Origin of the sequence: Desulfallas thermosapovorans DSM 6562 (genome assembly GCF_008124625.1) — a bacterium.
GTDB classification, from domain to species: Bacteria; Bacillota; Desulfotomaculia; order Desulfotomaculales; family Desulfallaceae; genus Sporotomaculum; species Sporotomaculum thermosapovorans.
This window is the reverse complement of record NZ_VNHM01000006.1, coordinates 115,344-171,406: the sequence shown is the minus strand read 5'-3', so window position 1 is coordinate 171,406 and position 56,063 is coordinate 115,344. Positions and strand designations below refer to the sequence as shown.

General features: G+C 50.1%; 63 protein-coding genes and 1 riboswitch (2 of these 64 cut by a window edge). Of the genes, 32 read left to right on the top strand and 31 right to left on the bottom strand.

Going from position 1 to position 56,063, the window contains the following annotated elements; all coding sequences use genetic code 11:
• Both LX24_RS07115 and LX24_RS07110 read left to right on the top strand, forming a co-directional pair.
• A protein-coding gene (locus LX24_RS07115) for a CaiB/BaiF CoA transferase family protein (protein WP_166511447.1) crosses the window boundary here: on the top strand, positions 1-1,003 show its 3' portion. The gene continues 164 nt to the left of window position 1, outside the view; the window shows 1,003 of its 1,167 coding nt (coding positions 165-1,167); its start codon lies beyond the left edge, outside the window; it ends in the stop codon at positions 1,001-1,003.
• A 119-nt stretch (positions 1,004-1,122) separates the two neighbouring features.
• On the top strand, positions 1,123-1,380 hold the full coding sequence (locus LX24_RS07110; protein WP_166511446.1) for a DUF3243 domain-containing protein: 258 nt from the start codon (positions 1,123-1,125) through the stop codon (positions 1,378-1,380).
• A gap of 64 nt (positions 1,381-1,444) precedes the next feature.
• Here the strand turns inward: LX24_RS07110 and LX24_RS07105 are convergent, their stop codons facing one another.
• From LX24_RS07105 to LX24_RS07095, 3 genes are all read right to left on the bottom strand, one after another.
• Entirely contained in the window at positions 1,445-2,023 is a 579-nt protein-coding gene (locus tag LX24_RS07105) for a hypothetical protein (RefSeq protein WP_166511445.1), read from the bottom strand.
• 181 nt (positions 2,024-2,204) lie between these two features.
• On the bottom strand, positions 2,205-3,449 hold the full coding sequence (locus LX24_RS07100) for an HD-GYP domain-containing protein (protein WP_243131655.1): 1,245 nt from the start codon (positions 3,447-3,449) through the stop codon (positions 2,205-2,207).
• Between the two features lie 111 nt (positions 3,450-3,560).
• Positions 3,561-5,879, bottom strand: coding sequence for an FtsK/SpoIIIE family DNA translocase (locus LX24_RS07095; RefSeq protein ID WP_423244327.1), 2,319 nt, complete (start codon positions 5,877-5,879; stop codon positions 3,561-3,563).
• Between the two features lie 324 nt (positions 5,880-6,203).
• On the opposite strand from LX24_RS07095, the gene LX24_RS07090 reads away from it, so the two are divergent.
• The gene (locus tag LX24_RS07090; RefSeq protein WP_166511443.1) at positions 6,204-7,247 is read left to right on the top strand and encodes an HD domain-containing phosphohydrolase; all 1,044 of its coding nucleotides are present in this window, start codon (positions 6,204-6,206) and stop codon (positions 7,245-7,247) included.
• A gap of 198 nt (positions 7,248-7,445) precedes the next feature.
• Here the strand turns inward: LX24_RS07090 and lgt are convergent, their stop codons facing one another.
• The 3 genes from lgt to LX24_RS07075 form a co-directional block, all read right to left on the bottom strand.
• The gene (gene lgt / locus LX24_RS07085; protein WP_166511442.1) at positions 7,446-8,219 is read right to left on the bottom strand and encodes a prolipoprotein diacylglyceryl transferase; all 774 of its coding nucleotides are present in this window, start codon (positions 8,217-8,219) and stop codon (positions 7,446-7,448) included.
• A gap of 138 nt (positions 8,220-8,357) precedes the next feature.
• On the bottom strand, positions 8,358-8,648 hold the full coding sequence (locus tag LX24_RS07080; protein ID WP_166511441.1) for a DUF1294 domain-containing protein: 291 nt from the start codon (positions 8,646-8,648) through the stop codon (positions 8,358-8,360).
• A 60-nt stretch (positions 8,649-8,708) separates the two neighbouring features.
• Positions 8,709-8,960, bottom strand: coding sequence for a late competence development ComFB family protein (locus LX24_RS07075; protein ID WP_166511440.1), 252 nt, complete (start codon positions 8,958-8,960; stop codon positions 8,709-8,711).
• A 306-nt stretch (positions 8,961-9,266) separates the two neighbouring features.
• Here LX24_RS07075 and trpE point away from each other — a divergent pair, with 306 nt between their 5' ends.
• Positions 9,267-10,739 carry an anthranilate synthase component I gene (trpE, locus tag LX24_RS07070; RefSeq protein ID WP_166511439.1) on the top strand — a complete coding sequence of 491 codons (1,473 nt, stop codon included), beginning with the start codon at positions 9,267-9,269 and terminating at the stop codon, positions 10,737-10,739.
• 15 nt (positions 10,740-10,754) lie between these two features.
• On the opposite strand, the gene LX24_RS07065 is transcribed toward trpE, so the two are convergent.
• Both LX24_RS07065 and LX24_RS07060 read right to left on the bottom strand, forming a co-directional pair.
• Positions 10,755-11,429 (bottom strand): type IV pili methyl-accepting chemotaxis transducer N-terminal domain-containing protein, encoded by a 675-nt coding sequence (locus tag LX24_RS07065; protein ID WP_166511438.1) that lies wholly within the window; start codon positions 11,427-11,429, stop codon positions 10,755-10,757.
• Between the two features lie 111 nt (positions 11,430-11,540).
• Positions 11,541-12,416, bottom strand: coding sequence for a methyl-accepting chemotaxis protein (locus LX24_RS07060; RefSeq protein WP_207706550.1), 876 nt, complete (start codon positions 12,414-12,416; stop codon positions 11,541-11,543).
• A 424-nt stretch (positions 12,417-12,840) separates the two neighbouring features.
• On the opposite strand from LX24_RS07060, the gene LX24_RS07055 reads away from it, so the two are divergent.
• From LX24_RS07055 to LX24_RS07005, 11 genes are all read left to right on the top strand, one after another.
• On the top strand, positions 12,841-13,416 hold the full coding sequence (locus tag LX24_RS07055; RefSeq protein ID WP_166511437.1) for an anthranilate synthase component II: 576 nt from the start codon (positions 12,841-12,843) through the stop codon (positions 13,414-13,416).
• Between the two features lie 99 nt (positions 13,417-13,515).
• Positions 13,516-14,553: an anthranilate phosphoribosyltransferase gene (gene trpD / locus LX24_RS07050; protein ID WP_166511436.1), complete on the top strand. Its 1,038-nt coding sequence runs from the start codon at positions 13,516-13,518 to the stop codon at positions 14,551-14,553.
• A complete protein-coding gene (gene trpC, locus LX24_RS07045; protein WP_207706549.1) occupies positions 14,550-15,431 on the top strand; it encodes an indole-3-glycerol phosphate synthase TrpC in 882 nt (293 codons plus the stop codon). Before trpD ends, trpC begins: the two co-directional genes overlap by 4 nt.
• On the top strand, positions 15,428-16,117 hold the full coding sequence (locus LX24_RS07040) for a phosphoribosylanthranilate isomerase (RefSeq protein WP_166511435.1): 690 nt from the start codon (positions 15,428-15,430) through the stop codon (positions 16,115-16,117). The genes trpC and LX24_RS07040 overlap by 4 nt, the downstream gene beginning before the upstream one ends.
• Positions 16,114-16,344 (top strand): tryptophan synthase subunit alpha, encoded by a 231-nt coding sequence (locus LX24_RS07035; RefSeq protein ID WP_166511434.1) that lies wholly within the window; start codon positions 16,114-16,116, stop codon positions 16,342-16,344. Before LX24_RS07040 ends, LX24_RS07035 begins: the two co-directional genes overlap by 4 nt.
• Complete coding sequence (gene aroF / locus LX24_RS07030) at positions 16,331-17,158, top strand: 3-deoxy-7-phosphoheptulonate synthase (RefSeq protein WP_166511433.1); 828 nt, start codon at positions 16,331-16,333, stop codon at positions 17,156-17,158. The genes LX24_RS07035 and aroF overlap by 14 nt, the downstream gene beginning before the upstream one ends.
• A 289-nt stretch (positions 17,159-17,447) precedes the next feature.
• Positions 17,448-19,010, top strand: coding sequence for an L-lactate permease (locus LX24_RS07025; protein ID WP_207706548.1), 1,563 nt, complete (start codon positions 17,448-17,450; stop codon positions 19,008-19,010).
• Positions 19,011-19,112: 102 nt separating this feature from the next.
• On the top strand, positions 19,113-19,850 hold the full coding sequence (locus tag LX24_RS07020) for an energy-coupling factor ABC transporter ATP-binding protein (RefSeq protein WP_166511432.1): 738 nt from the start codon (positions 19,113-19,115) through the stop codon (positions 19,848-19,850).
• Between the two features lie 98 nt (positions 19,851-19,948).
• Positions 19,949-20,057: riboswitch (TPP riboswitch) on the top strand.
• Between the two features lie 66 nt (positions 20,058-20,123).
• Positions 20,124-20,471 carry a DsrE family protein gene (locus tag LX24_RS07015; RefSeq protein ID WP_166511431.1) on the top strand — a complete coding sequence of 116 codons (348 nt, stop codon included), beginning with the start codon at positions 20,124-20,126 and terminating at the stop codon, positions 20,469-20,471.
• A gap of 49 nt (positions 20,472-20,520) precedes the next feature.
• A complete protein-coding gene (locus LX24_RS07010) occupies positions 20,521-21,159 on the top strand; it encodes a thiamine diphosphokinase (protein WP_166511430.1) in 639 nt (212 codons plus the stop codon).
• A gap of 165 nt (positions 21,160-21,324) precedes the next feature.
• A complete protein-coding gene (locus tag LX24_RS07005) occupies positions 21,325-21,615 on the top strand; it encodes a thiamine-binding protein (RefSeq protein WP_166511429.1) in 291 nt (96 codons plus the stop codon).
• Positions 21,616-21,651: 36 nt separating this feature from the next.
• Here the strand turns inward: LX24_RS07005 and LX24_RS07000 are convergent, their stop codons facing one another.
• Together LX24_RS07000 and LX24_RS06995 are read right to left on the bottom strand one after the other, a co-directional pair.
• Positions 21,652-22,092, bottom strand: coding sequence for a YaiI/YqxD family protein (locus tag LX24_RS07000; RefSeq protein ID WP_166511428.1), 441 nt, complete (start codon positions 22,090-22,092; stop codon positions 21,652-21,654).
• Positions 22,093-22,107: 15 nt separating this feature from the next.
• Entirely contained in the window at positions 22,108-22,983 is an 876-nt protein-coding gene (locus LX24_RS06995; protein WP_166511427.1) for a DegV family protein, read from the bottom strand.
• 284 nt (positions 22,984-23,267) lie between these two features.
• On the opposite strand from LX24_RS06995, the gene LX24_RS06990 reads away from it, so the two are divergent.
• The 5 genes from LX24_RS06990 to LX24_RS06970 all read left to right on the top strand — a co-directional run bounded on the left by LX24_RS06990 (position 23,268) and on the right by LX24_RS06970 (position 28,115).
• A complete protein-coding gene (locus LX24_RS06990; protein ID WP_166511426.1) occupies positions 23,268-23,807 on the top strand; it encodes a hypothetical protein in 540 nt (179 codons plus the stop codon).
• A 159-nt stretch (positions 23,808-23,966) separates the two neighbouring features.
• Positions 23,967-24,275: a zinc-ribbon domain containing protein gene (locus tag LX24_RS06985; protein WP_166511425.1), complete on the top strand. Its 309-nt coding sequence runs from the start codon at positions 23,967-23,969 to the stop codon at positions 24,273-24,275.
• Between the two features lie 174 nt (positions 24,276-24,449).
• On the top strand, positions 24,450-26,996 hold the full coding sequence (glgP, locus tag LX24_RS06980) for an alpha-glucan family phosphorylase (protein WP_166511424.1): 2,547 nt from the start codon (positions 24,450-24,452) through the stop codon (positions 26,994-26,996).
• A gap of 49 nt (positions 26,997-27,045) precedes the next feature.
• Positions 27,046-27,738, top strand: coding sequence for a YetF domain-containing protein (locus LX24_RS06975; protein WP_166511423.1), 693 nt, complete (start codon positions 27,046-27,048; stop codon positions 27,736-27,738).
• On the top strand, positions 27,735-28,115 hold the full coding sequence (locus tag LX24_RS06970) for a DUF4363 family protein (RefSeq protein WP_166511422.1): 381 nt from the start codon (positions 27,735-27,737) through the stop codon (positions 28,113-28,115). The genes LX24_RS06975 and LX24_RS06970 overlap by 4 nt, the downstream gene beginning before the upstream one ends.
• Positions 28,116-28,232: 117 nt before the next feature.
• Here LX24_RS06970 and LX24_RS06965 read toward each other — a convergent pair whose 3' ends face one another.
• Positions 28,233-29,477, bottom strand: a complete 1,245-nt coding sequence (locus tag LX24_RS06965) for an L-lactate MFS transporter (protein WP_166511421.1) — start codon at positions 29,475-29,477, stop codon at positions 28,233-28,235.
• A gap of 307 nt (positions 29,478-29,784) precedes the next feature.
• Here LX24_RS06965 and LX24_RS06960 point away from each other — a divergent pair, with 307 nt between their 5' ends.
• The 3 genes from LX24_RS06960 (at position 29,785) to LX24_RS06950 (ending at position 31,813) form a co-directional block, all read left to right on the top strand.
• Positions 29,785-30,159, top strand: a complete 375-nt coding sequence (locus LX24_RS06960; protein WP_166511420.1) for a hypothetical protein — start codon at positions 29,785-29,787, stop codon at positions 30,157-30,159.
• Between the two features lie 14 nt (positions 30,160-30,173).
• A complete protein-coding gene (locus LX24_RS06955) occupies positions 30,174-30,764 on the top strand; it encodes a stage II sporulation protein M (RefSeq protein ID WP_166511419.1) in 591 nt (196 codons plus the stop codon).
• 95 nt (positions 30,765-30,859) lie between these two features.
• Entirely contained in the window at positions 30,860-31,813 is a 954-nt protein-coding gene (locus LX24_RS06950; protein WP_243131654.1) for an SDR family oxidoreductase, read from the top strand.
• Between the two features lie 49 nt (positions 31,814-31,862).
• On the opposite strand, the gene LX24_RS06945 is transcribed toward LX24_RS06950, so the two are convergent.
• The 3 genes from LX24_RS06945 to LX24_RS06935 all read right to left on the bottom strand — a co-directional run bounded on the left by LX24_RS06945 (position 31,863) and on the right by LX24_RS06935 (position 35,549).
• On the bottom strand, positions 31,863-32,543 hold the full coding sequence (locus LX24_RS06945) for a DUF3786 domain-containing protein (protein WP_166511418.1): 681 nt from the start codon (positions 32,541-32,543) through the stop codon (positions 31,863-31,865).
• Positions 32,536-33,303, bottom strand: a complete 768-nt coding sequence (locus LX24_RS06940; RefSeq protein WP_166511417.1) for a tetratricopeptide repeat protein — start codon at positions 33,301-33,303, stop codon at positions 32,536-32,538. Before LX24_RS06940 ends, LX24_RS06945 begins: the two co-directional genes overlap by 8 nt.
• A gap of 122 nt (positions 33,304-33,425) precedes the next feature.
• Positions 33,426-35,549, bottom strand: a complete 2,124-nt coding sequence (locus LX24_RS06935; protein ID WP_166511416.1) for an acetate--CoA ligase family protein — start codon at positions 35,547-35,549, stop codon at positions 33,426-33,428.
• A 355-nt stretch (positions 35,550-35,904) separates the two neighbouring features.
• Here LX24_RS06935 and LX24_RS06930 point away from each other — a divergent pair, with 355 nt between their 5' ends.
• A complete protein-coding gene (locus tag LX24_RS06930; protein ID WP_166511415.1) occupies positions 35,905-37,218 on the top strand; it encodes a GAF domain-containing sensor histidine kinase in 1,314 nt (437 codons plus the stop codon).
• Positions 37,219-37,271: 53 nt separating this feature from the next.
• Here LX24_RS06930 and LX24_RS06925 read toward each other — a convergent pair whose 3' ends face one another.
• Together LX24_RS06925 and LX24_RS06920 are read right to left on the bottom strand one after the other, a co-directional pair.
• Entirely contained in the window at positions 37,272-37,745 is a 474-nt protein-coding gene (locus LX24_RS06925) for a bifunctional nuclease family protein (RefSeq protein WP_166511414.1), read from the bottom strand.
• Between the two features lie 139 nt (positions 37,746-37,884).
• Entirely contained in the window at positions 37,885-38,223 is a 339-nt protein-coding gene (locus tag LX24_RS06920) for a phage holin family protein (RefSeq protein WP_166511413.1), read from the bottom strand.
• A 134-nt stretch (positions 38,224-38,357) separates the two neighbouring features.
• Here LX24_RS06920 and LX24_RS06915 point away from each other — a divergent pair, with 134 nt between their 5' ends.
• The 5 genes from LX24_RS06915 to LX24_RS06895 all read left to right on the top strand — a co-directional run bounded on the left by LX24_RS06915 (position 38,358) and on the right by LX24_RS06895 (position 41,759).
• Positions 38,358-38,654 carry a carbohydrate-binding protein gene (locus LX24_RS06915; protein ID WP_166511412.1) on the top strand — a complete coding sequence of 99 codons (297 nt, stop codon included), beginning with the start codon at positions 38,358-38,360 and terminating at the stop codon, positions 38,652-38,654.
• A 230-nt stretch (positions 38,655-38,884) separates the two neighbouring features.
• Positions 38,885-39,670, top strand: a complete 786-nt coding sequence (locus LX24_RS06910; RefSeq protein WP_341473557.1) for a tRNA lysidine(34) synthetase — start codon at positions 38,885-38,887, stop codon at positions 39,668-39,670.
• A gap of 5 nt (positions 39,671-39,675) precedes the next feature.
• A complete protein-coding gene (locus tag LX24_RS06905; RefSeq protein WP_166511410.1) occupies positions 39,676-40,113 on the top strand; it encodes a hypothetical protein in 438 nt (145 codons plus the stop codon).
• A gap of 69 nt (positions 40,114-40,182) precedes the next feature.
• Entirely contained in the window at positions 40,183-40,986 is an 804-nt protein-coding gene (locus LX24_RS06900) for a hypothetical protein (protein WP_166511409.1), read from the top strand.
• A 278-nt stretch (positions 40,987-41,264) separates the two neighbouring features.
• Positions 41,265-41,759 (top strand): hypothetical protein, encoded by a 495-nt coding sequence (locus LX24_RS06895; RefSeq protein ID WP_166511408.1) that lies wholly within the window; start codon positions 41,265-41,267, stop codon positions 41,757-41,759.
• Between the two features lie 115 nt (positions 41,760-41,874).
• On the opposite strand, the gene LX24_RS06890 is transcribed toward LX24_RS06895, so the two are convergent.
• From LX24_RS06890 to LX24_RS06860, 7 genes are all read right to left on the bottom strand, one after another.
• Positions 41,875-42,513, bottom strand: coding sequence for a 2Fe-2S iron-sulfur cluster-binding protein (locus tag LX24_RS06890; RefSeq protein WP_166511407.1), 639 nt, complete (start codon positions 42,511-42,513; stop codon positions 41,875-41,877).
• A complete protein-coding gene (nuoF, locus tag LX24_RS06885; RefSeq protein WP_166511406.1) occupies positions 42,498-44,441 on the bottom strand; it encodes an NADH-quinone oxidoreductase subunit NuoF in 1,944 nt (647 codons plus the stop codon). Before nuoF ends, LX24_RS06890 begins: the two co-directional genes overlap by 16 nt.
• Positions 44,434-44,955 carry an NADH-quinone oxidoreductase subunit NuoE gene (gene nuoE / locus LX24_RS06880; protein WP_166511405.1) on the bottom strand — a complete coding sequence of 174 codons (522 nt, stop codon included), beginning with the start codon at positions 44,953-44,955 and terminating at the stop codon, positions 44,434-44,436. Before nuoE ends, nuoF begins: the two co-directional genes overlap by 8 nt.
• 121 nt (positions 44,956-45,076) lie before the next feature.
• Positions 45,077-45,376: a DVU0772 family protein gene (locus LX24_RS06875; RefSeq protein WP_166511404.1), complete on the bottom strand. Its 300-nt coding sequence runs from the start codon at positions 45,374-45,376 to the stop codon at positions 45,077-45,079.
• Between the two features lie 101 nt (positions 45,377-45,477).
• Positions 45,478-45,618 carry a hypothetical protein gene (locus LX24_RS06870; RefSeq protein ID WP_166511403.1) on the bottom strand — a complete coding sequence of 47 codons (141 nt, stop codon included), beginning with the start codon at positions 45,616-45,618 and terminating at the stop codon, positions 45,478-45,480.
• 164 nt (positions 45,619-45,782) lie between these two features.
• Entirely contained in the window at positions 45,783-46,490 is a 708-nt protein-coding gene (locus LX24_RS06865; RefSeq protein ID WP_166511402.1) for a demethylmenaquinone methyltransferase, read from the bottom strand.
• Positions 46,491-46,501: 11 nt separating this feature from the next.
• The gene (locus LX24_RS06860; protein ID WP_243131653.1) at positions 46,502-47,128 is read right to left on the bottom strand and encodes a 4Fe-4S binding protein; all 627 of its coding nucleotides are present in this window, start codon (positions 47,126-47,128) and stop codon (positions 46,502-46,504) included.
• Between the two features lie 267 nt (positions 47,129-47,395).
• Here LX24_RS06860 and LX24_RS06855 point away from each other — a divergent pair, with 267 nt between their 5' ends.
• Positions 47,396-47,536 carry a hypothetical protein gene (locus tag LX24_RS06855; RefSeq protein ID WP_166511401.1) on the top strand — a complete coding sequence of 47 codons (141 nt, stop codon included), beginning with the start codon at positions 47,396-47,398 and terminating at the stop codon, positions 47,534-47,536.
• A gap of 92 nt (positions 47,537-47,628) precedes the next feature.
• On the opposite strand, the gene LX24_RS06850 is transcribed toward LX24_RS06855, so the two are convergent.
• Complete coding sequence (locus tag LX24_RS06850; RefSeq protein WP_166511400.1) at positions 47,629-47,838, bottom strand: enoyl-CoA hydratase/isomerase family protein; 210 nt, start codon at positions 47,836-47,838, stop codon at positions 47,629-47,631.
• Between the two features lie 261 nt (positions 47,839-48,099).
• On the opposite strand from LX24_RS06850, the gene LX24_RS06845 reads away from it, so the two are divergent.
• Positions 48,100-49,236, top strand: coding sequence for a glycosyltransferase family 4 protein (locus LX24_RS06845; protein WP_166511399.1), 1,137 nt, complete (start codon positions 48,100-48,102; stop codon positions 49,234-49,236).
• A gap of 75 nt (positions 49,237-49,311) precedes the next feature.
• On the opposite strand, the gene cotE is transcribed toward LX24_RS06845, so the two are convergent.
• From cotE to LX24_RS06830, 3 genes are all read right to left on the bottom strand, one after another.
• A complete protein-coding gene (cotE, locus tag LX24_RS06840) occupies positions 49,312-49,845 on the bottom strand; it encodes an outer spore coat protein CotE (protein WP_207706546.1) in 534 nt (177 codons plus the stop codon).
• A gap of 116 nt (positions 49,846-49,961) precedes the next feature.
• Complete coding sequence (locus LX24_RS06835; protein WP_166511397.1) at positions 49,962-50,990, bottom strand: CotS family spore coat protein; 1,029 nt, start codon at positions 50,988-50,990, stop codon at positions 49,962-49,964.
• Positions 50,991-50,995: 5 nt separating this feature from the next.
• Positions 50,996-51,994 carry a CotS family spore coat protein gene (locus LX24_RS06830; RefSeq protein WP_166511396.1) on the bottom strand — a complete coding sequence of 333 codons (999 nt, stop codon included), beginning with the start codon at positions 51,992-51,994 and terminating at the stop codon, positions 50,996-50,998.
• A gap of 191 nt (positions 51,995-52,185) precedes the next feature.
• On the opposite strand from LX24_RS06830, the gene LX24_RS06825 reads away from it, so the two are divergent.
• A complete protein-coding gene (locus LX24_RS06825) occupies positions 52,186-52,422 on the top strand; it encodes a hypothetical protein (protein ID WP_166511395.1) in 237 nt (78 codons plus the stop codon).
• Between the two features lie 66 nt (positions 52,423-52,488).
• On the opposite strand, the gene LX24_RS06820 is transcribed toward LX24_RS06825, so the two are convergent.
• The 4 genes from LX24_RS06820 to LX24_RS06805 all read right to left on the bottom strand — a co-directional run.
• Positions 52,489-53,250 (bottom strand): sulfite exporter TauE/SafE family protein, encoded by a 762-nt coding sequence (locus LX24_RS06820; RefSeq protein ID WP_166511394.1) that lies wholly within the window; start codon positions 53,248-53,250, stop codon positions 52,489-52,491.
• Between the two features lie 43 nt (positions 53,251-53,293).
• On the bottom strand, positions 53,294-53,992 hold the full coding sequence (locus LX24_RS06815; RefSeq protein WP_243131652.1) for a GntR family transcriptional regulator: 699 nt from the start codon (positions 53,990-53,992) through the stop codon (positions 53,294-53,296).
• A gap of 352 nt (positions 53,993-54,344) precedes the next feature.
• The gene (locus tag LX24_RS06810; RefSeq protein ID WP_243131651.1) at positions 54,345-56,033 is read right to left on the bottom strand and encodes a hydantoinase B/oxoprolinase family protein; all 1,689 of its coding nucleotides are present in this window, start codon (positions 56,031-56,033) and stop codon (positions 54,345-54,347) included.
• 1 nt (position 56,034) lies between these two features.
• Positions 56,035-56,063 carry the 3' portion of a hydantoinase/oxoprolinase family protein gene (locus LX24_RS06805; RefSeq protein WP_243131650.1) on the bottom strand. The gene runs 2,014 nt beyond the window's last position, so only the last 29 of its 2,043 coding nucleotides appear in the window; its start codon lies off the right edge, out of view; its stop codon occupies positions 56,035-56,037.

Sequence of the window (56,063 nt, the reverse complement as noted above, 5' to 3'; positions counted from 1 at the left end):
TTTTCTGGCAGTAAATCGCAATAAAAAGAGTATCACGCTGAATTTGAAAAAAGAGCGGGGTAAGGAAATTTTCCTGGCGCTGGCCAGGGAGGCCGATGTGATTATTGAAGGCTTTCGTCCCGGTGTTATGCAGGGATTGGGCCTCGATTATGAGGCCGTACGGCAGGTTAACCCCGGTATAGTGTACTGTTCCCTTTCGGGTTACGGGCAGAACGGTCCCTACCGGGACCGGGCCGGGCATGATATTAACTACCTGTCGGTCAGCGGTGTGCTGGGCATCACCGGGGTCAGGGATGCCCAGCCCGTAGTACCGGGGGTGCAGGTGGCCGATCTCACCGGAGGCATGTTCGCCGTAATCGGTATTTTGTCCGCGTTGTGGCAAAAGCAGCGGGAGGGGCAGGGTGCCTATCTGGATTTATCCATGACCGACGGGTTGTTTTCCATGATGTCCATTCACCTGGCCAATCTCATGGCCATCGGGACGCCGGCGGCCCGGGGGAATATGATGCTGTGCGGCGCCCTGACCTGTTATAATGTCTACCGCACCATGGATAATGGCTACGTGGCGCTGGGGGCGCTGGAGGCCAAGTTCTGGCAGAACTTCTGCCGTGCCCTGGGCCGGGAGGATCTGGTTTCCGGCCATTCTTCCCGGGCTGTGGAAGATGATCCGGTATACCGGGAGGTAAGGGAAATCTTTCTTTCCCATACCAGGGACTGGTGGCGGGATTTCGGCGAAAAGGTGGACTGCTGTCTGACACCGGTGGACACTGCGGAGGAAGTATTGGAAGGTGAGTATGCCCGCAGTCGGGGGCTGATCATTGATGTGGCCCGTCCCGGTGGGGGCATGTTGCGCCAGGTGCGCCACCCCCTGGTCGTTGATGGCGTGCCCGTTAATAAAGCGCTGTGTCCACCTGCTTTGGGCGAGCACAATGCCGAGCTGTACGGCGCACTGGGGCTGGACCGGGAGGAACTGGCCCTGTTGAAGGAGCAAGGGGTTATTTAAAATACCATAATTACCTAATGGTGCCGGGATAACACGGAGCCGATTTTACCTGTACGACATAATTTTTATACACATGCTTTTTCACCAGCGGGAAATAATATACCCGGAGGTGTTTTGCGGTGGAACTCGGGGTATCGTGGCACCAGTGGAAAAAAATGCTGCACCATGCTGTAAATGCTGCCGAGGCAGTGGGTATGTCAGACGAGCGTATTAATGACATAGCTTGCCGGGTGGGGCAATTTCTGGCCGAAAAAGTGGACCCCGGCAACCGGGAACAGCGGCTGCTTAATGAATTGTGGAGCGAGGCCCGGGAGGACGAAAAAAAGGTGCTGGCCGGTCTGATCATACGCATGGTGGATAAGACCGAGAAAATGTAACCGGCTCCCGAAATAACCACGGTAATACGCAGTTACCAGGGGGGAGCGAAGGGAAGTTATTAACCTAGATAACCGGCAGAACTTGCAGCGGTATACCCCGGGCTTCGCGGTCACGGGATTCTTCCTCAACAAAATCCCGTATGCGCTGGTCTTTAAGCATTAACAGCCATGCTGTATTTACCGTTTGAATAAATTTTTTCTGCAATGGCTGCCCCGTGGCTATTAGGGGGCACTGGTAGGGCAAATCCAGGGTTTCGTAAATGAGCAGCAGCCGGCCGTCCTGCTGTAAATGGGGTGCCAGGGGGAAAAAACGGCAGGCCAGCGGGCGTGCCTCCCGGGGGCATGACCCGTTGCAGCGCACAAAATATACCGGGTTGGGCCAGGAGGCCGGGAAAAGCTGCTCGGCGGGGTCCTGGGCCTCCCAATGAAGCCAGTTTTCCCGGCGGGTAAACATAACTTCCTCCCCGGGGAACAAATATATACCCAGGTCATTACGCGGGCCGGGCCGGCAGCACACGCTGTCGCAAAGGGTGCCGCAGTTTTCCCGCAGCGGCGTCGGCCCGGCTGTTATACGGTAAAGATAATGATAGTCTTCGGGGGTTAGAAAAGTGTTGAATGTGTTTGGGTTTTCAGGATTTGACATTACCCGCCGTACCTCCTTTCAGTTTGTTCAGAACCCCGTACCGAGATCCCTTGCAAATTTGCGCGTTGGTGCTCGCTAATTGCCGTATAGCCTTCAACCACCGAAGACAACCTTTGCAACCAGCTCCTTTAGTATGATCGCTTTTATTTTCCAGGCAGCCGGTCCTTTCATATGGATGGTATTACTGTGCCGCCAGTTCATCCTTTAACATTTCGGCTTCCCGGTAGTTATCCATTAAAATTTCCACAATCTCACCGTCTATGCTGTTTGATTTCACCATCCGGTTCATAATCTCCGCCACCTGGGGCCGGGGTAAACCCCGGCGGTACGGGCGGTCCTCCGCCAGGGCGCTGAATATATCGGCTACAGCCATAATGCGGGAACCGGTGGGTAAATCCGCGGCCGTCAAGTGAAAGGGGTAGCCCTCCCCGTTTAATTTTTCATGGTGGTAAGCCGCCCAGCGGGTGATTTCCTCAAAACCGTCAATCATATTTAAAATTTGATAAGTAATGTAAGTATGCTGCTTAATGGCATTATACTCCCGTTTATCCAACCCGGAGGGTTTCTCCAGTATTTCCTCGGGGATACTCAGCTTGCCGAGATCGTGAAGTAATCCGGCCACGTACATATTTTTTCTCTCCCGGCTGGTAAACCCGGCTTTACCAGCCAGCAAAGCTGCCGTGTTGGCCACCAGCCGGGAGTGACGGTGGGTAAAGGGGCTTTTGCTGTCAATTATCTCCGCGAAAATTTCACTTACGCCGATGATCTCTTCCTGGCCGGTGACCGCCGGGCAGGTGCTCAGGCGGCTGTCCAGGATGGAGTCTATAAACTGTGAGGTAAGATCCAGCCACAGGCTTTCCTTGCGGGCTGCCCTGTTAAAGGCGTTTACCAGTTCCGGATCGAACATGGTGCCCGAGTGGTTGTTTATTCGGCGCACTATATCTTCCCGGTTGTCCAGAATGCCGCCCGGTTGTTGGGCCAGTACATCCACCCGGTCGGCCAGGAAAATAATCCGGCTGTGCAGGGGAATGGCATTACCCGCCAGCCCGGAGGGGTTTTGGCCGTCCCAGCGGTCGTGATGGTGCAATATTGTTTCAGCCAGCGGTGCCAGTACGGGCATAGTGTTAAGTAACCGGTAGCCCCTTTCGCAGTGCTGCCAGGGTTTTATGGTCTCGAATTTTTCCAGGTCGGCTTTTTCACTAAAGGTGCTGGTTCCGGCATCGTGGATTACAGCGCTGCAGTAAAGCTGCGGCAATGTGTTGGGTTCCAGCTGCATTTCCTCGGCCAGGTAAGAACAAATTAAAGCCACCCGCTGGTGGTGGCGCATTAAACCGTTGCGGTTGTAATCCATGGCCAGGGATAGGGCACGTAATAGTTTGTATAGCCCCAATTGTGGGGTTATGGATGAATTAACAGTGGCGTGCAATTGGAAAACCTCCGGTATCATCGTTGCATTGCTTGCTCATTAGATAAAGTATATACAGATCGTTAAATACAGGCAACACTTATCCGTACATGCTTAAAAACCGCAGTGTCTTTATGACACCGCGGTTTTTGCCTCCGCCACCTGCGCCTGGCTGTCAAAAACCTGCTGGTACTGTTCCATGGTCATTAGCACGGCGCGGGGTTTGCTGCCTTCGAAGCCGCCCACGATACCGCGTCGCTCCATGATATCAACCAGGCGGGCGGCCCGGGAATAACCGATGTGCAGCCTGCGCTGCAGCATGGAGATGGAAGCTGTGCCGCTTTCAATAAATATTTTGGCGGCCTGGGGCAGCAGCTCGTCGCTTTCCTCCATTTCCACCGCCTCGCCCCCGGGCTGCTCCTCCAGCACTGCTTCGTTATAGACCGGCCGGGCCTGGTCTTTAAGGAAGTCCACCAGGTTTTCCACATCCTTGTCTGAGATATAGGCTCCCTGCACCCGTACCGGCTTGGCCGCGCCCACCGGATAAAACAGCATGTCACCTTTGCCCAGCAGTTTTTCCGCCCCCCCCATATCCAGGATGGTGCGGGAGTCGGTCTGGCTGGAAACCGCAAAGGATAAGCGTGAGGGTATGTTGGCTTTAATAAGGCCGGTGATTACATCCACCGAAGGCCGCTGGGTGGCCACCACCAGGTGAATACCCGCCGCCCGGGCCATCTGGGCTAGGCGGCAAATGGCGTCCTCCACATCGGCCGGCGCCACCATCATCAAATCAGCCAGCTCATCAATAATCACCACTATGTAAGGTAGCGGACTTTGCCCCGGTTCCCGCTCAAATTCTCCGAACAAGGCATTGTAGCGGGTGATATCCCGTACCCCGGCCGCAGCGAACATATCATAGCGGGACTCCATTTCCCGGACGGCCCAGCGCAGCGCCCCGGCCGCTTTTTTGGCATTGGTCACCACCGGGCTGACCAGGTGGGGAATACCGTTGTAGTTGGCCAGCTCCACCATTTTGGGGTCCACCATTAAAAATTTAACCTCATCAGGTGTGGCTTTATAAAGAATACTGCAAATCAGCGTGTTTACACACACGCTTTTACCCGATCCGGTGGCCCCGGCGATGAGCAGGTGCGGCATTTTAGCTAGGTCCGCCGTTACCGCAGTACCGGCAATGTCTTTACCCAGGGCGATGGTGAGCCGGGAGGTTGAACCGGTAAAGGATTTGTCCTCCAGTAATTCACGCAGCGCCACGGCGGCGATTTCACCGTTGGGCACCTCGATGCCCACCGCTGCCTTGCCCGGTATGGGGGCTTCAATACGTACCCCGGCGGAGGCCATGCCCAGGGCAATATCGTCTGCTAGACCTACAATTTTGCTTACTTTTACACCCGGCGGTGGCTGCAACTCATACCTGGTGATGGAAGGGCCTACAGAAACGTGGGTGACCCGGGCTTTAATGCCGAAACTGTCCAGTATTTGCTCCAGCACTTTAATGCGTTGATTAACGTCTTTGCCGGCCTGGTTATCGGATCTGGCCGGCACGGGGGCCAGCAAGCTCAGAGGGGGAAGGTGGTACTCGGAGCCTCCGGTTGCCGTGTTGACCCGCGGTGCCGGTATATCTTCAGACTGTTCTTCGGTTGATTCACCATGCCCCTGGCACATTCCCGGCTGTAGTTCTTCCGGCGCGATCCGGTCCGTCTCCCGGCCGTTTTGGGCACCGCCGGTCCGGGCTACTTCAATAACCGGTGGTGTAAAATCCCCGGTCAACTGCAGCGGGTCCTCATTTCCGGTTAAACCGGCCTCCGGGGCCGGGCGGTCTGTTTTCCCCCGGTGGGGCCGGGTTTCATCCACTTCGGTAAATAAAAAGTTTATGATCATGTTACCCAGCCGGGCTGCCACAGTTTTTATCCTCAACCAGCTGTTTGCCGCCAGTTCTTTGATGGATGCACCGGTGCAAAGGGCGACGCCCACTAAAATTAACAATACCAGAAAAATATATGTGCCCACGGTGCCAAAACCGTATTTCAAGGCGTATCCCAGTGCGGCGCCGGATACCCCGCCGCCTTGTCCCGCCAGCCCGGCGGGGAATGACTGGGACATGGGTATATTCCGGTGTAAAAATATCTGCAAGCTGCCGAACAGAACCAGCAGCCCCCAAAAACGGCTGTTTACCTGCCACCTGTTGCGGCTCATCAGCTTGAGGCCAATGGGTATTAACAGCAGCAAAAAGACCACATAACCCGAACCCGCCAGTATTCTCATGCCTTTTTTAATCAGTAATCCAACTGTACCGACAGCGCCCACGGCACTTGTAAATAAGCCGGCCAAACCAATTAATGATAGTGCAATAAGAGTAAGCCCGGCTATATCCAGCATAATGTTCGAGCCTGAATTTTGGGCAGTGGTTTTCTTTTTTGCGGATTTTGTCAAAACAGGCTCCTCCTTTGGAGCATTTTAGGGGATTATCTCATTTAGAAGCTTACCATAAAATGGTCGCCGGGGCAAGTAAAGCGAGAAAATGCACCTGCGTGAGCCAGCCAGCGTAGAGATTATATAATGGATCCCACATGGACTTTTCGAACAGCTCTTTACGTTTAACCGGTTGATCTGTTTTATTGGGTTTAACCCGTGTGGGGTGGGTTTTTGACGCAAAAAATGAAATTTGTGCCTGTATAAAAGGATTTTGGGTGCTTTCATCGAACTTACTATTAACAATTGTATAATAGCATTAAGTGGAAATTCGGGGTGTGATTCTTGCTGAATGAAAATGGCAATCGAATAAATGAATTTATGGCCCTGGAAGATATAAAAAGTGTGATAATTCAGGCATCGCCCTGTGGTGTGCTCATTGTTGACAAAGACGGCATAATAATCGGCTATAATGATACTTTCAAGAAGCACAGGGCTGTTCGGCATGAAAAGCTAATCAACAGAAAGCTGGAGGATATTTTTTTTCTGGGGAAAAGGAAGGACGAGCAGGGAAATTTCCTAGATCCTCTACTGGAAACCCTGGAAACTGGGCGGGCTTCGTCGGGCGAACTTGAATTGTATATAAGCTTTTTGCATGATACAGCCATCTGCCGGGTTTGGTCCGCGCCAATCCGGGATAAAGATGGCAGGTTTATCGGTGCCTGTGGGGTGTACTATGACTTAACACCCTATCGCCGGAAAAAGAAACAACTGGAGGAAGTTAATCATATACTGGTACAAACCAGTGCTCAACTTTATAACCAGCACATGGAGACCATCAGGGCCTTTGCCAACGCCATTGCGGCCAGGGATAATTACACCCGCTGGCACTCGGAAAAGGTGGCCGAATATGCCCAGCAGATATGTTACGGGCTGGGTGTCGATGAACAAACGGCCAATATGGCCTACCTGGCCGGGCTATTGCATGATGTGGGGAAAATCGGTGTTCCCGAAGCTATACTCACCAAACCGGGCCGGCTTACCCAGTCCGAGTTTGATATTATAAAAAAACACCCCAATATTGGCGTGGCTATACTGGATTCCATGCAGAACATGAAGGATATTCTAACAATTATTAAACACCACCATGAGCGGTATGATGGCCGTGGTTATCCCGACTGCCTGAAGGGAGACGATATTCCACTGCTCAGCAGGGTGTTGGCGGTGGCGGACTCCTTTGATGCCATGACCTCGGATCGCAGTTACCGCAAGGCCTTTCCCATGGAAAAGGCCATTGCGGAAATTAAAAACAATGCCGGTACTCAATTTGACCCCGAGGTGGTGCGCTCTTTTTTGGCTATGGTGCAGGATCACTGGATCACCGGGTAATAAGGGAGGAGTTTGTAATAACAAAACAGGCTGCTTTTCAAGCTCTGGTGCCGGGTGTTGAAAGTCAAAGGACTTTCAACACCCGGCACCACCGGAGATGGCTTGTCTTTTGTTTGCCCCGGTGGGGTTTGCCCGGGCAATGGCTGCTATACTTGTGGCGGTATACACTGCAAGACACGGCGTCTGAACATGCCCCGGTCAGCTCTCCAGGGGGAGCTTTTTTTTATGCAGTATATACATGCCTGCAAGACCCACCACTATTAATATTATGCTGGCCAATTGGGCTACCCGTATAGGGCCCAGCATTAAGCTGTCGGTACGCAACGATTCCACAAAGAAACGGCCGGTGGAATAAAGGATCAGGTAAAGAAAGGCGATTTCGCCGTCTGCCTTTTTTCGCGGCCATCTCCAGGTAAGGACTGTAAACACCACCAGATTCCATATCGATTCGTAAAGGAATGTGGGGTGGTAGTACTGCCCCCCGATATACATCTGCTCTTTGATAAAGGCCGGAAAATGGTTGATAAATGTCTCGGTTACCGGGCCGCCGTGGGCCTCCTGGTTAATAAAATTGCCCCAGCGCCCTATGGCTTGTCCCAGTATTAAACTGGGGGCTATAATGTCGGCGGTTTGCCAGGGGGAAATCCCGTACCGCCGGACATAAAACAACCCGGCCAGCAAGCCGCCGATAATACCGCCGTGGATGGCCAGCCCGCCGTGCCAGATGGCCAGGGCCTCCAGGGGCTCAAGCCGGTAATTATCCCAGGTGAATATAACATAGTAAAGCCGGGCCCCGATAATGGATGCCGGTATGATCAGGGTTACCATATTCAGTATGTGGTTGGGGTCAATGCCGTTTTGTTCCGCTCTCCGGTAAGCCAGCCAAATTCCCAGCAAAAAGGCGGTGGCCATGATAACGCCGTACCATCTGATTGTCAAGGAGCCGATTTGTACGGCTACGGGGTCGATCATCAAAAAATCCTCCTTCAAGGTGCCTGGCACTTTATGTAAAATCATGATAACGGTACCGTTGGGACGGGTACTGCAATATTAGTTTAAAATCGCCGGTTTTAGGGGCGATATTGGATTGGCCGGGCAGCGACCGGGGGACTAAAACCCGGTGACCAAATCCATAAACCAGGCCTGCTGGCCCGTGATAACAAAATACAACCATATTTGTGCCAGCATAATGACCGGTATGCCTATGGTAAAGGTAATGTGTTTGGTCTTATGGTGAAAAATGTACATGCCGGCTAGTGCCCCGGCGGCTCCACCCGCTAACGCCGCCATAAACAGCGTTTTTTCCGGGATCCGGAACAACCGGTGCCGGGCGCGGTATTTATCCAGCCCGAAAAGTATAAAGGATATTAAATTGGTAATTGTTAAATATATTGTTAACATGCTCAATGCCCCGTATACCTTCAGTTAGTAATGATGTTAGTTGGATCGCCAGCGGCTGCCTTAATGGTGCGGGCTTTTTTTGACAATTTTAACCGCCCTGTTTACCATTTGTAAAGCGTCTATGCGGTACTGGGCCAGGCTGGATTTAACGCTTTCACCTTCTGCGGTAACAACATAGGTGGGCGGCAGGTTGTTCAGGGCGATGGCCGCAATATCCAGCCTGCACCTGGTACAGTTGCAAACATTATTTTGTTCTATTAGCTCGTCAATTATCTCAAATACCAGCAATTCCATTACGTTGACAAGGCGCATATTACCATTAACCCTCCTTTTGCCAAATATTTGTTGAGGTTATTACTATGGGCAGGTCGTGTTGCAAAGCTTTTTTACGTACTTGACAATTATATAATTAGTTTATATTATATTTTTTGTAAAATGCAATATTAATAGAAGATTTGAGTTGAGTTGAGCAATTTTTTTCCAGATGAGCTTAGATGAGTATTGTTGTCACGCAAAAAGTGCGGCACTCATTTGAGTGCCGCTTTTTACATGGTATAAGGATTATTCCCTGGCAGGGTTTTGGTGGCAAGGTGCTCACGAGCATTAAGGAGGTAAATCATGATCAAGCCCGGTTTGGAAGATTACCTGACTTTAGCCCGGCAGTATAACCTGATTCCCGTATATACCGAGTTTATTGCCGATACCGAAACACCTATTACCCTGTTTATCAAGCTGGCCCAAAATGGTACGGCCTGTTTGCTGGAAAGCGTTGAAGGAGGACGGCACCTGGGGCGTTATTCCTTTATAGCCCTTGACCCGCTACTGGTTTACGAGTCCACCGGGGGCCGGGGAAAGATTACCTATCCAGGCTCGATAACCAGGCCGGCGGGCGGGTCGCCCTTTAAAACGCTGCATGACTTGTTACAATACTACCGGGTGCCGCCCGTGGCGGGATTGCCCCGCTTTTACGGCGGTGCAGTGGGCTACATGGCCTATGATGCGGTGCGTTCACTGGAAAGCCTGCCCGGGACACCCCGGGATGAAATGAATTTGCCCGATTGCTTGCAGTTTTTCCCCGGAACGGTGGCTGTTTTTGACCACGTGCGCCACACCGTAACTTTGGTGGCTAACTGTCCCCTGGACGGCACCGACCCCACCCGGGTATACCACCGGGCCGTGCAAAAACTGGCCCGGTTGCGTCAAGCCTTGGAAAAGCCGCTGCCTGCCCCGGGGAGATTTACCCTGCAGGGAGAAATCCGTGTGGATTTACCCGATGGCGAGTTTTGCCGGCGGGTGAAGCAAGCCCTGGAATATATCCGCTCTGGTGAAGTTATCCAGGTGGTGCTGTCGCGGCGCTATGCCATGGGTTTTAATGGTGACGACCTGGCGGTTTACCGGCGGTTGAGGAGTGTAAACCCTTCCCCATACATGTATTATTTAAAGGTGGGAGATATCAGGGTGATTGGCTCTTCACCGGAAATGCTGGTGCGGGTGGAGAATGGTGTGATAACCACCTGTCCCATTGCCGGTACCCGCCCCCGGGGCGACAGCCCGGCACGGGAAGAAGAACTGGCCCGGGAACTGCTGGCGGATGAAAAGGAAAGGGCGGAACACCTGATGCTGGTTGACCTGGGGCGCAACGACCTGGGGCGGGTCTGCCGGCCGGGTACCGTTAAAGTGCCCCGGTTTATGGACATTGAATATTTTTCCCACGTTATGCATATTGTTTCCCGGGTGGAGGGTAAGCTGTTGCCCGGTACCGGTGCCCTGGAGGCGCTGGCTTCCTGTTTCCCGGCCGGAACCGTCAGCGGGGCCCCCAAGGTTAGGGCCATGCAGATCATTGATGAACTGGAACCCTACCGCCGGGGTGTTTACGCTGGTGCCGTCGGGTATCTGGGCTTTAACGGTAATATGGATACTGCCATTGCCATCCGTACGCTGGTGATTAAAGACCGTACCGTATATATTCAAGCCGGAGCGGGTATCGTGGCCGACTCCCGTCCCTTAAACGAGTGTGCGGAGATAGCCAGTAAAGCCCGGGCTATGTTCAAGACGCTGGGGTTGGGGGAAGAAAGGTTGGTCGCCGGGTGATTTATTTTCCACCGGTTAATCTGCCAACTGTGATAAATCCCCGGCGGCAATTTTATTGGCTGTATCTCTTAAAAACAGCAGCGGCCGGACAAAATTTCTCTGCACATAATACCAGGCGGCCGCTGCAATTAATAAAAAGAAAGACAGCCCGGTATAAATAAATATCATATTGCGCCTGACCATTTCATTGCTGGCTGTTTCATACATGCCTGCAATTTTATCAAAGCGTTCCAACAGGCCGGAAGAGGCATTGTTAATTTCCGTCACTGCTGCGGGTGTGGGCTGGATCAGTGCTTCAGTAAAAATGTGTTTGTTCATTTCCCAATATTGTTCGGCTTCATTCAGGGCCGAGAGAATTGCTTCATTTTGCGTGGGCTCTATTAATACAGTCCGCCCGCTTAATTCTATGGTTCCGCCGTTAATCAATGTTTTTAATGATTTTTCCAGCGTTTCCATTTCCGCCGCCTGTTTTTCGGCTATTAAGCCGTCCTGTTGAATAATATAATTAAGTGTTTCTTTGGTCATTTTCTGGCTGATGGCCCTTTGTCGCCCGGCTAGATTGACGCGCGCTGCATCCGCTTGCTGGGCTTTAATCATGTTAGTGATCAAAAATATCTGGACCACTGTCATCAACAAGATAAATATAACAGGTATTAGTAGTTTCCATTTGATGCTAAGCCCGGATAGCATATCTTAACCCCCTTTGATGCCTTAAAAATCGTTATCATGTGCTGTCACTGATAGTGTGGTAGGCCAGTTTACCGAAAAACGACGTAAATTCCGGTTTAGCCCCGGAGAGATTTAGATGGTGAACCTCCCGGCCATTTTTTCAAGTTCAACCGACATATTGGAAAGCTGCTCAATATTGCTTGCGGTTTCTTGGAGCGTTGCACTCTGTTCCTGGGTGGAAGCAGCTATATTTTGAACGGCGTTGGAAACCTCACCGGTGGCAACCGCTACATCACTTACCTGCGAGTCAACTTCTTCTATACTTTGTAGAATTTCCTGAAAAGCTGACGATGCCCGGCCGGCTACTTCAAGGCCATGGTCAGTTTCCCTGGCCGATTCCTCCATAAGCTTGACGATCTCTTCTATATCATTGCTTATGCCTGAAATAAGAGTTTCTATTTCTTTGGTGGACGAGGAAGACTGCTCGGCTAGTTTGCGCACTTCCTCCGCCACAACGGCAAAACCACGCCCGTGTTCACCGGCTCTGGCGGCCTCAATAGCCGCGTTTAAGGCTAACAGGTTGGTTTGTTCAGCAATTCCATTGATTAAATTTAAAATATCGGTTATTCTTCTGGAAGCTTCGGCAAACCCATATACCTTTTGTACCGCCTGGCGGGTAACATCGTGCATGGCCTTGATTTGCCGGCTGACATCTTCCATGCTTTCTTTACCTGCATTGGCTAATTGTGCCGTCCGGTCGGCTCTTTCTTTAACGTTTTGCGCTTTTTCGGCCACGTCATCCATGCTGGATGATATCTGTACCGCCGCACTGGCGTTTTCCGTTGCCCCCTGGGATATTTGGTCCGTTATTAAAGATAGTTGTTCAGCTAAATGAGCTGCTTCCTTTGATTTTTCCACTACTTCCCCGATTAGTTGCCGCAGGTTTTTTTGCATTTGTGAAAAAGCAACTTTTAGTTGGCCAATTTCATCCAGTTTAATCTTGATCACCCCACATTTTATAGATATTCAAACTCTGGTTTTCCAAACTATGCCAGGTAAACCAGATCTGTTATTTATTAAAAATTTTAAACGGCTTATTCATATATTGCTGTTAACTGGATCACACAGGCAGGAATTAGTACGGTTAAATCTTTTTCGCATAACTGGGGGTAGGGAATAAAAATAAAGAAAAAGGTTATTGACAACCGTGGCCAGAAGTAGTATAGTCACTCTATCAACTGAATAGTAAAAAAATACTGTGACTATAAGTTTAGCCTTTAGATGAGTTTAGCAGAGTGGATTTTTTATTAATTTTTTGATTGGAGATGAGTTGAGCTGAGATGAGTGACGACGGGCATATTTTGACCGGCGCTCATTTGAGTGCCGGTTTTTTGCGTTTATCATACGTTCCAAGGGAAAGGCTGGTTGCATCATGCTGCTGATGATTGATAATTACGATTCATTTACCTATAACCTGGCTCAATACCTGTCCATGCTGGGAGAGACGGTGATGGTGCGGCGCAACGATGCCATTACCGTTGCCCAGGTGCGAGAACTCAAGCCCGATTACCTGGTTTTATCCCCGGGACCGGGACGGCCCGGCGAGGCCGGCATTATACTGCAGGCTGTGCGGGATTGTGCCGGTCAGTGGCCTATACTGGGGGTGTGCCTTGGCTTGCAGGCCATTGGCCATGCTTTCGGGGGCAGGGTGGTAAGGGCTGCAGCGCCTATGCACGGCAAAATATCCTTGATCCACCACGACGGTAAGTCGTTATTTAACGGCCTGCCCTCACCCTTTAAAGCAGTGCGTTATCACTCGCTGGTGGTGGAAAGGGAAACACTGCCGGATTGCCTGGAAGTGACCGCCTGGACCGAAGAGGGGGAGATCATGGGTCTGAGGCACCGCAGTTTACCGGTGGAGGGGGTGCAGTTCCACCCCGAATCCATGCTCAGCGAATACGGCATGGAACTGCTGGCCAACTTTTTAAAGGGGCCGGGCTTAAACTAGTTTAAAGTAATTTTATTAACTCACGTGACATAGCCTGGCGAGCAATCGGTAATATTTGGGCATTGAGGTATGTTTACGAGCTGAGAGGAGGAGAGCTTAGTGTTGAAAGAATTGTTGCAAAAGGTAGTGGCCGGGCAACACCTTAGCGAGTCCGAGGCCATGCAGGCCATGGAACAAATTATGGACGGCCGGGCTACCCAGGCCCAGATTGCAGGACTGCTTACGGCCCTCAAGTTAAAGGGTGAAACCACCGCCGAAATCACCGGTTTTGCCCGGGTAATGCGCAGCAAGGCCACACCGGTGCGGGCAAAGCATCCCTTGCTGGTGGATACCTGTGGTACCGGCGGTGACGGTGCCAGTACCTTCAACATTTCCACCGCTGCCGCGCTGGTGCTGGCGGGGGCGGGTGTCAAGGTGGCCAAACACGGCAACCGTTCCGTTTCCAGCCGCTGCGGCAGTGCCGATGTGCTGGAGGCGTTGGGGGTGAATCTTGATTTAGAGCCGGACGAGGTGGCGGCCTGCCTGGATGAAGTGGGCATAGCCTTTTTGTTCGCCCCGGCACTGCACGGGGCTATGAAACACGCCGCCGGCCCGCGCCGGGAGTTGGGTTTCCGGACGGTATTCAACATCCTTGGCCCGTTGACCAACCCGGCCGGGGCTCGCGCCCAGGTGCTGGGGGTTTACAGCCCCGCACTGGTGCATGTAATGGCCGAGGTGCTGCCGCGCCTGGGGGTGGAGCGGGCCTTCGTGGTGCACGGTGCCGGCGGGCTGGATGAAATGTCCCCGGCCGGTCCGGCCATGGTTGGCGAGGTTAATAATGGCGATATAAAAGAATATACCATTAACCCTTTGGATTACGGTTTTCAACAGGCGGGTATCGAGCATTTGGCCGGTGGCACTCCGGAGGAAAATGCAGTCATTGTAAAGCGCATTTTAGCCGGTGAAACCGGCCCCCGCCGGGATGCGGTGGTGATGAATGCCTCCCTGGGATTCATGGCCACCGGGCTGGCCGGTGATTTTGCCACCGGTGTGGAACTGGCGGCCCGGTCTATTGACCGGGGATTGGCCCGGGATAAATTGGAGGCCATGATCCGTTTTACCACCGGGTGCAAAAAGGACAGGGTGGCCGGGCTATGAATACAACGACATTACCTGCGGGCGGTGACATGTTAACTCGAATATTACAACATAAACGGGAGGAAGTGGCGGAAAGCCGGCGGCGGTTGCCATTAAGGGAAATTCAGGAACGGATCGCGGATACACCGCCGGCACCCCGGGCGGCAGGTCGTGATTTCGCCGCTGCGCTGAAAACCGGGCGGGTGGCGCTGATTGCCGAGGTGAAAAGACAATCCCCCTCCCGGGGCGTTATTAAAGCGGATTTCGACCCGGCAGCGGCGGTGCGGGCCTACCGGGATGCCGGGGTGGCGGCCATTTCCATACTAACCGACCGGCAGTTTTTTGGTGGTGCGCCGGAGTACCTGGCCACAGCCCGGCGAATCACTAAACTGCCCCTGTTGCGCAAGGACTTTATTATCTCCGAATACCAAATTTACGAGGCCCGGCTGCTGGGCGCGGATGCCGTGCTGTTGCTGGCCGGGGTGCTCACCGGCGCTATGCTGGGTGAATATATCGATCTTGTCCACCGGCTGGGTATGGAGGCGCTGGTGGAAACCCGCACTCCCGGGGAAATCAGGCGGGCCATGAAAAGCGGTGCCGTGGTTGTCGGCATTAACAACCGGGACTTGCGCACCTTCCAGGTGGATTTGGAGGTAACGGCGGAACTTATTAAATATATAGATAAACCCGGCGTGGTGGTGGTTAGCGAAAGCGGTATTAAAACCCGGGCCGATGTGTTGCGCTTGGCCGCCTGCGGGGTGGATGCCGTGCTGGTGGGCGAGGCGCTGATGGCCTCCGGTGACCTGCGCGCGGGTGCAGCCGCCCTGCAGGGCGTGGCGGCGTTTCCCCGGGGGGAGATGGGTGCTCTCCGGGATGGCCGGGGGGTGACCGGCCCATGACTGCAGGCCGGTGTAATCGGCTAAAAACCAGTGCATCCGTCCCGGATGCGGCTTTGGGGCGCAGGGTAAGGGTAAAGATCTGCGGCATTACGGACACCCCCACCGCCCTGGCGGCGGTGGAGGCCGGTGCGGATGCCCTGGGATTTGTTTTCGCCACCAGCCGCCGCCAGGTAACACCGGAGGTTGCCCGGGGGATTATTCAACATTTGCCCCCCTTTGTGGCCCGGGTGGGGGTGTTCGTCAACACACCCCCGGCGGAAGTTGCTGACATAGCCGCGTATTGCGGGCTCACCGCCATACAATTAAGCGGTGACGACGAGATCAACAATAATTTCAGTAAATCGCCTTACCATAACCTGCCGGTAATCCAAACCCTGCGGGTGGGCGGTGGCCGGGGTTTGCCCCGGTGGCCCCGCTGCAATGCCGATGCTTATTTATTCGATACTTATAAAGAAGGTATTTACGGGGGTACGGGGGAGGCCTTTGACTGGGGGATACTGCAAAATATAGATTGCCCCAAACCCGTGATACTGGCCGGGGGACTTAACGCCGCCAATGTGCGGGCTGCCGTAAAGCTTGTCAAACCTTATGCCGTGGACGTTTCCGGCGGGGTGGAAACCGGCGGGCACAAGGATATAGACAAAATTAAAGAGTTTATAGTACAGGCCAAGGGGGTTTTAATATGACCATGCCATTACCGCTACCCCTGGCGGTGGGTTTCGGTATCGCCCATCCCCGGCAGGCCGCCGGTGTGGCCCGGTACTGCGATGCCGTGGTGGTGGGCAGCGCGCTGGTAAATATCATCGCCCGGCATGCCGGTGAGCCCGGCATGGTGGAAGCGGTTAGCCGGCGGGTGCGGGATTTGAAAAAGGCCCTGACCGGGGTGGAGGTGAACCAAATTGCCGCCTTATAAACTGGTGAGCAGGGAAAGTAAGCCCGATAATACCGTGGTGCAGGTGGGGGATTGCCTGATCGGGGGTAAAACCCCGGTGGTAATAGCCGGGCCGTGTGCCGTGGAAAACGAGGAAATGATGGTCAATCTGGCCTGCCGGCTGAAGCGGATGGGGGTCCGGATGCTGCGGGGCGGAGCATACAAGCCCCGCACCTCGCCCTATTCGTTCCAGGGCCTGGGTGCCGATGGTTTGCGTATACTGGCCGAAGCCGGGCGGGTGGCCGGTATGCCGGTGATCACCGAGGTGACGGACGTGCGGCACCTGTCCGAGGTATGCCGTTACGCCCACATGATCCAAATCGGCAGCCGGAATATGCAGAATTTCGGGTTATTAAAGGAAGTGGGCCGGGTGGGTTACCCCGTGCTGCTCAAGCGGGGCTTTTCCGCCACGCTGGAGGAATGGCTGCTGGCCGCGGAATACATTTTGGCCGAAGGTAACCAGCAGGTGGTTTTGTGCGAGCGGGGTATCCGGGGCTTTGAAACCTACACCCGGAATATCTTCGATATCAATGCCGTGGCGGCGGTGAAAAATATCTCCCACCTGCCCCTGATTGCCGACCCCAGCCACGGCACCGGCCGCCGGGAGCTGGTGTTGCCCGTGGCCCGGGCCGCCCTGGCCGCCGGTGCCGACGGCCTGATGCTGGAGGTGCACCCGGCTCCGGAACACGCCCTTTCCGACGGGCCGCAGTCGCTGCCGCCCGGTGATTTGGCCGTGTTTATGGAAGAACTGTCGGGTGCCGGTGCAGGACGCCGCAGTTCACGGGCCAGCGCTTAGGTGAAAAGTTTAATGTCAAGGGAATTTAGTGTTCCGGTAATGGAGTTCAACGGAGTTAAAAACATATTCAATTTGAGGAAATATAACTGGACCGGTCAAACCCGGTCCTGTTTTTTTATATAGAGCATCTAATCTAAAGTATATCTATTAAAGGCGGTTTAAAAAACCCGTGCGAAATCCACTTATAATCTCTAATTAAATAATATTATTGCTGAATTTTATTTTTTTAGTATAATAAGTAATTAGCTGCTTAAAACAACATCATTGTAGCATGGAAGGATGGTATATTATGGGTTTGCTGGTCTTTTTAACGCTTTTTCCCATTATGGCTATTGTATATTTAATGGTTAGAAAACAATTTGCAGCAGATGTCAGTGGTACGGTAGGTTGGGTGTTAACTATCATGATAGCTTTAATTTTTTTTAACACCTCTCTTGAAGTTAGTCTTAAATCCAGCCTTGCCGGCTTTATCTCTTCCTTCCCTGTTTCCATTATGGTCTTCGCCTCAATTTTTCAAATTACCTTTATGCAGGCTACCGGTGCTCTGCAAAGAATAGTGGTATTCATCAAAACACTGGCTCCAACTGATAAACCAGTTCAGATTATGCTGCTCTGTGTAGGTGCGGGGACCCTTCTGGTATCTATTGGTGCCACTCCGGTATCTATTTTGCCCCCCATTTTGCTGGCTATGGGGTACTCCACCTTTGTGGCCATTGCCTTGCCGGCAATTGGTTTTGATGCCCTGTGCACTTATGCACTACTGGGTTCCGCTCTGGTTATTATTGGCGACTTGACAGGTACTTCACTGGTGGAGTCGGCCAGGGTGATTTCAATATTTCTACCGGTAATATCCACCGTAATTGGATTCGGTATGCTATATATCGTAGGCCGGTTCAAGTTAGTCAAGGAAGGGCTTGTACCGTGTGTACTGGCCGGCTTGACCAATGGCGGTGCCGCCATTGCCATGAGTCATATTCCTTTTCTGAGTTCAGGAGTTGTATTAACAGGCGTGGTTGCAGGAATGTGCACAATTTTAGTAATGCTTGCCTATTTACGGGTCACCGGCCAGCCAATTATTGACCGGTCCAAACTAACCGCAGAAGATCTAAACACGGAAAAAGAAATGTCTCTGTTAAAGGCCCTTTCTCCCTGGTTGATCCTGGTTACCTTGTTGTTGGTGATCAACTTTTATAAACCCATATTTGACCTGCTTTTTAACGGCATTACCACGGCAGTCTCAATAATTCCGGGCCAGACCATTAAAACAAGATTGCTCTGGAACGCCTACACCTGGGTGTTTATAAGTACGGTTCTATCATTTTTAATTATCAAACCTTCAGGTAAAGCCATCAAGGAAACCTGTTCCAAATGGCTGGCGCGGGCTCCAAGGCCGACTTTTGCAGCGGGTGTGTTTTTTGCCACTGCCTTTGTGCTTAATAATTCAGGGATGCAGGATACAGGTGTTGTTTGGGAGATTACCAACCCCAACTCAAATATGATTGCGGTATTAGCCCAGGCGTCGGCAAACACCTTCGGTCCCCTGTACCCGTTCATCAGCAGTTACCTGGGGTTGTTCGGGGGTTTTGTCAGCGGCAGTGAGGCATCAACCATTGCCATGTTTACAAAATACCACCTGTTAACTTCGGAAATGCTTAATGTTGATTCTTTGATAGTTATTGCGGCAACCGCCATCGGTGGGGGATTGGCAAGTGTAATTTCCCCGGCTAAATTGCAAAACGCCGCTGCCACCATAGATGCGCTGGGTATAGAAAGCCAGGTGATTAAAACAGCCTTTGTTATTTCCATCATGTTAACAACCATTTGTGCCATTATGGCTATGCTGTTAATATAAATACATTGGTAACCGGTGTATTAGCTTGACTTAACCCTTACACCGAATATAAAATTAGCTTTAAAATTAGACCGGTAACAAACACTCAAGGGAGTAAACCCTATGCTAGCTTTAAAAGACGTGGTACTGGTAAAGGATAACAAAACTATTTTACAAATCGATGATTTCCATCTGGAGAGAGGGGAACGCCTGGCGGTGATTGGCCCCAACGGAGCGGGCAAGAGCACCTTTTTAAAAGTGCTGGCTTTGCTGGAGCCTCCCACATCCGGGGAGGTATTTTTCCGGGGGGAGAAGGTGACGGGTAAAAACAGCCTGGACTTTCGTCGCCGTATGGCCGTGGTGTTTCAGGAACCGCTTTTGTTAAATACCACAGTGTTCAATAACGTCGCCCAGGGCATGTATTTCAGGGGTATCACCGGGGCCCAAAGGCAGCGCCGGGTGGATTACTGGCTGGAGCGGTTCGGCATAACCGCCTTGCGCCACCGCAAGCCGCTGCATTTGTCCGGAGGCGAGGCACAGCGGGTCAGCCTGGCCCGGGCATTCGTTTTAGAACCCGAGGTTGTATTTTTAGATGAGCCCTTTTCAGCCCTTGATTTTTCCACGCGGCTGGAGCTTCTGGAGGAGTTGGGGGCACTGCTGGCCAATACCGGCGTCACCACCGTTTTCGTTACCCATGATTTTAACGAAATTCCCTACCTCACGGATAAAGTGGCGGTGATAGATCAAGGCAATATGGTTTACAAAGGCGGGTTAAAAGAATTACTGGCGGGTGAGGTCACTGTGCCGGCGGTGCAGCGATTATTGGAGCCCTTTAAAAGGAGCGGCTTGATTCCGGGTTAGCAGCTAAAGAGTTCATATTACATCCGGTGCCGGGTTAACTAATCCGGGGGCCTGTGTATTGACCGTGTGGCGTAATGATATATAATATAAAAAAATAATAATTCAACCGGGGGAGCTCATGATATGGGCTGAGAAAGGGCTGTAAGCACCTGACCCGTTGACCTGATCGGGGTAATGCCCGCGTAGGAAAGGTTTGAACTACATTTATAAAGCGCACCTGACCTGTGGGTGCGCTTTTAAATTTTTTATTACTGTGAAAGGAGATTATCGATTATGAGCAGGTTGAAGGTTCTTTTTCATGTCAATGAAAACCCAAGGTGGCCCAGGGTAATTGTAAATGTCCAAAATTTTATCAAGGACGTTGGGCAGGGCCAGGCGGATATTGAAATTGTGGCCAACGGTGCAGCGGTAACCGCTTATGGCAGTGGCCCGGAGGAGGACCTGCACCGGGAAATGCAAGAGTTGGCCGCGTTGGGGGTTGTTTTTGCCGCTTGCCGCAATGCACTGAATATGCACTCTTTGGCTGAAAAATCATTGCCCGCCTATGTCCGGGTAGTGCCGGCGGGTATAACTGAAATCGCCAAAAAACAATCCCAGGGATATGCTTACATAAAACCTTGATCACGCATACTAACACAGAGTAAAACCTAATTAAAACGAAGGTGAATCAATGCGTTGTGTTATATTGACCGGGGGCACGGTGGAGGATTTGCAGTGGCTAAAGCGTGTCCTGGCCGGGGCCGACCGGCTGATTTGTGTGGACAGCGGGACAAATTATGCGGCCGCTTTGGGTATTGTCCCCGGGGTTATTGTGGGGGATATGGATTCCATAGACCCGTCATTGCTGGAAAGTTACCGGCGGCAGGGGGTGGCCATCAAGGAGTACCCCGCCGAAAAGGATGACACCGATACTGCCCTGGCTTTAGCCGAGGCGCTGGCCTGCCGCCCGGATGAAGTGATAATCCTGGGGGCCACGGGCAATCGTTTTGACCATACCCTGGCCAATGTGCACCTGCTGCGGGTAGCCCTGGACCACCGGGTCCCGGCCAGGATTATCAATGAATACAACGAAATCAACCTGGTGGCACCCCGGCAGCCCGCTGTGGTCAAGGGACGGCCGGGCGATGAATTTTCGCTGTTGCCCCTTACCGGGGTGGTCACGGGGGTGCAGGTGCGGGGTGCCCGGTGGCCGCTTGAAAACGCCACCTTCAGCATAGGCAACCCCTATGGTATCAGCAACCGGTTGGCCGGTAACCGGGCTGATATTACCATCGCCTCGGGATTGATGCTGCTGGTCAGAGTAAAATAAATCGCTGCGAATGATGTGATACCGGCGATGCCATGATACCGGGCGTTGGAAGTCTGAAAGAAATTCTTTCATGACGTTTTGCGCCCTGGGAAGGCATGAAGACAAGGTTTAAAGGTAAAAAGAGGAAATATTGTAACTGGTAGGGCAAAAAGGAGTGCATAAAAAATGCCCGTGATTAATGTCAGTTTTCAGGTGCTGCCCCAGGTGCCCGGCGGGGATATTTACGGGGTGGTGGACAAGGCTATAGCAGTGGTGCAGCGGTCCGGTGTTCCTTATGAGGTGGGACCCATGGAAACCACCATGGAAGGGGAACTGGATGAATTGCTGGAGATAGTGAAAAAAGCCCAGCAGGCCTGTGTAGATGCCGGGGCACGGCGGGTAGTAACCCTGGTTAAAATAGACTATGCCCCCCAAGGGGTGACCATGGCGGAAAAAGTAGGTAAATACAGGGGTTAAGGATGAGGGTTGTGCAGTTTTTGCGGGTATAGGGGATTACCGGGTTAATTCTTCAATTAGCTTGTGCAGGTTGGCCTCAAACCGGACATCGTCCTCGGGTGTACGCTTGCGCGGGCCTTTGGTGCGCCCGCCACCCCGGCGCAGCCTGGCCTTGCCTTCCCTTTCCTCCAATAAAAAAACAATGGTTTCCTTGCGGAATATCTTTCCACCGGGTGATATGGCCGCGGCTCCTTTACCCAACACCATGGCGGCCAGGCCAGTGTCCTGGGTGACCACAATATCGCCCCTGGCCGTCATATTGGTGACGGCCAGATCGGTTTCCTGGGCAGCATTTCCCACAACGGTATGGTGTTCGGAATTAATATTATGATTAAAACTGGCCACAGTTTGCAGGGTAATGCCATAAGCGGCGGCCAGGCGGGTACATATATGCAGTGCATTTTTAGGACAAGCGTCGGCATCAACGATAATTTTCATTTTACTCGCCTTCTTCTATTTGCCGGTACCGGCCTCGGTAACTTCGTGAAAGGCAAGTCCAATCAGGCCCGGTCCGGTATGTACCACCATTACGGGGCTTAACTGGCTGAACATGGCTTCATTAACCTTTAAATCCTTCATATTTAGTATCCTATCCAAAAGTGACTCCGCTTCCTCCCGGGCATCACCATGGGCCACGGCCAGATTGATTCTTTTACCCGCCGCCTGTTCCCTTAAAATATCCACCATCTTACTGATGGATTTTCTTCTGCCCCGGGCTTTGCAAAAGCTGTAATACTTGCCCTCATCGTTAATGGAGATAATCGGCTTAATGTCCAGTATCTGCCCCAAGGTCCCCTCAACATAACCAATCCGCCCGCCTTTTTTCAGGTATTCCAGAGTTTTGACCACAAAGTATACCTTGACGTTTTTTTGCAACTTCCGTACCCGGGCGATTACATTTTCAAAACACAGGCCGCTTTGGATACATTGGCTGGCTTCCTGCACCAAAAAACCCAGGGCCAGGGACAGGGCCTTGGAATCAATTACTTCCACCATCATTTTGTTAAATTGCCCGGCCACCATTTTTACGGTTTCATATGTGCCGCTAAGCCCGCTGGAAATGTGGATGGCTATGGCGTGGGTAAAACCCCGGGCGTAAAGTTTTTCAAATAACGAGCGGGTCTCTTCGGGTGAAGGTTGGGAAGTGGTGGGCACCTCCCGGGAAAAGTTATTATATACCTCCTGGGGCTTTATTTCCAACCTGTCTGCAAAAATGCGGTCCTTGTAAATAATTTTTAAAGGCAGCATCCAGGCATTTAGCTTTTGTAACAGTTCATCGGGCAGGTCGCAAGTACTGTCGGTAATTAGCGCGATTTTTTCGGCATTCATTAATTTCCCCCATTTTTATAAATTCTTCCACTATATTTTCGCTGCTGTTTACAGGTTTACCTTTATTTTAAAATTAAATTTAAGAGCCAGTTCGAAAAGTATTGATGGCCGGGTGCTTGGCACCAAAGGTTGCCTTTCCAGTAGACTCTTTAATTGTGAATCCAGGTACCCCATCAAATCAAAAGATGCTCCAAAAAAAGACTGGTATTTTATGTTTTATGGAAGGAAAAACCATATTTATCTAGAATAGGAAATTAGATATAACTTTAATGGGGGGATTGGTTGTGCTAATAGAAGGGGCAATGATTTTGACATGGCTGAGTGCGGGTGCGGCAGTTGGTTCACTTTTAACCTATCGTTTTGTTAACGGTACCTTGAATCAAGAGATGGAAGAAAAATTACGCAGCAGTGTTGTGGAAAACGAAGCATTAAGCCGGACTAACAGTATTTACCGGGAACGTATCGAGCAGTTGGAAAATACTTTGTTCAGTAATGAAAAGTATCTGGAGATGGCCGGCGAAATTGAGCGCTTAAGTGCCGAGAATTTCAAATTACGCGGCAGGCTCAGGGATTTGGCGTGCCTGGTGGAGGCCGAAAAGAAAAAAACCACCTGGGAGCGGGTGGAACAGTTGGAGAAATCGGTATTGGATATGCGCCGTCGTATGGAAAATGGACAATACCGCCCGGAGGTTATTTACCCGGTGGGCTTTTTGCCGGCCAGATCAGAAATTGCCGCCACTGTAGAAGAACCAGCAACGGTAGAAAAACCAGGCCCGGAGAAACCTAAAAAATGGGCTTCAATATTAAGGGCAAGAAAATTATAAAAAGTGCTTATTGTAATTTGAATAGTTTTCTCATATTATTATATCAGGTACTCGTGGAATTGTTTTGCGGTGTTTGTCTGTCCTCTTATGAATAGGCGAATCATCTGTCAAAGGTTCCATAGGGTAATAATAATTCATAAGGAGGACAATTTTAAAGGTATGGTTTTCTCGGACAAGAATTTAGTTTGCAGGGATTGTGGTGAGGAGTTTGTATTTACGGCCGGTGAACAGGAATTTTTCTTCGAAAAAGGTTTCGAAAACGCTCCTTCCCGCTGCCCGGAATGCCGCAAGGCGCGCCGCCAGAATAATAATTTCCGTGCCGGTGGTGCAAGGGAAAGGCAAATGTATGAAGTAGTTTGTGATGAATGCGGCGCAATGACCAGTGTACCTTTTAAGCCCAACGGCAGCAGGCCGGTTTACTGTAAGGATTGTTTCCAGTCCAAGCGTAATGCCCGTTCCTGGGCCTAAATGATTGGTAGTAAAAACGTTAACGACATAAAACTAACCTTATTGGTTTTACGATAAACCGACAGGCGGGTTCAAAACCCCTTGGCGGTTTTTTTTGTTTTTATTACCTTGTATTGTGTTTCCTTGCCCAGGATAAAATAAAAAAATCATACATGAGATAACGGAGGTATCATAATGTTTTATTTCCGTACTGTTACAGTTAAACCGCCACTGCCGGAACGCATTGCCCGCTTGCGTGAATTGTCCTACAACCTTTGGTTTAGCTGGCATAAACCGGCCAGGGAACTGTATCAGGAGATTAACTCCGATCTTTGGGAGCGGGTGGAACATAACCCGGTGAAGTTTTTATTGGGGGTGCGCCGGGAAGAATTGGACCGGGCGGCAGCCGATCAGCATTTTTTAAACAAGTATGATGCGGTCATGGCTGATTTTGACCGGTATATCAACGATGAAAAATGGTTTACCAGGGTTCATTCCCGTTATAAAGATAAAATCATTGCTTACTTTTCCGCTGAATTCGGCATACATGAATCCTGTCCCATTTATTCCGGCGGTCTTGGCGTGCTGGCCGGGGATCATATCAAATCGGCCAGCGATCTTGGTTTGCCGTTGGTGGGGGTGGGTTTATTATACAAGCATGGTTACTTCAACCAGTTTATTAATCCCGACGGTCGCCAGGAAACATATTACCCGGATTTGAATTTTAATGAAATGCCCATTACACCGGTGGTTGGAGACAGCGGCCTGGATACCACCGTATCGGTGGAGTTGCCCGGTAGGACTGTGTTTGCAAGGATATGGAAAGCCCGGGTGGGATTGGCACAGTTGATTCTTTTGGATACCAACCTTCCATTAAATATGGAAGAAGACCGCCGGATCACCGGCCAATTATACGGTGGCGACCGGGAGATGCGCATTCAACAGGAAATATTACTAGGTGTGGGGGGGGTCAGGGCATTAAGGGAGTTGGGTATAACTCCGGCAGTCTGGCATATTAATGAAGGGCACTCTGCTTTTTTGACCCTGGAACGGCTGCGGGAGATGGTCAGCCAGGGGGTGCCTACAGCCACAGCCCGGGAAGCTATCCGGGCCAATACCATATTTACCACCCATACTCCGGTACCTGCCGGGCATGATGTTTTTGAACGCCATCTGGCGGAAAAGTACCTGGCTGAATTATGCCGGGATACCGGCATGGACTGTGATAAACTATTGGAGCTTGGTTGGGATGCCGATCAAAACGAATTTAATATGACCGTTTTAGCTACGCGTATGGCGGGTTTTTGTAACGGAGTCAGTAAATTGCATGGTGAAGTTACCCGCCAGATGTTGCACCGGTTTTATCCATCCATTCCCGTCGAGGAAGTTCCGGTTACTTCGGTAACCAACGGGGTGCATACCAGGTCATGGATTGCTGAGCCATGGAAAAATCTTTTCAGCAAATACCTGGGTGAGGACTGGATGGACCAGGTGACGAACCCAAACTTTTGGCGGCGGCTTGATGATATTCCCTCGCAGGAGATTTGGGAGACACATTTAAAGCTAAAGGAAAAAACGACCAATTATATCAGGGAAAGAATCCAGCATGAACACCGGCGCAACCACGAGTCCGAAGCACTCATCGCCGAGGCGGGGGAATTCTTACTGCCCCATGCCCTCACCATAGGTTTTGCCCGTCGTTTTGCCACTTACAAGCGGGCCGCGCTGGTTTTTAGTGACCCGGACCGGCTGGCGGCTATACTGAATAATTTGGACCGGCCGGTACAAATAGTATTTGCGGGCAAGGCCCATCCCAAGGATAGCGCCGGCCAGGAGTTAATCAGAAAAATCATAAATTATTCCCGGCAAGAACCTTTTCGCGGGAAAATAGTATTCCTGGAAAATTACGATATCAACGTTGCCCGGCACCTGTTGCACGGTGTGGATGTCTGGCTGAATACCCCGCGCTGGCCGATGGAAGCCAGTGGTACCAGCGGCATGAAAGCCGCTATGAACGGCGTACTGCACTGTAGCGTTCTGGATGGCTGGTGGCCCGAGGCATATAACGGTAAAAACGGCTTCGCCATCGGTCATCCCGGTGATTTACAATTAAACGAGGTTCAGCAGGATAAAAATGACACTTATTATTTATACAAGGTACTGGAGGATAAGGTAATACCCCTTTATTACGAACGGCAAGGGGATGTTCCCGTTCACTGGGTGGCTATGATGCGTGAATCCATGCGGACAATTATTCCCTTTTTCAGTACCGCCAGAATGGTGATGGAGTACACTGAAAGGCTTTATATACCGGCCATTGACCGGGGGATCGCCTTTATGGAATCAAATTATGCCACGGCTGAACAGGCCTGCCGGTTTAAAGAGTTTATCCGGGAAAACTGGCACCATGTGAAAGTGGAGCGTACCGAAACCAACGGCAGGTGGGATATGCAGGCCGGTGAAGATTTAATGGTGCAATCGGTGGTCAAGCTGGGCCCTATTAAGCCTTCGGAGGTAGCTGTGGAGATTGCCTTCGGAAATGATAAAGGACCATATATAAGCAATTTAAATACCACGGTGATGGAATTGCAAGAAGAGTTGGGGGATGGTGTTTACAGGTTTACCGGCAAAGTACCCTTGCCCCAGGGCACCTATGGTTACACTGTCAGGGTAAGGCCGGTGCACCGGTTCATGGCGGGGAAGTTTGAAATTCCACTGGTAAGATGGGCTGATTGTTTTTAACCACCACCGTGGAACAAAAATTACTTAATATGTACCCCGGGTGATAGTGTTGCTGCTGATTATAATTAGAACATTAATCCTCTATATTGCCGTTGTTATGGTTATGCGTATCATGGGCAAGCGGGAAATCGGGCAGTTGCAGCCCTTTGAGCTGGTAGTGGCATTGATGATTGCCGACTTGGCCGCCATTCCCATGCAGGATACCGGTATACCGCTGCTGAGCGGTATTATTCCCATTATAATATTAATGGTGGCCCAGGTGGGCCTGTCCTATGTTTCCATGAAAAGTTTACAGGCCCGGGATATTATTTGCGGCAGACCCAGCGTGGTAATAGATAATGGCAAGCTGGTTGAGTCGGAGCTCAAGTACCTGCGCTATAACGTTAACGACTTATTGGAGCAACTGCGAGCCAAAAACTTTCCCAATATAGCTGATGTGGAATTTGCCATTCTGGAAACCAATGGCCAGCTTAGTGTGATACCCAAGTCCCAAAAACGGGCCCTGCAGCCCGAGGATTTAAAAATTGAGACCGAATATGAGGGTTTACCTTTGACGCTGATCGTTGACGGGCAGTTAAATGAACAAAATTTGCATAAAGCAAATTTAAATAAGGAATGGTTGATTGCGGAGCTGGGCAAATTCGGCATCAATGACGTGAAAAAAGTTTTTTTTGCCAGTCTGGACACAGCGGGTAATTTATTTTACCAGCTTAAAAATGTGCCCGGGGGTGGCCGGGTATGAGAATCTATGTGGCTGTGGTGGTTGTACTGGTGTTGGTCCTGGCGGTTAGTTTTGCCGCATTGGATAAATTGAACAGCAGCGCAAAGGATCTGGTTGAGGATTTTAGTGGGCTGGAGGAGGCCATTGCCACCGGCAACTGGGCTGCCGCCGGGCGCGATGTTGAAAAACTGGCGAAAAAATGGAGCGGGCATAAGGATTGGTGGGCCATAGTTATCGATCACCAGGAAATTGATAATATTGAAATGTCCCTGATCCGTATCGGACAATATATTCGTATGCAGGATCGTGCTCTGGCCGCGGGGGAATTGGCAGTATTAAAGAAAATGCTCGAGCATATTCCCGAAAAGGAAAAGGTTAACTTGAAAAATATATTATGAACCACCGGTTGCCCATTGTATACGGTGTATGAGCAAGCACCGGTTGCAGTTACTCACAAAATACAGTAATAAAGACATTGAGGCGTGCACATCCAAGTGCGCGCCTCAGCTGTTTTTTCAGGTTTCCAGTACTCTTTGATGTGCCACGGGCTGCGGTGCCTTGGTGAAAAAGGTTATTACGGCGGCCACCAGCAGCAGTACGCCGGAGATGATGTAACTGGCCCCGTACCCGCCGGTGGCATCGGCCACCTGTCCTGCGACAATCGGGCCGATCAGTGACGCCGCGCCCCAGGCGGTGAATACCAGGCCGTAGTTGACGCCTGAATTTTTCATGCCGAAGAAGTCATACGTAGCCGAGGGGAACAGCGTAAGCAGCGAGCCATAGGCAAGGCCTGTTAAGATCGAACCCAGAAGCAGCAGCGGTGCCGTGCTGTAGTATGAAAAGGCAAACATATTGATGGCTTGCAGGCTGAACACCAGCAGCATGGTATTGGTTCGGCCCAGCCGGTCGGATATTAGTCCGGCCAAAATACGGCCGCTGGCGTTGGCCACAGCCAGTACGGCCACCAGGGCAAATCCCCAGTTGATACCCCCCTGGATTTGGGATATTTTGGCCAGGTGGCCGATAATCAGCAGGCCTGCGGAGGCTGCAAAGCAGAACATCAGCCAGAGTTGATAAAACTGGGGAGTTCTAATCATTTCACCGGGTGTATAGTCACGCTTGGTGTAACCGGCGGCTGCTTTAGCCTTACTGGCCGGCGGCGGGCCTCCGAAGGGCACAAAGTTTTGTGCCGGCGGGAAGGCTAGCAACTGGCCCAGCACGATTATGACGACAAAGAACAATGTTCCTTCAATGAAAAAGGTTTTGGAAACACCAAAGTTAGCTAACAGGTAGTTGGTTAAGGGTGCAATATAGACCGATGCCAGGCCGAAACCGGCCACTACCAAACCCGAGATTTGGCCTTTCTTATGAGGCTGAAACCACTTGACAGCCGCCGGGGTGGGGGCGGCATAACCAAACCCCATAGCGGCACCCACCAGCAGGCCGAAGCCCAGCGTTACAAGGGCCACCGATTGCGATAAGCCGGCCACCAGCATACCGGCACCGCACAGGAAAGCGGCTACTGTAGCCACCACCCGCGGGCCGGATTTATCAAGCCAGCGTCCCGCAGGTACCATGCAAAGGGCAAAAACCACACAGGCCAGGGTGTAAGGAATAGATGATTCCGTTTTCGTCCAACCATATTGATCAATAAGCGCCGCAGCAAAAACGCTCCAGGTATAGAGCACGCCCAGGGCCAGGTTGATTCCCGTTCCGGCGAAGGTAATCGTCCAGGCCTTGGAACTGGTAGGTTGAGACATTAAAACCGCACCTCCCAAATTAAATATATTTACTAAGTATAATAATATATAAATGACAGAAAATTAACAAAATTCTGTCTAATGGCCACATTATTATATTAACGTGTAGTATGATAAAGTAAGTGGTTAAGGGAAATATAGTACGTTCATAAAGCCGCTGCCCTTGATATAATAACCGGTGACCCAAGACGGGGATGGTTTTTAGTTGTGTGGCTTCGGGGTATGGGGCTTTTCATCGGGAGTTGAATAAATTAATAGTTTAAATAGGTAAATATTGTATGTTATAGTATGGATAGAGGTGACATTAATGAATGACATTTGGTATCTCGGTAACGGCTTTTGGATGGTTTATGTGGATGAGCCGCCTGTAATTGATGATTTTAATTCTATCCCGGCGCTGCAGTTTGTCACTGCGTATTATGATACCAGGGGCAGGAAAAGGGCTGTGCAGTTCAAGTTTTTTCAAGGGGAAGACTTGCGCCCCGGGTTTTGCCTGCTGCATTATGTAAGCCGTATTTCAGGTTTTGATTATTACAAGGTGTTGGATTTGGCTAAACGGCCGGAGGGTTATCCATACGGGGAATATTATAAACAGTGTAGCTACCAGCCCGAGCTGTTTGATTTGACCGGCGCCTATGAGCCCGCAAGGAGAAAAACCGGGAATAAAAAACGCAGGAATTAAAGGTGGGGTGATATTTGTTTGCCTGGTTTAGCAAAGAGTGGCGGGAGATAAAGTATTACCGGCGGGAAAGCTTGATTTGCCTGGTCATATTTGTCGCGGCGGTCTATGCTGGCTATATAATGGCCATTATTACCGCCGACAGGACCGCCGAGTATTATAACACGGTGCGGGATATGATACTGGCCAATCCCTTTGGAAATGGCTTGCCGGAAAATTTGTTTTTGTATATTTTAATCAGAAATAGTGTGGTTAGTTTTACAGTACTGGTGCTGGGTATTATTACCTACAACCTTTGGCCGGTGTTTGTTTTATTGCTGAACGGCTTCATCGGCGGGTTGGCTGTAAAAATGCAGGCGGTTTTGTTTAATTATTATACTTTTCAAATATGGTTGTTCGGTCTGCTGCCCCACGGTGTGCCCGAGCTGGGGGCGTTATTTTTAGCTGCCGGGGCCAGCTTTCATTACAGGCGCCTGCATAGAAAAGGGGAGCGCGTGGCCGGGCGGGTTTTAAGTACTTATCTGGCGGTTGTTTTACCCTTGTTAATCCTGGCGGCGGCCGTGGAAACATTTATCACACCGCTTTTGATCAACCGTTATTTATTATAAGGTTTTTGGTTTTTTTTAAAGGATTTTATCACCTGGACAACAAATATATCATTGTTGCCGGTAAACTGTAAGCACCCTGCATTTGGGGGCGGCCTGTGAAAATAGCTGATATTTTTCCGCAAAGGCTGATTTTTTGGGGAAAGGAACGGATGCATGTGATACTTGTAACCGGTGGAACGGGCCTGGTGGGAAAACACTTGGTGGGCGCTTTGCTGAAGAAAGGTTATACTGTGCGCTGTCTGGTCCGGTCACCCAAGAAAGCCGGTGAGGTTTTGCCTGCGGGCGTTGAGCTGGTCCGGGGGGATATTAACGATCCGGAATCGGTAAAGAAAGCCTGCCAGGGTGTGGATAAGGTCATTCATTTGGTGGCTATAATTAGAGAACACGACGAACAGACCTTTGAACATATAAATGTGGAAGGCACCTTGAACCTGGTTATTGCAGCCGGACAAGCCGGGGTAAAACACTTTATTCATATCAGCGCCCTGGGTGCCTGTGATAATTCCCGGTATAAGTACGTCTATTCCAAGTGGCGTGGTGAAGAGGCGGTTAGACAAAGCGGTCTTAACTGGACTATTTTACGGCCATCGGTGATTTACGGTGCAGGATTTAATTTCTTTGACCGTATGATCCAGTCTCTACAAATGTTTCCCAAGCCCTTTGTGCCAGTTCCAGGCCGGGGAAAGACTTTATTTCAGCCCATAGCGGTGGAAGATGTGGTGCGCTGTATACTACGGGTATGTGAAAACCCCGGCCTCACCGCCCGGGTTATTGAAATAGGCGGTCCCGAACATTTAAGCTATTCCCAAATGCTGGACCGGTTATTGGAATGTCTGGGGGAAAAGCGTTATAAGCTGTATATACCCATGCCGTTGATGCGCCTGGTGGTACCGCTGATGGGTAGTATTTTAAGGGACCCGCCCGTTACACCGGTGGAATTGAAACAAATGGATCTGGATAATATTACAGATATAGACGCGGTGGAAAATAATTTTGGCTTCAGGCCCAAAGCCCTGCACAATGGATTAAAATATCTGGCCGGGCGGTAAGTTTCTTAACCGGTGTCCAACAGGGGCGGGTATATCAATTAAACTTCTTTTATAGTGTAATGGGGCGCCAGGGGCGTCCCGTTAGTATTTGATACTCCTTGATCAAAAAGGCGCTAGCGTAACCGCCTATGGCTGCAATGTCTTCGGTATGTAAATAGTGATTGGCGGTGGCATCAAATAATATGTTCGCCGCTCCGGGTAGTTCCTCATCCGAAAACCATATTTTCAGGGTGATGGGAAATCTGGGCAATGCCGGTATGACCGCGGCCAGGTCGGCACCCGGGCAGGGTACGCCGCCCATGTTGGTTATGGCCCGGCTCAGCAGGTCCGGTGATTTGCCTTCCAACCACCGGCTTAAGGAGAGAATGCTTTCCCTTTGAAAAGCGGGGAAATATACGTTCCCGTTTTCCAACTCCCGGTAGGAGATGAGATGATCCGACAAAGGCGTGCCGTCAGCCCGGACCAAATAGTTTAAAGTCACCAGTCGCCAGCCCATTAACGGAAGTTCGGAGGTGGTAAAGGTGGTCTGGCCGCTGGGGTAATGTACCAGGATATCACGGCCGAAACTTTTAACTGTAAATAAACTGGTTTCAGGGTTGTAAGCGGCACCGCTACGGGCGGCCATATGGATGGGATCAAGCTGTTTAAATATGTCCAGTGTTTTATTGAAGGCGGACCGGTAATGGCCGGTTTCTTTACGGCCCAGCATGTATGGCTGTGGTTTACTCATCCCAGGGCACTGTCCCCTTTCTGATATCGTCAATTATGGATCGTGCTCCCAAAAAATCTTCGGGTTCCAGTTTGATTAACCAGTCCAGCAGCTTTTTTGCACTTTGGGGATCACCCCGGCGTAGCTTGACCAGTGCCAGACCGTGTAAAGTGTGCAGAAAAGGGCGATTTTCCACCCATCCCCAGGGTAATTTGCCCCGGAAATTGACCGGTAATACTGACCGGCCAATTTCATAGGCCTGGCTGTAATGCCTTTCGGCCTGGGCCAAATTTCCTTTATCCCATTCCATTGCCGCCAGTTTGTTATAGGCGTGGATGAAGTAGGGACATTCTCTGATAATAGCGTTGAAAATACGCTTGGCCCCGGTTAAATCTCCTTTTTCCAGGTGTTCGGAGCCCCGGTCAAATTTATGCATCAGGTTGAGCACTTCGCCTGGCCAGGCAAATTCCCACTCATTGCGTCCTCTTTTTTCCAACCTGATGGGGTATAAAGAATCTGTATTTTTCTTGCGGCGATTCCCCGGCGGCTGCCGGCCGGGTATTTTAAACGTGCTGTTGGACTGCAGCCAGTATCTGTACTGTTCCCAGGCCGACTGCAGGCATTCCTCGTGCCATTCCATATGTCTTGTCCGGTAGGAACGTCTTAATAATTCATACATAATCCTGGCTTCTTGCTCCCCTTTGGCGCCGTGGGTAACCAGCAGAACGTCGGCCAGCACGTGTTTGGCCACGTTTCTTTCCATCCCATCACATCCTTGCATAACCACCCTGCTGTATATTATATTTCAGCCAGGCCAATAAATTTCCTGCTTCCCTGCTCTCCCCGGCAACTGCAGGTGCGAATTGAAGTGGCCGGAGCCCCATTGGGGTTCCCTCAAAGGGATTATTCCCGGTAAGCGGGTATTATCCTGGCATCCAGGGCCAGGCAGCCGTCGGGTTTTACCAGTAACGGGTTAATATCCACCTCAACAATCTCCGGGTGCTCACAAAGAAGCGTTCCCATGCGGACTATACAGTCCACCAGCCCGTCAATATCCCCGGGCAATTGGCCGCGGGCACCGGAAAGAATTTTAAATGACCGGGTTTCTTTAATCATCTCCAGCGCTTCCTCCGGTGTTACCGGGGCCACCCGGAAGGTTACGTCCCGGACCAGCTCGGTATAAATACCCCCCAGGCCGAAAACCAGTACCGCGCCAAATTGTGGATCCTGGCGGCCACCCAGGATCACTTCGGTACCCCCGGTAACCTGGGCCTGCAACAGTACTCCTTCAATGCGGGCACCCGGCCGGTGGGCTTGTACGTTTTGTATTATTTTATCGTACGCGCTGGAAAGTTCGCTATCGGATAGAATATTAAGTATTACACCGCCGGCATCCGATTTATGGGTTATATCCGGAGAGGCTACTTTCAGCGCTACGGGATATCCCAAACCTCCGGCCAGTTCCAGTGCCTGCTCCGGGCTTTGGGCCAGGGCCCGCCTTACAACGGGTATGCCGTAAGCCTCCACTACGTCCAGGGCTTGCTCGTTTAAAACTGTGAGGCGTTTATTGAGGCCCGTGTCTATTGCAGCGCCGGCAGCGGTGCGGTTAATGCCCGGAGGTGCCGCACACCCGGTATATTGCTTTCCTCTGATGAAGTTATGATACCGGTACAGTTTGGCCAGGCAGTAAAGTGCGCTGTCGGGGGAACCGTAAGCCACCGCCACTTGTGCGGCCCGGAACTGCTCTGCGTATTTTTCCTTGTGCGGCCCGAATACCCATACCGCGGTGGGTTTATGCGGAAAGCGGGCGGCCGTGTCATTTATTACATCGATGGTGTTGAGCGGGTCGGTGTCCGGGTCCAGGTAGGCCGGAGTGATACAAACCACTGCATCCACATTGTCGTCGGCCAGCACTTTGTCCAGGGCCAGGGCGGTGATTTTGCCGTATCCCTTGGCCATGCCCGCAGGCCAGATATCTGCCGGGTTGCCCACATTCATCCAGTTCGGGAAAACAACTTCCAGCGCTTTGATGGTTTGGTCGGACAGGCGGGCTGCAACAAGATCGTATTTACTGCAAGCATCCACAGCCATAATACCTGCCCCGCCGCTGATGGTTATAAAACCAATGCGCTTACCCCTCATTTCACGGTAGGTGAGGAAAGTTTGGTTTAATTCGGCCAGCCGGGCCGAGTCTTCGACACGGATAATACCGCTTTGGGCAAAGGCAGCGGAAAATACGGCGTCCTCGCCCGCCAGGGAGCCGCTGTGGGAACTGGCTGCCCGGGCACCTGCTTCGCTACTGCCCGTCTTCAAAACCAGCACGGGCTTGTGAGGGGTGATCCGGCGTGCAGCCGCCAGAAAACGGCGACCGTTATGCAAGCCTTCCAGGTGCAGGTTGATGACCCGGATATCGTCACGGCCGGCCAGGTATTCCATGGACTCGGTAAAGCCGACGTCGCAAGCATTACCTATGTCAATACCGATGCCTATGCCACCGCTGAAATCCTGGGAAGCGGCCAGAAAGATACCCGATTGGCAGATTAATCCCACCGGTATGGTACGGGTATTGAAGGGCACGAAGGATGTGTTGAAATTGATAAAGGCATTGATGACACCAAGGGTGTTGGGGCCTATCACACGGGTTCCGGTACCCCGGATTATATTTACTATTTCATGGTGCATGTGCATGCCGTCCTCGTCACCGGCATCCGAGAAACCCTGGGTGATAATGATGACGGAGCTGATACCCTTTTCCACACACTGCCTGACTATTCCGGGTACGGCGGTGCGCGGGGTGCTTATGACGGCCAGGTCCACCGGCTCGTCAATATCGGTTAGCGATTGGTAGGCCTTAACGCCCATTATACTGCTACCCCGGGGATTGACGGGGTAAATTTTGCCCTTGTAGCCGCCGGCCAGCATTCGCTCCAGCACGTTAAAGGTGCCCGGACCGGTGCGCGAGGAAACTCCGATCAAAGCTACTGATTGCGGGCTGACAAAAGGGTCCAGAAAAGTGTTGCTGGTCATTTGAAACCTCCGAAATTTATTAAAATTGTATGCGATTCATGATAGAACAGGGTTTGGTGCACGATAAATAATTATATTTTATCATATTAACATTAAGAAAAGATTAAATATTTAAACAGCCATGGTGCGCAAGGGTGTTTGGTAATAATTTCAAGCACAGCCCCGCTGTGGGTATTACATGCCGGCATACAGGTTCTAAATGGCGGCATTCACTGGCATTTACCACCGCAGGGGTAAAGTATGCGACCGTTCACAGTTGTTTTGTTGACACTGTAGCGGTGTAGTGCAATTATAGAAAATAAAGTTCCCCGTGCATTTACTATTGCGCATATATGCATAAGTAAGGGTGATAACATTGCCTGCGACCAAAGCACAATTAAATAATAACGGTCTTTCACCCCGGGAATTATCCGTACTTTTGGAAATTAGCAGAGTTATTACATCCAGCTTGCCCTTGAGAAATATGTTTGAGGTAATTCAAGCCTACTTGGAGGAAATTATTGCTTTAAAAGTGGGCGTGCTGTATATCAAGGAAAAGGGGCGACTGAACCTCAAAGTGGGTGTTGGTGCTGGCGTTGATGAAAAGATACTTTTTTCCCTTGGCAAAAACGCCGGCAGCAACTATTTATTAAAAAAAATAAAGGCCACCGGTAGAACCTGGCGCTCATCGCAAATCATTGATTTGGAAAGGCTCAAAAAGCACCCCTATTATGTCAATGTGCTTTCAAAAATCGGTGTGTTGTACACAGCCGGGGCGCCCATTCGTGAAGGACATAAAATTTTGGGTAGTATTCACTGGGGACGCGGGGAGGAGGCCGGTGACTTCAGTGATAGAGAACTGCTACTTTTGGAAATAGTAGCTAATTTGTTTTCCCCCACAATTAAAAATATAATTATAAGAAAAAATAGCTGGCAGGTTGGAGCTGTTGCCGGGGCGGATGAAAACAAGCCCAACGGTGGCTGTGAAAACCCGGCTAATGTAAACGATCAACCGGACCAAAAAATGGATGTATTGGGTTCCGTCTCCAAGGTAATGGCTAAAGAATTACGTCATCCCCTTTCCAATTTAAAAATGTCCTTCTACTCACTGGCCAGAAATTTTACCTCCGGTGTAATGGCCCAACAGGATTTGGAGCAAATGGACAGGTCGATAAAAAACATGGATAAGACCATCGGCTTTTTGCTAAACCTGGCCCATGATCTTAATCTCAAGCGGGAATGGCTGGATGTTAATGATTTACTGGACGAAGTTTTGGAAACGCTGGGCCCGATAATGGATCCCGATATTGTGGTGGTAAAGGATTACGCCCCTTCGGTGAAATTGTTTATGGACCGGGAAAAAATGCACGCTGTTTTTGGCAACATTGTGGAAAATGCCCTGGATGCCATGCCCGGTGGTGGCAGGTTGCGTATTATTACCACTGAAGACCAGGGCAGGAGTTATATTATTGTTGAGGACAGTGGTTTAGGGGTGGCCAAGGAAATACAGCACAGTATATTTGACCCCTTTGTCAGCGGTAAGGCAAATGGTGTGGGCCTGGGACTTACTGTTTGCCGCAAAGTGGTGGAATCCCACGGGGGAAAGATAATGCTGCGCAGCACGTCGGGCAAAGGTACTGCGGTGTGCATAGATATGCCCAATAATCAAAATATACTTAAGGTAAATTGAGTACGTTAAAAAGTAAAAAAATGATCAGACCCGCTAGCACGTTAGCGGGTTTGTTAATGCAATGACTTCTTGTATTCATTTAATAGATTTTCGGACAATCCCTCAAGGGCTTTTCTGGTATCATCATCCAGTATTTCCTGAATGTCCAGCATCTGTCCCTGCAGCGATTGAGAAATATTAATGGGTATCTCGGCTCTCAATGCCAGGGCGATGGCGTCACTGGGACGAACATCAATGAGGTATTTATCTTCACCGGAGGTAATATATAATTCAGCGAAGTAGGTGTTGTCCTTTAAATCAGATATTTCGACGCCGGTAATAGTGCCGCCCAGGGTTTTGCATATAGTCAGGGTTATATCATGGGTCATGGGACGTGTCTGGGGTATACCCTCCATGGCCAGTGCTATGGAGTGAGCCTCCAAAAGCCCCACCCATATGGGTAGCACCCTTTTTTCCGCGGGATCGGTAAGCAATATGATAGGACTTCCCGACATATCATAAGCAATACCTTTTACTTTAACGATCATGGGACCATACCTCCCAAAAGATGTGTTATTTTGTGGGGCTGCTGGTCCGTTGGTTGCTATTATTTTAACTGTATATTCGTTCTTTCCTTTGTGGTTATTCTATCACTAAAACCTTAATTGTCAAACATATCAAGATGTTTTATTTTTGAAAAATCAAGCTGAGCAGCCAGCTAATTATACCTGTAATCATCGCGCCCCAAAAGGCACCGCCAAAACTGAGCACATCAAACCCCGGTACCAGCCAGGCAGCGATTGTAAAGGTGATGGCGTTAACAATAAAGATGAACAATCCCAGGCTGAACACTGTTAAAGGGAAGGTTAGCAGCAGTAGCACCGGTCGCAGGAATGTGTTAACAATGCCCAGTGCCGCACCGGCCAGCAGCGCCGGTATAAAACCGGAAAGGCGAATACCCTCCAGTAAATGGTCGGCCAGTACAATAGCCAGCGCGTTAAGTAAAAAACTAAGCAACCAGTTCATGCAAACGCCCCTTAAATTCTTATAAATACAATATAACATTTTTCCAAGTATAAATGAACCCGAAAAAAGCATTATAAATAGTAGTTCCTTTAGTTTATGTATCAGTACCAGAAAAAATTACGGAGGTGTTATTGATGCAAAGTTGGATCGACATGGATAAGGGTGTTGAAGTTAAGCCGACCTTTGGGAATCAAATTAATATTTGCTATTCCGGTTTGCTGAGCAGATCCGGTGCTGATCAGGTATATTTGCACTGTGGTTACCGTGACCCCAACAACTGGCAGGAACCCATGACCATTCAGATGGAGCGTACCGCCAAGGGTTGGGAGAAAAATGTGCCCATGAAAAACCATACCATAGCCTTTTGCTTTAAAGACAGCGCCAACAATTGGGACAATAACAATGGTCACAACTGGATTGCCAGTGTTTAAATGTAGATTTGCCCGTAGTGGAGCATATGCTTTACGGAGAACGGATTTATAATTGAAAAGGGCAGGCTGCTTTAATTAATTTACATGAAGCAGCCTGCTTTTTACTGGTTCGGGATAAAGCTGTGTATACAGTTGTGTTAATAGTATAGCAGCAATATATGGTATAATATAGCCCTCGAAAGATTTAATATATTTTAGTAAACGGGATGATGAACTTGAAGGACTCTTACTTGAAATGGTTTAAAGGTAAAGTAAAAAAAGCCATGACCAATTATAATATGGTTAGTGACGGGGACCGGGTGGCCGTTGGCCTGTCCGGTGGTAAAGACAGCATGGCCTTGCTGCATGCCCTTCATTTAATCCGCCGGGAGGTGCCGGTGAATTACCATCTACATGCCATATTTGTTAACCCCGGCTGGCCTATGGACGTGGATACAATGGCGGGTTTTTGTGAGCAAAGGGGTATACCTTTTACCAATAAAATAACCGATATCGGCGAGATAGTGTTTAATGACCGCCGGGAGAAAAACCCCTGTGCTTTGTGTGCCAACCTGCGCCGGGGGGCAATCAACAATACCGCCCGGGATTTGGGTTTGAATAAGCTGGCTTTGGGGCACCATCTTGATGACGCCATTGAAACCTTCTTCATGAGTTTGATTTTTACCGGGCAGTTCAGAACATTTGCGCCGGTTACATTTATGGATCGCAGTGGTATTACACTGATCCGCCCCCTGATTTATGTCACCGGAAAGACTGTGGAAACCTTCGTGGAGCGGCAGGGATTGCCGGTGGTAAAAAGCCTTTGCCCTGTAAATGGTAAAACCAAAAGGGAGGAAATGAAAGGGTTGGTGGATTCATTGAATGAACGCTACCCGGAATTAAAAACGCGCTTTTTAACAGCCCTCCAGACACTGGATTCGCAAAACCTATGGCCGCCAATGGTTGACCGCCAATGGCGTCACGGCAGTACGGGCACCGGGGAAGAGGTAACGGGCGTGCCGTATATTGGGGAGTGATTGAATTGAATAAAAAAAACGGGTATGCCGCCGGCCAGGCTTTCATCGGTATTGCGGTTTTTTTGCTAATCTATACATACTTTTATTACAGTACCTTTCAGCCTGTGCCGGGGGCGGCGGGGAGTTGGGCTGTTTCACTGCTTTTGTCCATGACCGCTGTGCTGGCCGGCCTGTTAATTGAGATGGGGCGCTTTTGGGGTTGGGTCATTGAAGTGAAAATAGATACTGATTTACTTATACTGCAAGGGGGGCCGGCCGCTGTGCTTAGCCTGCTGCCGGCGCCTTTTTGGCTGCAAGTGGGTGGCCATACTTACCCGTACATTTTTTTCGCGGACCCGGTGGTCACCGGTATAGCCGGGGTTTGGTTCGGAGTGGTATTGTTTCGTTCAATATTTAATAATAAAAGGATTAAAGAAGATATAGAGGACAAAAAAAAGACATAATTTTTTTTATTTACTAGCAGGAAAATGATGGAATTTATACAAATTTTTAATAATGGAGGTGGCATTATAATGTTCAAAAGGTATGGAGAATTGATGTTACGTATGGAGGAACTGGGTGCAAAGGCCGGGCAATTAAGCAACGGTGACCGGCACGAGTTGCAGAGTTTGTTGGAAGAGCAGGCCTGGCTTGGTACGACCATGATTAAAAAGGCCAGATCTATATTGGAGGAAATTGACAGTGACTTCGAGAAATTATTTGATTGGATGATTGATATATCCGATTTAATTGACCGGGCTGCCAGTGAAGAAGGCACACCGGCGGATTTGTTGGAATTGGAAAAAGTGATGGCCGATGCTGTTAGTTTAAGGGATCAAATGAAGCGTCTTAATTTGGATCAACGGGTAACCCGGGCGGGAAAAAGGCGGGGCTCGTCTCTACCGCAGGAAGCCCGGCTGGAGGCGGCCCCGGCGGTGGCACCGGTGTGTGCCGTGGAAACTGAAGCAACCTTTGTGGATGTAAAAGAGCCCGGGGCATTACCCCCGGTGGATAACCTGCCAGGTACAGATGATACCCCGGTGAAACCAACAGCAGTCCCTGTTTCCATGGACCCCCCGGTGGTACGTGATTCGCTGGCGGTGGTGTCGTTAAGTACCGGTGAAGCGCTGCAACAGAAATCGCGTAAAAAAAAAGCAAAAAAGGCCAGGTCTATAAACTGTGAGCAATACCGTCCCCCCCGGGAACTGCTTGCTTCCATGGCTGAAAAAATGGCCCCTGATGCCAAACGCAAATACCAGCCGGGGTTACCGGGAGATGTGGACTATATATTTAATTTTAATATTCCGAGCTTTAATAATAGCCGGTGGTGCAAGTAACGCAATTAAAAAATTTTTTAGTATAAAAATTATTAAAACACTTGCCCTGGTCCCCAAGATAGCGTAACATTGTGAACATAGTTACGTTTAAAGAGGCTATTCCGAGAGCCAGCGCAAGATCCAATTATGACCTCCGTGTTGGTTGGCTTGTGCACGCTCACGCAGGTGCCGGGTGCTCCCAAGGTTGAAATATTTTTATCTTTCAACCCTGGGAGCACCCGGCACCAAAGCCTACTTTTCAAACAAACTCTTAAAAAAGGTGTGTGGGGTGAATATTTTTGCAAAATTTTAAGGACGATGTTTACGCGCAAAGTGCCTCCGACATGGTCAGCACGTTTTTAAAGGCTATTAATCATGGGGATACCCTGGCTTTTTGGCGTTTGCTGGACAGGCAGGGCCGGGGCTATTTTATGGGTATGTGGTTTTACGCTATGGGAAATGCTGATTTGGGCAGTATATCCCTGCTGGCGGAGGATGAGAATTTTTTAAGGGATGCCTTGGGGGGCATTGTAAGTGATTTGAGGCGTAATTTGTCGGATTTAATGGAAAACCCCCGGATCGGTCCATTGCAATACTTGGATAGCCAGCATGCCCGGGTGGCGGTGAACTCGGGTAATCCCGAAGAAGATCAGGTAACTGATTATATACCGCTGGTGCTGGAACTGTCCAGTGAGGGGACTACAGCGGCAGGTAACGACACTGTCAAAGGTAATGTGGGTATGACTTGCTGGAAGATTGATACTCTGAAGTGCTTTCGCATTCAAAAAAGGTAAAACTTAAATAATTTTATTATCCACGAATCATATCTGGTACGTGGATTTTTTATTTCGGGCTATATGATATAATACCCCCTTGCTTGCAAAAAGTACGGGCAAGGGGGTATGGCAATTATTTTTGAGCCAGAGCACCCACCGGGCAAACCTTCACGCAGGCACCGCAGTTTGTGCAGTTGCTTTCGCCAAGGGGGACACCGCCAAAGGTGGTGACCACCCGTAAATAGCCACGCCGGGCAAAACCCAGTGTACCGTTGCCGCTTTTCCGGCAGGCCCGGACACACTGGCCGCAAAGCACGCACTTGTTGGGGTCATAGACAATATTGGCGGCGCTATCGTCCACCGGCAGGTTTTTATCCAGTACCGGCAGGTTTTTTGGCTTCAGGCGCAGCTTGCGGGCTTTGGCGATACGCTGAAGCTCGCAATTGCCGTTGGCTGAACAATTTTTACAGTCCAGCCGGTGGTTGGACATGAGCAATTCAAATCCCATGGCCACCAGGCTGTCCACCTGCGGGCTGCGGGTTTTTACCACCAGGCCTTCGGTAACCGGCAGGGTGCAAGCCGGCACCGGAGCAGGACGGCCCTCCACTTCCACGAAGCACAGCCTGCAGGAGGCTGTGGGGTGTGCTTCCTCCCGGCTTGCGCACAGGTGGGGAATATATATATCGTTGTCCAGGGCCGCCCAAAGCAGCATTTCACCCGGGGCGGCTTGGATTTGGCGATCATCGATGGTTATGGTTACTGTTTCTGCCATTTTTGTTTCCCCTCCCTGTACTCTCTGTCCTTTTCCTCAACCAGATGCGGGGGTGACAGCTTAACCACGGCCTTGTATTGGGGCGGGCAGGCTACCATACAGCTGTCGCACTTGACGCATTTTTCCTGGTCGATTACTTTAATCCGGTCCTCATTGTCGCCGATGGCCTCCACCGGGCAACTGCCCACACAGGCATCGCAGGAACGCTCGCATTTTTCAGGCAAAATGTAATAGGCGATTAAATCCTTGCACATTTTGGACGGGCAGCGGCCTTCGTTGATGTGAGCTTCATATTCATCCCGGAAATATTTAATAGTACTCAGCACCGGGTTGGGTGCTGTTTTGCCCAGGCTGCACAGCGAGCCCGCCTTGACTTTGGCGGCCAACTGGGTCAGGGTGTCGATGTCTTCAGGCTTGCCCTGTCCCTTGGTAATCCGTTCTAAAATATCCAGCATGTGTTTGGTGCCCAGGCGGCAGAAAGTACACTTACCGCAGGATTCCTGCTGGGTAAAGTCCAGGAAGAAACGGGCTATTTCCACCATGCAGTCATCTTCATCCAGTACCACCATGCCCCCCGAGCCCATCATGGCTCCGGCCCGGGTCAGCGAGTCGAAATCAATGGGGGTGTCCATGGCCGATTCAGGTAAACAGCCACCAGAAGGACCACCGATTTGCACCGCCTTGAATTTTTTGCCCCCCGCGATGCCGCTGCCTACATCGTTAATTAATTCGTTCAAAGTGGTACTCATGGGCACTTCGGCTAGGCCTGTGTTTACCACCTTGCCGGCCAGGGCAAAGATGGCCGTGCCCGGGTTTTTCTCCGAACCGATGCCGGTAAACCAGGCTGCGCCGTTTTTGATGATGTGAGGCACGTAGGACAGTGATTTAACATTGTTGATCACAGTGGGCCGGCCCCATAACCCCGACTGGGCCGGGAAGGGGGGGCGGTGCCTGGGGATACCCGGTTCGCCCTCCATGGAAGCGATCAGTGCGGATTCTTCACCGCAAACAAAGGCGCCCGAGCCCTGGAATATTTCTATATCAAAGGAATAGTCGCTGCCTAAAATATTATCGCCCAAAAGACCCTTGGACCGGGCCTGCTCTATGGCCAGGGCCACCCGCTCTACGGCCAGGGGGTACTCGGCCCGGATATATACGTAACCCTTGGTGGCGCCCACTGCCCGGGCGGCTATGGCCAGGCCCTCAATCATCAGGTGCGGGTTGGACTCCAGGATGGTCCGGTCCATGAACGCGCCGGGGTCTCCCTCATCGGCGTTACAAATCACGTACTTGGTGGTGCCGGGGGCGTCCAGGCAGGTTTGCCACTTGATGCCGGTGGGGAACCCGGCCCCGCCGCGCCCGCGCAACCCCGATTCTTTTATGGTGGTAACTATCTCCTGGGAGGTCATATCAAGTGCCCTGGTTAGTGCCACGTAGCCTCCGGTGGCTATATAATGGTCTATGTTTTGGGGATCAATAAAACCGCACTGTTCCAGCACTATTTTGTTTTCATGGATGCCCCGGGGGAAATCAGCAAAGGTGGGGAACATATCGTTGGGCTCCAGGGCCGCCAGGGCGAATTCAATGCCGGGATCCCCTTCGGTCAAGTAATCCCGTACGATTCTAGCCCCGACCCCCTCGGTTACATAACCATAGCAAATGGCGGGGAACCCTTCGTTGTAAATAACCATAATGGGCTCGGCATAGCAGTGCCCCATACAACCCACTTCCAGTACATTGGCATCCAGCTTGAGTTCAGCCAACTCGTTTTTTACCTCTTCCAGCAGGTTCAGCGCGCCCGCCGCCCGGCCGCAGGTGGCGGCGCCAATTAAGATCAATGGTTTTTCCCTTAAACGGTCCCAGTCTTTTTGGGCCTCTTCTTGCAGTTTGGCAAATGCTGCTGCAGCGGCGGCATTGTGGTTACTCATCTCGGGCGGCACCTTCTTTCTCTTTCTGCTTATCCAGTTGATGGGAAAATATCAGCCCGTCTACCCTGGTGGGGGTTATTTTACCGTGTACTTCTTCATTGATCAGTACCACCGGTGCCATGGTGCAGCACCCCACACAGGCCACCCTCTCCAGGCTGTATTCCCGGTCTTCGGTGGTTTCGCCCATTTTAATGTTGAGGCGACGTTCCCAGGATTCCTGGATGATCTGGGCGCCTCGCATGTGGCAGGCGGTGCCCATGCATATTTTGACCTGTCTTTTGCCCGGCGGGGTAAGGCGGAACTGGTTATAAAAGGTGATTATCCCGTAAACATCTACCGCCGGCACATTGAAGTGGGCGGCCACTTCCTCCATGGCCACTGCCGGCACATAGCCCAGTTTGTTCTGTACCTGTTGCAATACCGGTATCAAATTGCCCCGGCTGTCATTGTAAGTTGATAATAACTGCCGGGTGGTTTCAGTGGCTATTCTCTTTTCCTCTGCCGTTAAGTTCATTATCATCGCTCCATTGTTAGAATATAAAAAATTCAGTGAACAAATTAATAAGTTAACATGTTAATTATAGCATAGTTAAATTGGAAAATCCATATGTTACGATATTATTTAATGTTGTACTTTAAAAAATATTTTCCTTCAGCCACAGGCTTATTTCCTGGTTGATATTGTAGATGTTGTCGTATTTTAAATTAACATTTTGCTCCTCCAGGGCCTTGAGTAGCATATCACGGGGCGGTTGCTGTTCATCGGGTAGAGTTTGGGTTTTGCTCAGATGCTTTTTAATGACGTATAAGGCCAAACGGGGGGTTTCTTCAAAGACATCGATAACAAAGGCATAACCCGGCTGCCGGTTCTTGTTCTCATTCTCCAAACGAAAGTCCCATTGAACTTGTTCTTTAATTTCGCGAAAAAAGTCCATATTATTTCCACCTTTCTATAAATATTGCGGTTATTATTGATTAAAGGACCGCCCGGTGCTTTTGCTTGAATTTAATAGCCGGGCGGGGATAATCATTAAAATCATTTATTGGATGGGCCGCGCTCCGGGTCGATAACAGTGGTGAATCCTCTGACCCTGTCCAGTTCTTCTTTTCTTGTTAAACCCTGGTTTATTGTGGCGCTTTCTTTCTTTGCTTTATTGTTTCTTTTTACACCACGCATAAAAATCCTCCTTGTTAATAAAGGTTATTGCTATTTTGTCTTTGGCCGGACATAATTATTACATTTGGTACCTTTTTTTGTCTGGGTTATTATGCTGTTCGGAAAACAAGGGGACGGTTTCGCAGCTTTTAATGCACAGCGAAACCGTCCCTTTGCTATTTCAATTATTTGGGTTTATGCCCCAGGTGCATGGCGGCTACTCCTCCGGTATATGCCTTGATTTCTATATCCACAAGCCCGGCCTGCCGGAATAAATCACCCAGTTCCCGGCGCCCGGGAAAATCTTTGGCCGATTCCTGCAACCAGGAGTATTGCCGGTAGCTTTTGGCCAACAGTTTGCCTAAAAGCGGCATAACATAGCTGAAATAAAGGTAATACAGCTGCCGGAATACCGGCATAGTGGGCTGGGATGTTTCCAGGCAGACCACTTGCCCGCCCGGTTTGGCCACCCGCCTCATCTCCTTCAGTACCTGCAGGTAATCCGGTACGTTACGCAGGCCGAAGCCAATGGTGACATGATCGAAGGAATTATCGGCAAAGGGTAATTCCATGGCATTACCATGAACCAGTTGTACCTGCTGCAGGTTTTTAGCCTCTACTTTGGCCCGGCCTATTTGCAGCATGTTATGGCTGAAATCCAGGCCATAAACCGTACCCTCGGGGCCAACGGCTTCGGCCAGGGCGATGGTCCAGTCAGCCGTGCCGCAGCATACATCCAGGGCGGTTTGACCCTTTCGTACCCCCATGCGTTTCATGGTATCCCTGCGCCAGGCTTTATGCTGCTGAAAGCTGATTACCGAGTTCATAAAATCGTATTTATCGGAAATGGATTCAAAAACGTCATGGACCCGTTCTTCCTTGGATTGATACATGGTTTCTCCCTCTAACTTGGCATTTTGGCTGTCCGTTCTATGACGCTGCCGAATCTTTCACCGGGGCGTCCTTCATTAATAAACAGCTCCACACAGTGTTCCAGCGCTTCAACCACCTGGTTTTCGGTGGCCATGGCTAGTAATTCCGAGGCCAGGCGGGGATGCCGGCCCAGTTTGCCTCCCACCAGTACCCTGTAACCGGCCCGGCCAATTTGCAATGCGCCGGTGGGACAGGCGCGGCTGCATTGTCCACAATTAAGGCACAAATTACGGTCAATGCTCGCTTTATCTTCCCCTATACTTATGGCCGCTTCCATGCACGCCTCAATACAGGCACCGCATTTGTCGCAGCTTTCACCCACCTCCGGCCGGGCTTGTCCTTGAACTCCAAAATCCTTTATTTGGGGTTGGCTGCAGGAATTGGGGCAACCGGCCAGGGCCAGGTGAAACATTTGATGGTGCAGGGGACGGCCTTTATCCAGCTTGGCACCCAGGCGGGTGTTAAAGTCCCGGTCCATCATTACCTGTTGCAGTTTATTCTCCAGCCGCTCCAAATCGGCTACCCGGTTGGGACAGGCTTTGCATTTGTTAATGATAAATAAAGATATGCGGCCTACTTTTCCTTGCGCATATTTCATTCAGCATTCGTTCCTTCCTCAACGTTGCGATAAAAAGGTTTTAATCAGCGATATAATTGCAAAATACTGTGCCGATTCATTTAACAGTATAACATGACGGGGTAAAGATCCAAAAGAGAATAAAACTTAAAGGGGCTGTTGGAAAAGTATGTGCGGGAACTACTTATAAACTCTAAGTTGGGCCGGCTTTTGCGGTGCATACACAGATGCCGGGTGTTGAAAGGTTTTTAACCTTTCAACACCCGGCACCGAAGCAGGTTTGGCCCCATGGGCCGGTATTATTACGCTACTTTAAACTTTTTCGATAAATTATCCAATTCTTCAGCCATGCTGGACAGGTTCTGGCTTGTTGAAGAAATCTCTTCTATTACTGAAGATTGTTCCTCGGTGGTGGAGGCAAGGCTTTGAATGCTCGATGACATTTGTTGGGCAGCTGCCGCTACGGATTGTATTTCGTCCGATAGATTTTGAACCGCCGAAATAATTTTTTCAAAGGTCGTTCAAAGAATATTATATTTTAAATTATTCAGCTCATTGCTTCTTTCAATTTCATGGGGGATGTTGCTTAAATCTCCCTGTAAAGACTGTTGCAGGGCTTTTGTAAAGTCCCGGGCCAGTTCAAGGTTAATAGCATTAAAGCTATCCGGCCTGTTCAGGGTTAGCCAAGCTACGTGCTCCTTGATTTCATATGTTATTGATTGGTAAGTCAATATATCCATCGCCTTTTATAATAAATGAGGATTCATTCATTTTTAATTGGCTTATTATCTCTTTTATCCTGCCGGAACACTAAAAAAATAACGTCCGTAACCAAATGCCCGCTGTCACATAAGATGTAATTATCATTACATTAGAGGGGGGTGTAAAAGTCTGGTGCTTGTGGTGGACCTCCGTGGGGGTCCCGGTGGTTTTGGATAAAACAAATCATTACAAAGAATAACGGGTATGGTGATAAAATGAAGGTTGCTTTAGTGTGCAGTGAAAAATTACCTGTGCCTCCCATTCGGGGCGGGGCTATCCAACTATATATAGAGGGTATTGTTCCTTTTTTAATTAAAAGGCACCAAATAACTGTGTTTTCCATTGGCGATCCCGGGCTAAAAGACCATGAGACAGTGAACGGTGTTGAATACTGCCGGGTGCATGCCGGCAGTAAAAGTGAATATGTCCAACTGGTTTCCCAGCAGCTTGCCGCAAGGCATTTCGATATAGTACACATCTTTAACCGGCCCAAGTCTCTACGCTCTTATTACAATGCATCCCCCGGCAGCAAGTTTATCCTCAGTCTTCATAACGAAATGTTTGCTCCCCATAAAATCAGCCGGCAGCAGGCTATTTTCTGTCTTGAAACCGTGCAGAAAGTTATCACAGTCAGTGATTTTATAAAAAAGAGCGTAGAAAAAAATTATCCCCCGGCCGCCGGTAAAATTAAAACAATTTATTCGGGGGTCAATCCTGACGAATTTTATCCCGTCTGGACGGAAAAAGCAGAGAAGATCAAGCAGGAAATAAAGGGAAAATATGGTGTTGGTAACGGCAAGGTCGTTTTGGTTGTCACGAGATTTTCAGAGAAAAAGGGGGTGCATCTGGTTCTTGCCGCCATGGAGCAAGTTCTGAAAAAACACCCGCAAACTATATTAATGGTGGTGGGTAGCAAGTGGTACGGCAATAACAGGGTAGATGATTATGTATCACATGTATACCGATTAGCTAAAAATTTACCTGAAAAACAGGTTATTTTTACCGGGTTCATACCGCCCAAGCAAGTGACCCGGTTTTTTTCCGCCGGTGATATATTCGTATGTGCCTCGCAATGGCAGGAGCCTTTAGCCAGAATACATTACGAGGCCATGGCCGCCGGGCTGCCCATTGTTACAACAGACAGGGGCGGTAATGCTGAAGTTGTCGAGGGATATGGTAACGGGATTATCATTCCCCAATATGACGATAGCAACGACTTTGCCTGGGCTATCAATTACCTGCTTGAAAACCCCGCCACGGCACTGGCCATGGGTAAACGGGGCCGAAAACTGGCTGAGGAAAGGTATAACTGGGGTAGACTGGCGGGGGAGATATTGGAGATATACGACTCACTTGGGGACTATTAATTGTAAAAACCATAAGGGATCTTACCGGGTGTGCGGCAAGATCCCTTATGGTTTCACAGGGCTCCTGTTCAGGTTTTAGCTGTCATCATCCTCCCCGTCGGGTTGGCAGGTGCATACCAAAATCCTGGTTTCACCGATTAGCTCAACGAAAACCCCCAGTTCCACTTTAACCTTAATATTATGCTCCCCGGTAACAGAGCTTTCCAGGCACTCGGGACTTTTGATTGTTTCTACCCTGGCCTCTAATATTCTGATGGTGCCCTCATCCAAATCGGGTATTGGAATAAACTTCTCAAACTGTACATGTTGCCTGGTTGCATCGGTGGAGTTACCGTTGTTATGGGCATACCAGACATGTATTTCAAAACTACCGCTTATTTTGGCACCGAGATCTTGCCCTGTCATTGCTTTCGCGATATTTGTAACATTGCCAAGCCGAAGCTTTGTAACAGTGGTACCCAAAATTTTAGTGGGGCATTGGCCCTTTGGTGGTTCAATCAACTGGGTTAAAGTAAAAAATTTAGTGGCATTGCCGCAAACGGCCTTGGTGATAATTTCTTTATATTTAGAAGCACATATAGAATTGGACGCTTCCATTTGTTGCATCATGTAACCTCCTTAAAACTTTTTTCCCTGGCTGCCCGCTGCCAAACAAAGGTAGTACAATATATGATTCAGTGCGGTAATGTGTGCTATAGTTAATTTGCTTCCGGTCAGATAACTTGTTATCCAACAAGAAATTGTGACAGTATTTCCTCTTTATTTTCTTCCACCAGGGTTAAATGTTTTAGTTTTTTTAGGTACTTACCGGGACTCCAATCGGCTGCCCGTTTATGGTAGTATTTATCAACTATTCCATAAAGCAGGTGAGGAAAAAGAAGATCGGCGGTCACCACTGCCCATTGTTCTTTAGTCAATGGATTGGTTTCTTGATAAACCGAGGCCATAAGCTGTAAAATCTTCACTTGATTTTGGCCTTCCGGTTTTTTTAAAAACTTATTAAAAATTTTCCTTAAATCCCGGGCCGGAATATCAATGGTGACGGAATCAAGGTCAAAAACCGTTATTCCTCCGTCTTTTTGCATGCGCAGGTTTTTAGGGGTAAAATCCTGGTGACAAAGCGCCCCGCTGTTTCCGGCCAGTGCCACCCATTGCCGGTAATTAGATTTCTCCAACCTGTCCATGGCTTGATCTATTCTTTTCAAGGCCAGTTTCCAGCTGTGCAGAAAGGTATCCCAAAACTCGTCATTGTCCCTGTTTTTTAGCGCGTGCAGTGTATAAGTCTGTAATTGTTTTTTTTTCTTTTGGTAACTATCGAGCCAGGTGCCCAAGTGTGAACGACATTTATATCCCGGGGATGGTTTAAAGCCCGAAGAGCCGCGGTGGAATGCGGCCAGTGCGGATAATATGGCTTTGGTATCGCGGGTATAATCGGGCTGCTTGCCATCAACCCATTCCATTAAAATATAAGCAGTATTATCCACAGTGATAAAATTTTCATTGTTATTAGTCACTAACAACTTAGGCACGCGGACGCCGGCGTTTAGCAAGTGATTGGCCGCCTCGGTGATAAACCCGGTCTGGGTTGGCGATGAAGGCATTTTCTTCAAGATCATTTTCTTACCCTTTGAGTTTACTTGCCAAACCGTCTTTTTACCCTTGTCCCTGAGCTCAAGCAATTGCGCACCGGCATGTCCGTATTCCTTTAATATGTTATATAATAAACACTGGTGTCCCGAGTGCGATGAAGTCACCTGGATCACGCTCCTTTAATCAACGCTGATAAAATTTTAATTTTTTGCCCGGCTATGGTGCAGGTTTGGGTTATATCACCGGGTTTGATGGATTTTCCCTTGATAAAATAATTTTTGGCGTTGTCATGTAATTCATGAGGAAAAAGTAAATCAATATATAAAACCCGGCGTTTATCTTCATCCAGCGGGTTTACCTTTTCATACCAGGCCAGCATTTCCCTTAATTGATCCAGATTCCACCCTTTGCGTCCGGACATGATTTTAATAATAATTTTGCGTAAATCCCGGCTGGGTAAATCGAAGGTTACCCCGTCCAGGTCCAATACGTATACCCCCTTCGGTGTAATGATGGCGTTTCCGTCACCATAATCCTGGTGACACAAATTGCCCCGCTGTCTGATGTCTTCAACCCAACCGGCGTAGTGGGATGTTTTCAGCAATTCGTAACATTCCAGGCCCAAACGTGTCATTTGCTCTATTTCAGCTAAAAAAGCGCGGCATACAGGGTGCTGCGGTTTTTCCAGTGCTTGTTTCTCCCATTCATTAAAGCGTTTTAATACGGATTGGTAATAGTTGCCCAGCCCGTCAAGTTTGGAAGAAACACGGCACCCCGCAGGGGGATTGTAGCCCGCCGAATCAACATGGAATTGTGCCAGCGCGGCCAGAGCTACCTTTAAGTCCCGTGACAGTTTAATGCTTCGTCCCTCTATCCATTCATAAAGAACAAACAAGTGGCCCTGAAATTCAACATAATCCTCACCCTTTAGGGATGGGAAAATTCCCGGTACCTTGGCTCCGTTATTCACCATGTGTTTTTGGGCATTAATTGAGAACAGCGCCTTTTCTTTGCTATGCCGTAATCTTTTTAAACAGAAAGTTCCTTCACCCGTCTTTATTTTCCACACCGTTTTAATACCGCCGCTTTGCATTATTTTTATTTCTCCGGGTTTTAATCCATAATCGGAAAGTACCGCACCGGCGGTACTGTATAATTCAGTAGACATAGTAACCTCCTACGTATAAAGGAATCACTCATTCTATGTATTTTATGAAGGTATGCATTGGGTGGTGTAATAACTTCATATAATTTGCGGGAATAAAAAAAATTTCCATTAATCCTGCACCCTGAAAAGTGCACGTTCATAATGTAATAGCAGAAAAAGATAAAAAACTAAAATGGATGGAGGGTTCGCAAGTGGATTATAGTGAAAAGTATGTAGGCTCAAGGGATGATTTTCTGAGGTTCATACGTGAGGCAGTGGCCAAAATGGGGGACCGCTCTTTGACCATCGAAGAACAAGCTGTTGAAATCCCCGAAGATGTCGAGCTTGAATACAAGATTAAGTATGATGAGGATGAGGAAGAATACAAGGTGGCCATAAAGGTATGTTGGGCTAAACCGGAAGCGGAAGAAGTCGAAGAGGCCGAGTAATGAAAGTGCAAAAAACAATGCAGGATATGCCTGCATTGTTTTTTGGCGTTTGGGGCTAAAGTTGTTTTAGAGTAGCAAATTATGCAAACCAAGCAGTTTTGCAGCCATTAGGGACACTGTAACCACCAAAAAGATGCGAATCCATTTGTCACCGCCGGACACCGTGAATATGCCACCCAGATAAGCGCCCAATGCATTGCCGGCGGCCAGGATAAAGCCCAGTATCCAATCAACCTTGCCACTTATGATGAACACCAGCAGAGAGCTGGACATGTAAATCAGTGTTACCGCCACCTTTAAACTATTGATTTTAACCAGAGACAGGCCTGTGATTAACGCCAGCGCTGCAATAATAATAAAACCAATCCCGGCTTGGATAAAACCGCCATAAAAGCCCACTCCGAAAAATACCAGTGCGGCGATAAATAAACGTGCTTTACTTAAATCCTCACCCTTTGCCTGGGATAAAAACATTTTTTCCGGTCGCAGGATTATTAATACCAGCACCACCAGCATAACAATGGCCAGAACACGGTTAAACATTTGGTCCGACAAGGAGATGGCAAACTTGGCTCCCACAATGGAACCAGCCAGCGCCGGGATGCCCAGTAGCACGCTTAATTTGGGGTAAAAGTAGCCTTTATTTTTAAAATAACCAATGGCCACCAAACTTTGCACCATCAGCGCCACCCGGTTGGTGCCATTGGCCACCGCCGATGGTAACCCTAAAAAAATTAACACCGGCAGGCTGATCAGGGATCCGCCGCCGCCCACCACGTTGACAAATCCCGAGACAATACCTGCGATGAGAACAATGGCGATTTCCATTTTTATGCCTCCATTTAATTTTTTCTCTCTGGTTTATTTGGCCTTAAGGAGTTGGTTTCGTTCCGCCCGTTGGCGGGCTTTTAAAAAAATATGCTTTCCTGGAGTTATCGATATGTTCCCGGGCAATCTGCTCCGCCAGGGGGCCATTGCGGGCTTTAATGGCTTCCGCCAGCCGGCGGTGTTCCCGGGTGGCTTCTTCGATACGTTTGGGTTGGTTGTAACCCACGTGAACATGCCGCTGGATATGGTCCACCAGCGTGGTGATCATGCCGTACAAGCGCGGGCTGCCGGCGGCCCGGTAAATGATATCGTTAAATTGACGGTGTTCCTTTTCCAACCTGGTTAAATCCCTTTGTTGCGCTGCGCTCTCAATCCGTTCCAACGCTTGCATCATTTTGTCGGCGTCAGCGGGGGTAATGTTTTCCGCGGCCATGTGGGCCGCCAGACCCTCCAGCACCGAACGGATGCGGTAAATTTCCAACACCTCCGCATCGCTTACCCGGGCCACCACCGCGCCCAGTTTGGGTAAATGGGAAATTAGCCCTTCCAATTCCAGCATGCGAATGGCCTCCCGGACCGGTGTGCGGCTAACCCCCAGTTGTTCCGCCAGGGTACGTTCCACTAACCGCTGGCCGGGTTTTAATTCCCCGGTGATGATGGCGCGCCGTAATTTTTGAAAAACATGGTCCCTCGTCTGCGGATGGGGCAGCAGTTTGACCGGGGTTAGGCTGGTATCCTTCAAGTGTATCCCGCCCTCCTTGGTATACTGGTATACCATCATTAATATTATATTAGAATGTTGTTTGTGAAAATGCAAGAAGTATTTTCCCGGGAATGTTGATCCTGCTGTAAAAAGAAAATTAAACCCCCGCCAAAGAGGTTGATCCTTCTTGCGGGGGTAGCTTTGCTTATGATACGGCAACCTGACACCGGATATTGTAAAAGTAATAATTACTTTTTAGCATAACTATTGATCTGTTTATTTCACTATAGCAGTGGTTTCCATTTAGTACAGGTTCGGCTGATTGGGTTTTAATTCCATTATACTACCGACCCCTGTCTCGGGACACCCTTAACAACAGAGTGGGGAACAATTAATTCAGTTCTTCATCCAGCTCAATGCCGTACTGCTTCCGCGCAGCTTCCCCGGAAACCAAACCGCTGCGTACATCTTGCCGCACCGCCTCTGGGGAGCGATCCCGGGGATTGCCGAAACCTCCGCCCCCGGCGGTTTCCAGGATAACGGCGGTGTCCCGGGGCACCGAACGGGTAAATTTGCCGGGCATTTCTTGCCGGGTGCCGCCCGGCAGCTTGATATAACACCGGGAGCTTTTACCCGGAGCTCCTCCCTGCAGTCCCCAGGGACGGCGAATATTTCTCTCGGTACTCACCGACACTGTGGCGTCTTCCAGTGCCTTAATTTCCCGCACCAGCCCGGTGCCGCCCCTGAATTTACCGGGTCCCCCTGAATCGGGTATTAGGCCGTATCTTTCCACCAGCAGGGGATAGTTTAATTCTAAAATCTCCACCGGTGTATTCATGGTGTTGGTCATATTTACATGCACACCATCCAGGCCGTCCTGGTTGTATTTGGCTCCCTGGCCGCCGCCGTAGGTTTCCACGTAAGAATAATAACGCCCGCGGTTATCCCGGCCCCCGATGGTAAAATTGCTCATGCTGCCCGTCCCGGCCGCGGTCACCCGGTGGGGTGCGGCCTGGGCTAGGGCTCCCAGCACCACGTCGGTAATGCGCTGGGCGGTATTGATGTTGGCGTGGGCCACCGGGGCGGGGAAGCGGGGATTAACCAGCGTGCCCGGCGGGGTGATTACTTCCACCGCCCGGGCGATGCCCTCGCTGGCGGGCAGTTCGGGGTCGGCCACTGCTTTAATGGCGAAATAAACACAGGCCAGGGTGACGCCCCGGGTGGCGTTGACAGGTCCCCGGGCCTGGGGACCTGTCCCCGTAAAATCAACCCGCGCCGTGCCGTCCTTTATCTCCACAGTGGTGGTTATTTTAATCAATTCCTCGTCAATACCGTCACCTTCCAGGTAATCATAAAACTGGTAAATACCGGCTGGCAACTCTTCCAAGGCCGCGCGAATTCTCCGCTCGGCATAATTGATTATTTCGTCCATATAATAGGCCAGGGTATCCATGCCTGTCCTGCGCACCAGCTCCTGCAGTCTTTGTATGCCCACCTGATTGGCGGAAAGCTGGGCCTGGATGTCGCCGTAGAATTCTTCGGAGGTGCGTACATTGTGGGCCAGCACCCGGAGCAGGTCCCGGTTGAGGTGGCCTTTGCTGCTTATTTTTACCGGGGGGATCCGTATCCCCTCCTGGAAAATTTCCGTGGTGGCGGTGGACATGCTGCCCGGTGCCGCACCGCCCACATCCACGTGATGGGCCAGGTTGGCCACCAGGGCTATGGGCCGCCGGCCGTAAAAAACGGGTGAGATAATACATATATCCGGCAAGTGGGAGCCGCTGGTATAGGGGTCGTTGATGATTATGGCGTCCCCCGGGGCCAGTTTCTCCGCAGGAAAATGCTTCAGTACCGCTTTGACAACGGTAGGCATAAGTCCCAGGTGCAGTGGGATATGTTCCGCCTGGGCCACTAGGCTGCCCCGGGGGGTATATATGGCGGTGGAACAATCCCGCCGGTCTTTAATATTAGGTGAAAGGGCGGTGCGGGTGAGGATGGCGCCCATTTCCTCCGCCACGGACTGTAGTGCGTTGCGCAGCACCTCCAGGGTTATGGGATCGGTGGTTATATTCTTGGCCATATCAGCATACCCCCGTTTCAATGATTAGAT

What these genes read in the sequence shown, in the direction of transcription:
- LX24_RS06860 (WP_243131653.1), bottom strand. Translation starts at nt 47,128, where the DNA reads ATGAAATATGCGCAAGGAAAAGTAGGCCGCATATCTTTATTTATCATT.
- LX24_RS07065 (WP_166511438.1), bottom strand. Translation starts at nt 11,429, where the DNA reads ATGCTATCCGGGCTTAGCATCAAATGGAAACTACTAATACCTGTTATA.
- LX24_RS06985 (WP_166511425.1), top strand. Translation starts at nt 23,967, where the DNA reads ATGGTTTTCTCGGACAAGAATTTAGTTTGCAGGGATTGTGGTGAGGAG.
- LX24_RS06830 (WP_166511396.1), bottom strand. Translation starts at nt 51,994, where the DNA reads ATGTCTACTGAATTATACAGTACCGCCGGTGCGGTACTTTCCGATTAT.
- trpE (WP_166511439.1), top strand. Translation starts at nt 9,267, where the DNA reads ATGATCAAGCCCGGTTTGGAAGATTACCTGACTTTAGCCCGGCAGTAT.
- LX24_RS06925 (WP_166511414.1), bottom strand. Translation starts at nt 37,745, where the DNA reads ATGATCGTTAAAGTAAAAGGTATTGCTTATGATATGTCGGGAAGTCCT.
- trpC (WP_207706549.1), top strand. Translation starts at nt 14,550, where the DNA reads ATGAATACAACGACATTACCTGCGGGCGGTGACATGTTAACTCGAATA.
- LX24_RS07020 (WP_166511432.1), top strand. Translation starts at nt 19,113, where the DNA reads ATGCTAGCTTTAAAAGACGTGGTACTGGTAAAGGATAACAAAACTATT.
- LX24_RS07025 (WP_207706548.1), top strand. Translation starts at nt 17,448, where the DNA reads ATGGGTTTGCTGGTCTTTTTAACGCTTTTTCCCATTATGGCTATTGTA.
- LX24_RS06890 (WP_166511407.1), bottom strand. Translation starts at nt 42,513, where the DNA reads ATGGCAGAAACAGTAACCATAACCATCGATGATCGCCAAATCCAAGCC.
- glgP (WP_166511424.1), top strand. Translation starts at nt 24,450, where the DNA reads ATGTTTTATTTCCGTACTGTTACAGTTAAACCGCCACTGCCGGAACGC.
- LX24_RS07055 (WP_166511437.1), top strand. Translation starts at nt 12,841, where the DNA reads ATGCTGCTGATGATTGATAATTACGATTCATTTACCTATAACCTGGCT.
- LX24_RS07010 (WP_166511430.1), top strand. Translation starts at nt 20,521, where the DNA reads ATGCGTTGTGTTATATTGACCGGGGGCACGGTGGAGGATTTGCAGTGG.
- nuoF (WP_166511406.1), bottom strand. Translation starts at nt 44,441, where the DNA reads ATGAGTAACCACAATGCCGCCGCTGCAGCAGCATTTGCCAAACTGCAA.
- LX24_RS07000 (WP_166511428.1), bottom strand. Translation starts at nt 22,092, where the DNA reads ATGAAAATTATCGTTGATGCCGACGCTTGTCCTAAAAATGCACTGCAT.
- LX24_RS06940 (WP_166511417.1), bottom strand. Translation starts at nt 33,303, where the DNA reads ATGCAAGGATGTGATGGGATGGAAAGAAACGTGGCCAAACACGTGCTG.
- LX24_RS06855 (WP_166511401.1), top strand. Translation starts at nt 47,396, where the DNA reads ATGGGCCGGTATTATTACGCTACTTTAAACTTTTTCGATAAATTATCC.
- LX24_RS07005 (WP_166511429.1), top strand. Translation starts at nt 21,325, where the DNA reads ATGCCCGTGATTAATGTCAGTTTTCAGGTGCTGCCCCAGGTGCCCGGC.
- LX24_RS06870 (WP_166511403.1), bottom strand. Translation starts at nt 45,618, where the DNA reads ATGCGTGGTGTAAAAAGAAACAATAAAGCAAAGAAAGAAAGCGCCACA.
- LX24_RS06995 (WP_166511427.1), bottom strand. Translation starts at nt 22,983, where the DNA reads ATGAATGCCGAAAAAATCGCGCTAATTACCGACAGTACTTGCGACCTG.
- LX24_RS06945 (WP_166511418.1), bottom strand. Translation starts at nt 32,543, where the DNA reads ATGAGTAAACCACAGCCATACATGCTGGGCCGTAAAGAAACCGGCCAT.
- LX24_RS06960 (WP_166511420.1), top strand. Translation starts at nt 29,785, where the DNA reads ATGAATGACATTTGGTATCTCGGTAACGGCTTTTGGATGGTTTATGTG.
- nuoE (WP_166511405.1), bottom strand. Translation starts at nt 44,955, where the DNA reads ATGAACTTAACGGCAGAGGAAAAGAGAATAGCCACTGAAACCACCCGG.
- LX24_RS06935 (WP_166511416.1), bottom strand. Translation starts at nt 35,549, where the DNA reads ATGACCAGCAACACTTTTCTGGACCCTTTTGTCAGCCCGCAATCAGTA.
- LX24_RS06920 (WP_166511413.1), bottom strand. Translation starts at nt 38,223, where the DNA reads ATGAACTGGTTGCTTAGTTTTTTACTTAACGCGCTGGCTATTGTACTG.
- LX24_RS06865 (WP_166511402.1), bottom strand. Translation starts at nt 46,490, where the DNA reads ATGTATCAATCCAAGGAAGAACGGGTCCATGACGTTTTTGAATCCATT.
- LX24_RS07015 (WP_166511431.1), top strand. Translation starts at nt 20,124, where the DNA reads ATGAGCAGGTTGAAGGTTCTTTTTCATGTCAATGAAAACCCAAGGTGG.
- LX24_RS06915 (WP_166511412.1), top strand. Translation starts at nt 38,358, where the DNA reads ATGCAAAGTTGGATCGACATGGATAAGGGTGTTGAAGTTAAGCCGACC.
- LX24_RS06875 (WP_166511404.1), bottom strand. Translation starts at nt 45,376, where the DNA reads ATGGACTTTTTTCGCGAAATTAAAGAACAAGTTCAATGGGACTTTCGT.
- LX24_RS06965 (WP_166511421.1), bottom strand. Translation starts at nt 29,477, where the DNA reads ATGTCTCAACCTACCAGTTCCAAGGCCTGGACGATTACCTTCGCCGGA.
- LX24_RS07075 (WP_166511440.1), bottom strand. Translation starts at nt 8,960, where the DNA reads ATGCGCCTTGTCAACGTAATGGAATTGCTGGTATTTGAGATAATTGAC.
- LX24_RS07105 (WP_166511445.1), bottom strand. Translation starts at nt 2,023, where the DNA reads ATGTCAAATCCTGAAAACCCAAACACATTCAACACTTTTCTAACCCCC.
- LX24_RS07080 (WP_166511441.1), bottom strand. Translation starts at nt 8,648, where the DNA reads ATGTTAACAATATATTTAACAATTACCAATTTAATATCCTTTATACTT.
- LX24_RS06820 (WP_166511394.1), bottom strand. Translation starts at nt 53,250, where the DNA reads ATGGAAATCGCCATTGTTCTCATCGCAGGTATTGTCTCGGGATTTGTC.
- LX24_RS07035 (WP_166511434.1), top strand. Translation starts at nt 16,114, where the DNA reads ATGACCATGCCATTACCGCTACCCCTGGCGGTGGGTTTCGGTATCGCC.
- LX24_RS07040 (WP_166511435.1), top strand. Translation starts at nt 15,428, where the DNA reads ATGACTGCAGGCCGGTGTAATCGGCTAAAAACCAGTGCATCCGTCCCG.
- LX24_RS06810 (WP_243131651.1), bottom strand. Translation starts at nt 56,033, where the DNA reads ATGGCCAAGAATATAACCACCGATCCCATAACCCTGGAGGTGCTGCGC.
- lgt (WP_166511442.1), bottom strand. Translation starts at nt 8,219, where the DNA reads ATGATCGACCCCGTAGCCGTACAAATCGGCTCCTTGACAATCAGATGG.
- LX24_RS06970 (WP_166511422.1), top strand. Translation starts at nt 27,735, where the DNA reads ATGAGAATCTATGTGGCTGTGGTGGTTGTACTGGTGTTGGTCCTGGCG.
- cotE (WP_207706546.1), bottom strand. Translation starts at nt 49,845, where the DNA reads ATGATGCAACAAATGGAAGCGTCCAATTCTATATGTGCTTCTAAATAT.
- LX24_RS06900 (WP_166511409.1), top strand. Translation starts at nt 40,183, where the DNA reads ATGTTCAAAAGGTATGGAGAATTGATGTTACGTATGGAGGAACTGGGT.